Source organism: Erwinia sp. SLM-02 (genome assembly GCF_037450285.1).
In the GTDB taxonomy this organism is placed as follows: Bacteria; Pseudomonadota; Gammaproteobacteria; order Enterobacterales; family Enterobacteriaceae; genus Erwinia.
In genome coordinates this window covers 230,686-286,364 of the sequence record NZ_JAQISN010000003.1, presented here as the reverse complement: position 1 = coordinate 286,364, position 55,679 = coordinate 230,686, and the positions used below count along the sequence as shown (strand labels likewise).

The following is a 55,679-nucleotide window of genomic DNA, read 5'->3' as shown; positions in this document are numbered from 1 at the left end:
GGTTCCGACCCAGGTCGGATCGCAGCCGTGGTCGGCGGTGAGGATCAGAATATCCCCCTCTTTCACCAGCGCCATCAGCTCCGGCAGACGTCGGTCAAACAGTTCAAGCCCGCCCGCGTAGCCCGGAACATCACGACGGTGGCCCCAGGTGGAGTCGAAGTCGACGAAGTTAGTGAACACGATGCTGTTGTCCGGCGCGATTTTCATTTCCGTCACGGTGGCGTCAAACAGCGCATCCAGACCCGTCGCTTTCACTTTTTTAGTGATACCGACGTGAGCATAGATGTCAGCAATTTTACCGACCGAAATCACTTCGCCACCCTGCTCATCCACCAGTTTTTTCAGGATGGTCGGTGCCGGAGGTTCTACCGCCAGGTCATGGCGGTTACCGGTACGTTCAAAGTGGCCGGCGCTGTCGCCAACAAACGGACGCGCGATCACGCGACCAATGTTGTAACCGCCTTCGGTCAGCACTTCACGAGCGATTTCGCACAGTTCGTAAAGGCGATCGAGGCCAAATGTTTCTTCATGACAGGCAATCTGGAACACCGAGTCGGCAGAGGTATAGAAAATCGGCTTGCCGGTTTTCATATGCTCTTCGCCCAGCTTGTCGAGGATCACCGTCCCGGACGAGTGGCAGTTACCGAGATAGCCCGGCAGGTTCGCTTTTTCCACCAGCAGATCCAGCAGTTCCTGCGGGAAGCTGTTTTCCAGATCGCTGAAGTAGCCCCAGTCAAACAGCACCGGCACGCCGGCGATTTCCCAGTGGCCGGACGGGGTATCTTTACCGGAAGAAAGCTCGCTGGCGTAGCCGTAAGCGCCGATAATTTCCGCGTCTTTATCCAGACCCAGCGGGAATTTCCCCGTCGAGGCTTCTGCCGCTTTGCCCAGACCAAGTTTGGTCAGATTAGGCAGGTTGAGCGGGCCTTTACGCCCTTTATCTGCTTCACCCCTGAAGCACGCCTCGGCAATATGTCCGAGGGTATCCGAGCCTTTATCACCGAATTTATCGGCGTCTTTACTGGAGCCAATTCCAAAGGAATCAAGCACCATAATAAATGCACGTTTCATCCTGATCTCCTGCGCGATTGTCGCGATGAGCGTTAAAAAAATGCGATCAGAACAGAATACCGCTTATTGCGAGATTCTGCGATAGATAACCGGTGTTTTCTCGGGCTGTGTCTCAGACAGCGTGACCGCCGCTTTGACGGCGGCGGCGGCTTCCTGCCAGCTGTCTTCGCTGGAGGCGTGGATCACCGCCAGCGGTTGCTGACCGTCCACCGCCGTACCCAACGCGGCGACGTTGCTCAGCCCGACGCTGTAGTCAATGCTGTCGCTGGCGCGGCGGCGACCACCGCCCATCGTCACCACCGCCATTCCCAGCGCGCGGGTGTCCATTGCGCTGACGATACCGGCACGGTCGGCATAAACCGCTTTGCTCAGCATCGGCGCGGGCAGGTAGCTGTCCATCCGCTCGATAAAATCGGTCGGGCCTTTCTGGGCCGCCACCATGCGGGCAAAAATTTCCGCCGCGCGGCCGTTATCCAGCACGGTCTGCAGTTTTGCTCGTGCGTCTTCTGCCGAGTGTGCCAGCCCCCCGGAAATCAGCATTTCAGCACACAGCGCCATCGTCACTTCCAGCAGGCGCGGATTGCGATATTCACCGGTCAGGAACTGCACCGCTTCACGCACTTCCAGCGCGTTACCGGCGGTGGAGGCCAGCACCTGGTTCATGTCGGTCAGCAGCGCGGTGGTTTTGCAGCCCGCGCCGTTTGCCACGCCGACGATCGACTGCGCCAGCAGCTCGGATTGTTCAAAGGTCGGCATAAACGCGCCGGATCCGACTTTCACATCCATCACCAGCGCATCCAGCCCCTCGGCCAGCTTTTTCGCCAGGATCGAGGCGGTGATCAGCGGGATCGAGTCGACGGTGGCGGTAATATCGCGGGTGGCATAGAAGCGCTTATCCGCCGGGGCCAGCGAGCTGGTCTGGCCGATGATCGCCACGCCCACCTCTTTGATGATCTGCCGGAAGCGATCGTCCTGCGGGAAGATATCAAACCCGGGGATCGCTTCCAGTTTGTCCAGCGTGCCGCCGGTATGACCAAGGCCGCGTCCGGAGATCATCGGCACATAGCCGCCGCATGCCGCCACCATCGGTCCCAGCATCAGTGAAGTAACGTCGCCGACGCCGCCGGTGGAGTGTTTGTCGACGACCGGGCCGTTAAGGTTCAGCGACTGCCAGTTCAGCACCGATCCGGAGTCACGCATGGCCATGGTCAGCGCCACGCGCTCCGGCAGCGACATATCGTGGAAGTAGATGGTCATTGCCAGCGCGGCAATCTGTCCCTCAGAGACCGTATTGTCGCGCACGCCGTTGATGAAAAAGCGGATCTCTTCTTCACTCAGCGCCTGTCCGTCACGTTTTTTTCGAATAATTTCCTGTGGCAGAAACACGGTAACCCCCAATAAGTTTAGTGTGGCCGCCGGGCGGCTCGGTGCTTGCTGTTAAAAGTAACTGGTGCGGCCTGCCGCAATAGCGATCTACGCTGGCTGGCGGTGTCTGTGCCCGGGCGGGTCCTCGCGCCGCTTTGCGGTGCCTTCACGCCGCTCGTCAGCCTGCCGGACCGGCTCAGACGGCACATCCTTGTGCCGACCGAGCCTTGCGCCCGCGTCCTGCGGGCGCATCCTGGCTTCCTCTCTCCGTTCAGCGCTGCGGATTGCCCTTGCCACAGACACCGCCAGCCTGCTTTGTTTCGTTAGTGTCGTCTTTGTGAAACACCAGGCCTGATGCTTGTTTACATGCTATGTCTGCTGCATCGAATTTCTAATGCGCTCAACGATCGGCACACCGGATTGACTCGATCCAGGAACCCGCCGGCCTGCTTTGTTTCGTAAGTGTCGTCTTCGTGAAACACCAGGTCTGATGCTTGTTTACCTGCTATGTCTGCTGCATCCAGTTTGTGTTGCGCTCAATGCTATGCACAACGGATTAACCCGACCACCGACACCGCCAGCCCGATTTGTTCCGCTGGTATCGACGTTGAAAACAGCAATCGGGATGCCTGATAGTAAAGGGCCTCTGCGGTGGCTGGATGGCAATCCGCAGCGCTGAGGCGAAAGCATCTGGCCCGGAGACGGCAGCAGGGACGCTGACGTCAGGCGATGCGCGGGCAGGACGCCCGCTCATCGCCGGTCCGCAAGGCCGGATGCCGGAGCCGAGGGCACCGCGCAAAGCGCGGCGCGAGGACCGCCATCCAGCCACCGCAGAGGCCCGAAACATCCTTAATATCCACAGCCACTACACCAACGAAGCACTCACCATCAAGGCAGACCGGCTTTTTTTAATACTTACTATCGCTGGTTGCCCCGGCAAAACCCGCTGCGTTCAGCAGGCTGGCCAGCAGGCTCGATGCACCAAAACGGAAATGACGGGCGTCAGCCCAGCCGCTGCCCAGAATGTCATCGGCCAGCTTCAGATACAGCGCCGCATCATCGGCAGTGCGCACGCCGCCCGCTGGCTTAAAGCCAACCTGCTGCTGCACGCCCTTCTCGGCGATCACCCGCATCATAATTTCAGCCACTTCCGGCGTGGCGTTCACCGGCACTTTACCGGTTGAGGTTTTGATAAAATCAGCACCCGCATCGATCGCGATCGACGACGCTTTACGGATCAGCGCCGGATCTTTCAGCTCGCCGGTTTCGATAATCACTTTCAACAGCACATCCGCCGCCGCGCAGGCTTCTTTACAGGCTTTCACCAGCTCAAAACCGACGGTTTCATTACCGGCAATCAGCGCGCGATACGGGAAAACCACGTCCACTTCATCGGCACCATAGGCAATGGCAGCACGGGTTTCTGCCACGGCAATATCAATATCGTCGTTGCCGTGCGGGAAGTTGGTCACGGTAGCAATACGAATTTCCGGCGTGCCCTGTTCGCGCAGGGTCTTACGGGCAATCGGAATAAAGCGTGGGTAAATACAGATCGCTGCCGTGTTACCCGCCGGAGATTTAGCCTGATGGCAGAGCGCAATCACTTTCGCGTCGGTGTCATCGTCGTTCAGGGTGGTTAAATCCATCAGTTTCAGCGCGCGCAGCGCCTGCGTTTTCACATCGGACATGGTTCTCTCCAGAAAAGGGAATTAAAGGTCAGGCCTGACGCAGCAGCCACCCCTGCAATGTTAGAATAGTAACACTACGATAGAATGGTTTTTGCAATACAGCTCACAATAAGACGTTTTATCTTTCATGATTATTGCATTTAATGTTAGATAAATCACACATTATCCGTGTGAGATCCCTGTCATCGGCCTGTCAGAGACAGCATGACACGCGAATGTTACAATAATAACATTTTATGTGGCGTGGGATGTGAGCTGTGCTGCGCCTGCATTCAGGATAGCCCGTTTACAGGGCAAACAGCGCGCGGGTGTTTTCTCTGATGGTTTCGGCGATAAGTTCGGGCGGTTCGGTGCGCAGTTCGCACAGGCTCTGCCAGACGTTTTTCACCCGTTCCGGCCTGTTAGGCTGGCCCTGAAAGCCCTGCAGCGGCATATCCGGTGAATCGGTTTCCAGCAGCAGCGAACTCAGCGGGAGGCGGGCAATAGCATTGCGGGTTTTACTGGCGCGGGGATAGGTGATGGTGCCCCCAACGCCGATGGCATAGCCCGCACGGATAAACGCCAGCGCCTGCTGCTCGCTGCCGGCAAAACCGTGGACCACACCGCGCCTCGGCAGCGGGATACGGCGCAGATGCTGCGCCAGCCGGTCGTGCGTGCGGCGGGAGTGCAGGATCACCGGCAGATCGTAATCGCGCGCCAGACGAAGCTGAGCATCCAGCACCGCTTCCTGACGTTCAAACTGCGGGTTATCAATGTAGAGATCGAGCCCCATTTCCCCCAGCGCCACCAGCTTGTCAGGCCGCTGGCGCAGGATGTGCTCCAGCGCGGCCAGCGCTCGATCGTCATGCTCATCGATCGCCATCGGATGCAGCCCGAGCGCGGCATAAACCGGGGGATGCGCGGCGGCCAGCGCCATCACGCGATCGAAACGCTCAGCCGATACGCTGACGGCAATGATTTTCTCCACCCCTGACTCCGCCGCCAGCCGCAGGCTTTCCCGCTCGTTGCCAACAAACGGAGGAAAGTCGAAATGGCAGTGGGTATCAACAAAGTGCAGGCTCATGCCAGGGATCCTTTATCCAGTTCGCTGTCAAACCCCACCGCCGGATCGACAATGATCCCCTGGCGATCGGGTTCGTTCGCCACCGGAGCCGGCGGAACCACGGCTTTAGGATGCAGCTGCCCGCCGCCCAGCCACTGACCGAGCGTGGCGAGGAAATAACGCCCGCAGCGGCGGCCCAGATGATAATCCTGGTTCAGCGAGGTAACCCTGCTGCCCAGCGCGTTACTGGCCAGCGCGCGCGGCGGATAGATTTCAATAATGCGCAGCTGACCCGGCGGCGCGTCGATAAAGCTCTGGATCTGGTGATAGCTATCCTCATGGAGCTGAAGAATGTTCACCAGCGGCTGGAGCGCGCTGTCGCTCAGCCAGCGCTCAATCCGCTTCACCCACTGCGGCGTATAGGTCATCTGCGACGGCACGGTGCGGATCACCACAATGGTGTCCGCCCCCAGACGCGCGGCTTCGCGCACCGGGATAGCATCGCTGATCCCCCCGTCCAGATAGCTGACCCCGGAGAGATCCACCCCGTTGCGATACAGGCCCGGGATGGCGCTCGATGCCTTAATAATGTCATGCCAGCTGTCGGCATCGGGTGAGAAGTAGTTGGCCGCATAGTCGTCGCTGCGGCAGGCGCACATATAGAATTCACGCCCGGAGCGGAACAGTTTTTCCCCGGCATCCAGCGCCAGCGGAAACTCTCTGCGGGTAATGTCCACCAGCCAGTCGAGGTCAATGAGATTGCCACCGCGCACAAAGCGCAGCGGATTGAAGAACTGGCTGCTGGTGGTGTAGCGGGTGATCACCCGTCGGGCATAGCCAGGCTGACCGCAGACGTAGGCGGAAAGATTTTGCGCACCGGCGGAGGTGCCGAGCAGGAGATCAAAGGGATTGAAGTGAGCCCGCTGGAATTCATCCAGCACGCCGGCGGTGAAGATACCGCGCTGCCCACCGCCTTCACACACCAGGGCGAGGGTGCCCGGTCGGAAAGGTTTAAGACCCAGCGGCGCGATGTTGCCAAGGGTTATCGGGATGCGTTTGCCCAAGTCAGGTATCCTCTTAATTCACCAACCTCAGAGGATACCTGGTCTCAGTCACGCCCGTAAGGCGCTTTTTGCTTTTTGTTGCAATTCGATTAAATTGTTTCGGCTGCTAGAGTTTCTTACGTCCGGTAAACAGACTCACCAGGAAGATAATAATACCCACGACGAAGACGAGTTTTGCCGCCCATGCCGCAGTACCAGCCAAACCACCAAAACCTAACGCGGCTGCAATCAGCGCGATAACCAGAAAGATAATGCCCCAACGAAACATAAGCTTCTCCTTACCACCAAAGTTGAAATCGAACGGCTTGCATCTCTTCATAATCCGGCATCGGTCAGGTTAACCTCCGCCGGAGTCACTCCGGAATGCCATTCAGCGCAGCAACAAAGGCTGACTGAATGTCCTTTTTACTATTTAACGCTCAGATCGTTCTTCACACTTTTGACGCCATCAATGGCTTTGGCAATTCCTTCAGCGCGTTCTGACTGCGCCTGTGTTTTCACCGTACCGGAAAGCTGGACCACGCCGTTGGTGGTTTCAACCTTCACGTTGCGCGACGGAACGATGTCATCAGCTAAAAGTTTAGCTTTAATTTCGCTGGTCGTTGCCGCATCACCGGCATAACCGCTCATACTCTGTTTAGTGCTGTCTTTTACGTGCAGTTTATCGCTGACGGATTTAACTCCTTCAATCCCCTTCGCAAGCGCAACGGCTTTTTCAGCCTGATCCTGAGAGGCAACAAAGCCGCTCAGCGTCACCACGCCTTCATGGGTTTTCACGGAGATATCCGTACTTTTAATCGCTTCGTCATCAACCAGCGCCGCTTTAACTTTCGCCGTTACGCCGCTGTCATCCATGTAGTTACCGACTTTTTTCATAGAGCTATCGATTTTTGAACCCGCACTGTCGGCAGAGCTTTGCGTTTTATTCATCATGGACTCTTCTGCCATCGCAGAACCGCCCACCAGCGCAGAACCTACCAATACAGCCATCAGAGTTTTAGCAATCTTAGTCTTCATCATCGATTCGTTCCTTTTTAGTCTTCATCACTCACAACGGTGAGCTTTTCAGCTACAAACGGCGTAGCTGTAGATTCCGGTTTCGGTTGTCCATAACCGTCAACATCGCAGCATTTGCTGCCGTCCGTTTTGCGTCCTGTAGAAATTAATATAGTCAGGAATCAGGATTTCACCGGATAAGATGGATGATTTGATGAGTAAAGCAGCAAAATGAAAGGGTTTTAGGAGTAGTCTGTAACGAAAAAGGGGGGCGCCCTGCTGTACAGGTCGCCCCCCTTTAAACTGATTTCCTGCGGCCGGGCAGCCGGGTAAATCCCGTAATTAGTGCTCGCGGGTTTTACGGAACACCACATCAGGATAACGTTCCTGGGTGATATTCAGGTTGACCATCGTCGGCGCAATGTAGGTCAGGTTATCCCCCCCATCGAGCGCGAGGTTAACTTCGTTCTTACGCTGGAACTCATCGAATTTCTTCACGTCGCTGCACTCCACCCAGCGGGCGGTAGAGACGTTCACCGATTCGTAAATCGCTTCAACGTTGTATTCGCTCTTCAGGCGCGCAACCACCACGTCAAACTGCAGCACACCGACCGCACCTACGATCAGATCGTTGTTATGTACCGGACGGAAGACCTGAACGGCACCCTCTTCCGACAGCTGAACCAGCCCCTTGAGCAGCTGCTTCTGCTTCAGCGGATCGCGCAGGCGGATACGGCGGAACAGTTCCGGCGCGAAGTTCGGAATACCGGTGAACTTCATGTTCTCACCCTGGGTAAAGGTGTCGCCAATCTGGATGGTGCCGTGGTTGTGCAGGCCGATAATATCGCCCGGATAGGCCTCTTCCACGTGGGAGCGGTCACCGGCCATAAAGGTCAGCGCGTCGGCAATCACCACATCCTTGCCCAGACGGACCTGGCGCAGCTTCATGCCTTTTTCATATTTGCCGGATACCACGCGCATAAACGCCACGCGGTCGCGGTGTTTCGGGTCCATGTTGGCCTGGATCTTGAACACGAAGCCGCTGAACTTTTCGTCGGCCGCGGTGACGGTGCGCACGTCGGTCGCACGCGGCATCGGCGATGGCGCCCACTCAACCAGACCGTCCAGCATATGGTCGACGCCGAAGTTACCTAACGCGGTACCGAAGAAGACCGGCGTCAGCTGTCCTTCCAGGAAAGCCTCGCGGTCAAACTCGTGGGAGGCACCCTGCACCAGCTCCAGCTCATCGCGCAGCTGCGCGGCCAGATCTTCACCGATGGCCGCATCCAGATCCGGGTTGTCCAGCCCCTTGACGATGCGAACTTCCTGAATGGTATGGCCTTTACCGGTCTGATACAGGTAGGTTTCGTCTTTGTACAGGTGGTATACGCCCTTAAACAGCTTGCCGCAGCCGATAGGCCAGGTGATAGGCGCACAGGCAATTTTCAGCTCGTTCTCCACCTCGTCCATGACTTCCATCGGATCGCGGATATCACGGTCCAGCTTGTTCATAAAGGTCAGGATCGGCGTGTCGCGCAGGCGGGTGACTTCCATCAGCTTGCGGGTACGATCCTCAACGCCTTTCGCGGCGTCGATCACCATCAGACAGCAGTCCACCGCCGTCAGCGTGCGGTAGGTATCTTCCGAGAAGTCTTCATGCCCCGGGGTATCCAGCAGGTTAACCAGGCATTCGCGATACGGGAACTGCATCACGGAGGTGGTAATCGAGATACCACGCTGTTTTTCCATCTCCATCCAGTCCGATTTCGCGTGCTGGTTGGATCCGCGGCCTTTTACCGTACCGGCAGTCTGGATAGCCTGCCCGAACAGCAGCACTTTTTCAGTGATGGTGGTTTTACCGGCATCCGGGTGGGAAATGATGGCAAAAGTGCGGCGGCGGGCCACCTCTTGCATAAAGGGTGCATTCGACATGAAGTTCTTCTGAGCCAATTAAACGTTAATGGCCGGCATTTTCGCCGATTCTGACATCAGAAACAATGCAGAACGCCGCTTAATCGCCCGAAAGACTCGCCGTTATCCCTCATGGCCGTTTCAGCCGCCCTCTTTCCGCCTCGCAGATATCACGCACGCAGCAGCCCTGAAGGTGGTCGTTCACCAGTCCCAGCGCCTGCATCAGTGCGTAAGTGGTGACCGGTCCTACCCAGCGCCAGCCGCGTTTTTTTAACGCTTTCGACATGGCTTCCGCTTCCGGCGAGGTGTTATTACCCTGCCAGTAATGAATATCCACCACCTCCGGGCGCGCTTCCGGCTTCGGTTCAAACTGCCAGAACCAGGCGGCCAGCGAACCCGCCTCCGCCACCATTTCAATCGCACGCTGCGCATTATTAATCGTGGCAAGGATTTTCGCCCGGTTACGGACAATGCTTTTGTCCGCCATCAACCTGGCGATATCGGCCTCGTTGAAACGTGCCACCCTGTCGAAATCAAATCCGGCAAAGGCCCGGCGAAAATTTTCCCGCTTGTTATAGATCATCTGCCAGGACATCCCGGAATGAAAACCCTCCAGGCAGACCTTTTCAAAAATCAGCCGATCGTCAGTGACCGGCCTGCCCCACTCGCCGTCGTGATAATCGGGCATCAGCGGCTGCCAGTAGCAGCAGGTTCGGCCTTCGGCATTAACGATCAGTCCTGTTTCGTGTTGTGCATCGTTTTTTTCGTGTTTCATCTTCACCTCAATCCATTACGGTGCTCGTTGCGGATAAACGCCGCTCGGTTAGCAATGCTATATCTAAGCAGAGAAAAATGCGGCATTTGGCTTTTGGCGCGGCCGTCCGCTATTTTTATTTCACCTGCGGCATCAGAGCCGACTCACTTCTAAACAAGGGTATCGCGTTATGAGCACCAATGATTATCAGCCAGCAAAAGTCTGGAGCGAAAATAAGGCGCTGGGCGGCACATGGGGTAGCATTAACCGCCCGACAGCGGGTGCACGCCACGAAGCCACTCTGCCCACCGGCAAACATCCCCTGCAATTGTACTCGCTGGGCACGCCTAACGGCCAGAAGGTCACGATCCTGCTGGAGGAGCTGCTGGCGCTGAACGAGCACGGCGCTGAGTACGATGCGCACCTGATCCGCATCGGCGAGGGCGATCAGTTCTCATCCGGTTTCGTTGCGGTGAATCCAAACTCCAAGATCCCGGCGCTGCTGGATACGTCTACCACGCCGGCAACGCGGGTGTTTGAATCCGGTGCCATTCTGCTGTATCTGGCGGAAAAGTTTGGTCACTTCCTGCCAAAAGATGCTGCCGGACGCACCGAAACGCTGAACTGGCTGTTCTGGCTGCAGGGCGCCGCGCCTTACGTCGGCGGCGGTTTCGGCCACTTTTATCACTATGCGCCGGTGAAGATCGAATACGCCATCGATCGCTTTACCATGGAAGCCAAGCGCCAGCTTGATCTGCTGGATAAGCAGCTGGGTGAGCATCGTTACATCGCGGGTAATGATTACAGCATTGCGGATATCGCTATCTGGCCGTGGTACGGCACGCTGGTACAGGGTCTGATGTATGAAGCGGCAGAGTTCCTGGATGCGGCGTCGTACAAGAACGTGGTGCGCTGGGCGGACGAAATTGCGCAGCGTCCGGCGGTGAAGCGTGGCCGGATTGTCAATCGGACCTGGGGTCCGGAGGATCAGCAGCTGGCCGAGCGTCATGACGCGTCGGATTTTGCGAAGCTGGGGCTGTAAGTTGCGGTGAGATCCGTGAACGGGGCGACCGTTACGGGCAGATCGCCGGGTCGCCGTAAATACCTCCCTGTAGGCTTGGCTGCCGCATCCCTGCGGCAGACACCCGGCTAACCTGTCCCGTAACGGTTCCCTTTCAAATCATCGCGTTGCTGCCAGAGGACGATCGCTATTCTGGCCGTTCGGAGACTTTTTGCGGTGAGATCTTTGAACGGGGCGACCGTTACGGGCAGATCGCCGGGTCGCCGTAAATACGTCCCTGTAGGCTTGGCTGCCGCATCCCTGCGGCAGACACCCGGCTAACCTGTCCCGTAACGGTTCCCTTTCAAATCATCGCGTTGCTGCCAGATGCTATCAGTTCTTCAGGCAGCAACTCAGGAACATTCAGGCAATCGGGGCTGGCCGGAAAAGCGGACCGTCCGAGCACAGGGAAGTGCGAGGCCGAGCGAACAGGGATGTGACAGCGGGTCTGCGTTCCGGCCAGCCCCGATACGCCAGACGCAGGATCTGAAGCAACTCCCTGAGCACTGGAACGTGACAGCGGCTCCGCGTTCCGGCCAGCCCCGATAAGCCAGACGCAGGATCTGAAGCAACTCCCTGAGCACTGGAACGTGACAGCGGCTCCGCGTTCCGGCCAGCCCCGATACGCCAGACGCAGGATCTGAAGCGCCTTAATCCAACCTTAACTCAATAACTTATCCTGTAACTCACGCAGCGACGCCACCTGCCACGTCGGGTTGATCCCCTCCGGCTTAGCACGCCCGTCAGCATTCAGCCAGCAGGTCGCCATGCCGGCATTGATCCCACCAAGGATATCGGAATCCGGATTATCTCCAACCATCATCACCCGATCGCGCGGCGGATTGCCCATCTGGGCCAGCGCATAATCAAAAATCGCCGGATGCGGCTTGGCGTGACCCACCTGCTCGGAAATCACCAGCAGATCGAAGTAGCCGAGGAAGCCGGTGCGCTCCAGCCGCGCCTGCTGAAGCGCGGTGAAACCGTTGGTAATAATGCCCATTTTCACCCGCCCCTTCAGCGCGGCCAGCAGATCCGTTGCGCCCTCCAGCGGCAGACAAATCTCGGCCATCGCGGTCAGAAAACCACTGTTGAGATCGTGCGGTGTCACCTGCAAACGATCGGCCCAGCCCTGAAAACGCTGGTGTTGCAGCTGCAGTGCGCTGATAGCGCCATTCTGATAATCGACCCACAGCGGCTTATTAATCGCCTGATAATCATCGAAGTCGGCGTGGCTGAACTGCACGTCGTAATGCTGGAATAACCGCTGCAAACCGGCAAAGGCGTCGAAGTGAAACAGCGTGTCGTCAGCGTCAAATAAAATCCAGTCCCATTGGGTAAGCATTGGTGGTTCCCGGTTAAATCGTTAAGGCCATAATCACGGCGTCTTCTTTGCCGTCTGCGGTCGGGTAGTAGTTGCGTCGAATCGACACCTCATTGAAATCCAGCTGCTCGTACAGCGCGATGGCAGGCCGGTTAGAGGCACGCACTTCCAGCCAGAGGGTCAGAACGCCACGCTGCTCAAGCGCAGCGATCAGGTGCTGCAACAGCTCGCGGCCAAGACCACGGCGCTGAAACGCCGGATCGACGGCAAGATTGAACAGCGTAGCCTCGTCAAGCACCACCTGAGTTATCGCGAACGCGGCCAGCACGCCATCCACCTCCAGGCGGAAGTTCAGATAGCGCTCGCCCTGATTGCTGGCAAAAGTTTTTTCCGACCAGGGAAAAGCATGGCTGCGCTGCTCAATGGCAAACGCAGCATTAAGATCGTGCGTGGTGAGTAAAGAAATCTGATTCATGTTGGCAAATCTGCTGCCATAGCGCCCGTTTGGCACCGGCATTGTGGTAAAGCTCCGCCAGCACCGGCGAAACAAGGTGGGTTCCGGCAAGCGTGCCCGGAGCATCTAATCCTAAGCACCAGCTGTGACAGCGGGTGTCATCCGGCAGCATCGCCAGCTGTTCAGGCGTAAGCATCTGTACCTGCGGTTCGTGCAGTTCCAGCGCGCGCAGCACGTCCGCGACCAGCGGATCCTGCAGCGCGGGTAGCACCTCGGCAACGATCACCAGCCGGGTTTCTGCGGGCAGGGTCACCGCAATCTCGCCCTGCAGGGCGCGCGGACGCCGCAGCGTATACTGCGTAATACCCATTTGCTGTAATAACCAGTCGCGTCTGGAAGACATCTTTTTTCCTGTCTGGCTGCCCGTGTGACCGGCATAGGGTAACAAAGCCTTCGAAACTGCGCCAACAAACAACTATAATCGCCGCTCTGATTTTTAAGGAGTGAACGATGTCCGCATTTACCCCGGCCAGTGAAGTGATACTGCGCCACAGTGATGAATTTTCCCAACGCCGCGTGCTGTTTGCTGGCGATCTGCAGGATGACCTGCCCGCCCAGCTGGAAACCGCACAGAGCCGGGCGCATACCCAGCAATATCATCACTGGCAGATCCTCAACCGCGCTATGGGTGAAAACGTGCTTTTCGGTCTGGTGGCCACGGCAGAAATCGCCGAAGGCTGCGACACGCTGGTGTACTACTGGCCGAAAAACAAGCCGGAAGCCCAGTTCCAGCTGCAAAACCTGCTGGCTCTGCTGCCGGTTGGCACCGATATTTTTGTGATTGGTGAAAACCGCAGCGGCGTGCGCAGCGCCGAAACGATGCTGGAAAACTGGACCAAACTGGAAAAAATCGACAGCGCCCGCCGCTGTGGTTTGTACCACGGCCGTCTGGAACAGCAGCCAACGTTTGATGCCGACGGCTACTGGGAAGATTACGCGCTGGGCGATCTGACCATCAAAACCCTGCCGGGCGTATTCAGCCGCGATGGCCTGGATATCGGCAGCCAGCTGCTGCTTTCCACGCTGACGCCACATACCAAAGGCAAAGTGCTGGACGTGGGCTGCGGCGCGGGCGTGCTGTCCGTCATGCTGGCCAGCCACTCTCCTAAGGTCCGCCTGACGCTGACCGATGCCAGCGCCAGCGCCGTGGCGGCCAGTGAAGCCACCCTGGCCGCCAACGGCCTGGAAGGCACCGTGGTTGCCGGTAACGTCTATTCCGGCATTACCGGGCGCTTCGATATGATTATCTCCAACCCGCCGTTCCACGACGGGATGCAGACCAGCCTTGATGCAGCACAGACGCTGATCCGTGGGGCCGTCACCCATCTGAATACCGGCGGTGAGCTGCGCATCGTGGCCAACGCCTTCCTGCCTTATCCGCAGGTGCTGGATGACACCTTCGGCAGTCACGAAGTGCTGCTGCAGAACGGCCGCTTCAAAGTGTACCGCGCCGTTAAAGGCCGCGCGCCGAAAGCATCACGTTAATGATCATCAGGGGGCCGCACGGTCCCCTGAAAGTGCGTTAAAACCACCAAAAATGCCCCATTCGCTGTTTTTTCAGGCGATTGATCCAGCAATAAAAAATAACTGTTGACGTACCTGGTAAAATCTCTAGAATGCGCCTCCGTGGTTGCGATACAACGTTGTTGTGTTGCGGGTATGCGAAGGTGGCGGAATTGGTAGACGCGCTAGCTTCAGGTGTTAGTGTCTTAACGGACGTGAGGGTTCAAGTCCCTCTCTTCGCACCAAAAACCATGTTATTCATATTACGCAGCATCTGCGCGAAGGTGGCGGAATTGGTAGACGCGCTAGCTTCAGGTGTTAGTGTTCTTACGGACGTGAGGGTTCAAGTCCCTCTCTTCGCACCAAATGCGGTGATATGAATAAAAAGATCAACAGGACGCGAAGGTGGCGGAATTGGTAGACGCGCTAGCTTCAGGTGTTAGTGTTCTTACGGACGTGAGGGTTCAAGTCCCTCTCTTCGCACCATGTTGATTATCTCTTCCTGAAAGAATCCCAGCGCTTTTCCCCAGTAGTATTTTATTCACTCCGGTATGATTCGTTTTATTCTCATCAGTCCTGAACGTTTGTAGTGCTATATCCGTCGTCCACGATGGTGCTTAACGGGCTTATTGCGTACTGAAGTTGACGGTAATTGCCGCTACCCCACCCACCAGCGCAATACACGACGGCAGCAGCATATAGTGACGCAGACGCTTGTGGAACAGCATCACCACGGTGGCCAGAAACGCCACGACCATCAGCATCCGCCATTCGGTGAACGACAGCTCCATCATCGCCATCTGCGGCATAATCGTGCAGGGCAGCAGTACGCCCCATCCGCTATCGAGTCTTTTCCCCATCATCCAGCTTATCCCCCATAGTCCACACGCAGCGATCATTGCGGCTTCCATAGCTGTGTCCACACAATTTCAAATGATAATGATTACCAATATCATATGATAGTTTTTATCACTTTGCAGCAACATTGTTGAAACTTTATTCCCGCGGATGACAGCCTGGACGATAAATGTTAGATTGACTCCGATCACAATTCAGAAAAATCAAATAATAACAGCTCTAAACTATTCCAGTTGATAAGCATCTGCCACCTGCAGCAAGTCATGCTTTGATATTCCAGGGCAGTCACGAGTAATTAAAATGCAAACTAAAATCTATGATGAATTGCTTAACAGCAAGCGTCGCCTGTCGTTGATGCTATTTCTGTTTTTAAATATTGTTACCGCTTCATTTCTGTCGCTTCGTGCCACCAGCCATACGCCACTCACGGCCTGCGCCCCCACATTACTTATTGTGATATTCAGCTCTGTATTGCTAGCAAGATTGCTATTCAATCCGGCGGCGCAAATTCAGCGCCTGAACGGCGTGGCATTATTTACCGGTTTACTCTGGGCCTGGCATATATTTTCCCGCTATCATTATCAGTTCTATATTGCCGATAATTACCTGCTGGTCGCGCTGGTCAGCGTATTTTTTATTAGCGCGATTGCACTGGGCGATCACCTGCTGGCATTCTGCCTGCACGCCCTGCCAACCGCCGCGACCGTGCTGATGCTGGATGCCGGACGCAATACGCTGTTAATGATATTTACCATCACCCTGCCGCTGGTCGGCTTCACGCTTCATCACCTGATGCTGCGGCGCCTGGATAATTTTACCCGCCGCCTGCTCGGCCAGCTTTACGCCGAAAAAGAATCCTACAGCGATCTGAGCATGCTCGATCCCCTTACCGGCTTATATAACCGTCGCGGCCTGAATAATCGGCTCCAAAGCATCCTTGAGAAACATTCGGGATATCACTTTGTCCTGCTGCTGGATATCGACAACTTTAAGGCCTACAACGACAATTACGGCCACACGATGGGCGATCAGGCGCTGATACGCGTTTCTGCCGCCATCCGCGATGCGGTGCGTTCACGCGATATTGTGACCCGCTGGGGCGGCGAAGAGTTTCTGGTGCTGCTGACCAACGTGAATGAAACGATTGCCATGCAGCTGGCGGAGCGGATCCGCCAGTACGTGGTGAATCTGGAAATTTCCCACCGTTTTAACGACAGGGTATCGACCCACGTCACCATCAGCGCCGGTATTGCCCCACTGGAAGGGGACGATTTTAACAGCGCGCTGGCCCATGCCGACCGGGCGCTGTACCTGGCAAAAAATCAGGGGCGGAATATGCTGCTGTCTTATCAGGATCTGATCGACAGCACCCAGCCGCAGGACACCGATCCCCGGAATGCGTTTACCGGCGGCAAATAAAGGAGAAGCAGTATGAGTCTGGAATCCGTACGGCAGTTTTTCGCCGAGCGAGCACCTGAAATCGCCATTATCGAACTGGAAGAGAGTACGGCCACCGTCGATCTGGCCGCCCGGGCACACCGGGTGGAACCCGGGCAAATTGCCAAAACCCTGTCGCTGAAAGTGAAAGATCGCGTGGTGCTGGTCGTAACCCGCGGCGATGCCCGGCTGGATAACCGCAAGCTGAAGCAGGCGCTGGGTGCCAAAGCGCGGATGTTAAACAGCGAGGAAGTCGTGAGCTGGACCGGCCATCCGGTTGGCGGCGTCTGCCCGTTTGGCCTGGAAAATCCGCTCACCGTCTACTGCGACGTATCGCTGCGCGACTATCAGGAAGTGTTGCCCGCTGCAGGAGCCATCCACAGCGCGGTGCGCATCGCGCCGGAATACATGGCCCGCCTGACCGACGCCGAATGGGTGGACGTCTGCCAGCCGCCTGAGTGATCTGACGACGACAGCCCGAGGGCTGTCGCCCCGTTAACGGTTTTCCGCTGCGGCTCCCGCCGCCTCTTCACTGCCTGAAATTTTCACGCCCTGCGTTTCGCGGCCAAAAGCGACGATCAGGCAGATCAGTATCGCCACCGTCCCCGCCACGATTGCCATCGCCAGCCCGTAGTTATTTCCGTGCGCCTCCGCAATTTTCGACTGCAGCGTGGCATTCACCGAGGCAATAAGGTTGCCTAACTGATAGACAAACCCCGGCAGCACCGCACGGGCATTGGCCGGCACCAGTTCGGTCAGATAGGTCGGCACCACGCCCCACGCGCCCTGCACCATAAACTGCATCAGAAACGCGCCGCAGCCAATCATCCACGAGCCGCTGGAAAATGCCCACAGCGGCAGCACCGGCAGCGCAAGGAAAGCGGCAATAATCATGGCTTTCTTGCGGCCGATTTTCTCCGACAGCGAACCAAAGAATATGCCGCCCAGCATCGCCGCAATATTGTAGAAAATGGCAATAATGCTGACGGTTTGCGGGTTGAAGCCGTGCTGAACCTTGAGGAAGGTGGGATAGAGATCCTGAGTGCCGTGGCTGAAGAAGTTAAAGCAGGCCATCAGCAGCACCAGATAGATGCACAGCTTCCAGTGGCTGCGCAGCACCGGCATCAGCGCCACGCTCTCCTTACGTTCACGGGCGGCCAGCCACACCGGCGACTCCGGCACTTTAAAATAGATAAACGGCAGCAGCAGGATCGGCACGACGCCAATCAGGAACATCCCGCGCCAGCCTACCAGGCTGTAGCACAGACCGAAGATGATTGACGCCAGCAGGTAACCGCACGGATAGCCCGCCTGAAACACGCCGGACATCAGCCCGCGCGAGCGGTCGGGGATGGTTTCCATCGCCAGCGAGGAGGCCACGCCCCATACGCCGCCCATTGCCACGCCGTAAATCACGCGGAAAATCAGGAACCACTCCAGCGTGGGTGACCAGGCGGAAAGCAGCTCAAACAGCGAAAAGATAATGATGTTGGTCATCAGGATCGGGCGACGCCCGTACTTTTCCGCCAGGCGACCAAACAGCAGCGCACCGATCGGCCTGACTGCCAGCGTCAGCATGATCGCCAGCGAAACGTCGGAAATTTCGGTGTGGAAATTGGCGGCGATATCGCTCAGCACAAACACCAGAATAAAGAAGTCGAACGCATCCAGCGTCCAGCTGGCAAAGCTGGCGAACGCCACATTGCGCTGGGTTGAAGTCCAGTTAAGCATAGGGATTTCCTGTCCTGTAGGGGATACGGTAATTGTTATTTATTTGTTTATAGCATGTGAATTCAAAGCCCGGACCGACGCTTTTGTCAGGCTTATGCTCAGGATGTAAGCAGGAATGTCAGTTTGTTTCGTGCGTAATTATTAGGCAGGTAATCGTCGGGAAAGTGCCAAAAACGGGCCGAGACCAGATAGTGCCAGGCCGCTTTGAACGAATGAGGAAATCGGTGCATTTTCACCAGAATCCCGGCAAAGGAGGGAAATAGCACGTACCGGCCTGCATGATAAAAGCCAGAGGATACTGAAGCAGCGGCCTCGATCTTGTGCAATCGAAAGACCATACTGCATCAGCCTCAGGCTTTCGTAGATTCAGGAAATTTCAGGTGGGATCATCGCCAGATACTGCTCCAGCATCGCCAGCAGCAGGTCGTTATTCACGGATTGTAACACGTGGATCAGGCCTCCTTCCGGCTGACCAATCCCCACATCCAGCCGCAGCGGCGGGCGATAGCGCCAGGATTTACCGCGCGTCATACCCGGACGCAGTTCTACGTCCACGTAGTAATCTGCCGCACGGGCAACGTGCTGATTGATCAGCCATGCCACCACCAGCGCATCGTGGATCCAGCAGCCCGGCAGGCGACGGGTCTGCATTGAGTAATCAATCCACGGCCGCAGCGTTTCGCTGACGAACTCCGCCAGCGGCCCAGGCAGCTGCGCAATGCGGTCCAGATCGCCATGGGTCATCATCGTTTTGCTGGTGACGTCCATCGGCACCAGGGTGATATTCGCCCCGCTGGTCAGCACCTGATGCGCCGCCTCCGGATCGATGCCGAAGTTGGTGTCCTTAATGAAATCATCCAGCGCGAACACCCCGCCCATAATGGCAATTTCCTGCACCGCCTGCGCCATCTGCGGATAACGCTGCAGCGCGAGGGCGACGTTGGTCAGCGGACCAATCGCCACCAGGGTAAATTCACCGGGGTTGTCGCAGATAAGCTGGCCAATCGCATCCGCCGCCTCCTGCTGCGTCGGTGTAAAGCGTGCGGGCTGGCGCACTCCCTGCCACAGATACCCCAGCTGATTACCGTGTACCCGGCGGTCCAGCACTTCACGCCATGGCCCGGCCGGTTCACACAGCGCCCTGTCTGCCCCTTTCACCACCGGCACCGACCTGCCGGTGCGCTGCATCAGATCCCTGGCCACGCTGTATCCCACTTCGCTGGGAGTATTTCCCGCCACCGTGGTAATCAGCTCCAGCGAAAGCTCCGGGGCAGCCAGGGCCAGCGCGATTGCCAGGCCGTCGTCTACGTTTGCTCCGGCAATCCCGTTGCCGGGATCGCAGTCAATAATGATTCTTTTCATAACTCGCTATCGGAATAACGGGCTGCCTGGCAGCCACAGGATTCTCCAATCTCCAGACGGTGTGAAAATTCGCGCAGCATGGCCTCTCCGTTCCATTCCGCCAGCATGACGATCGCCGTTTTCGCTATCTCGGCCACCGGCTGGCGCACGGTGGTCAGCGAAGGCACGTGATAGGCGGCCTGCTGCGTGCCGTTGAAGCAGACCAGCGCCACATCCTCCGGAACCCTTAACCCCTGCTCGCTCAGCGCGCGAATGCAGCCAATCGCCTGCGCTTCATTGGTGGCAAACAGCGCACGCGGCACCGTTGCCCCCTGTAACATTTTTTTTGCCGCCAGATAGCCGCCTTCGCGGGTATACGGGGTGCTGAAAATCCATTCCGGCTGCTCCTGCACGCCGTACTCCGCCAGCGCTTCCCGCCAGCCAAGCAGGCGCTCCTGCGTATTCAGCCTCTCGAGGGGGCCACAGATAATGCCCGCCTCACCGTAGCCGTGGCTTAACAGGTGAGCGGTCACCTGGCGGGAGGCCTCGCGCTCATCCACCTGCAGCACGCTCACCTGCAGTGCGGGATCGACGCGGTCCAGCATGACAAACGGCGTGCCGCTGGCCTGCAGTAAATCGGTGTAGGGATGACGATCCACGCTGATATAAAACAACCCGCTAATCTGCTGGCTGAGCATATTGTTAATCAGCTGCAGTTCGCGCCGGCGGCTGTCGCCTGAATCCCCCAGCAGCATCACCCTGTCATTCGCCAGAGCCTCCTGCTGTAGCGCATGAGCCAGCGAGGCGATAAAGGCATTATCGATATTCGGCACGATAAGGCCCCATGTTTTGGTGGTGCCGGAAGCCAGCGCCCTCGCCACATTGTTGGGCCGATAGCCGGTTTTTTTAATCGCCGCCAGCACGCGTTCACGGGTAGCCGCCGCCACCGGACGTGGACCGTTATTGATCACATAGCTGACCACCGCCACCGATGTTCCGGCTTCTCTGGCAACATCGGCACGCGTGGCGCGGTGAGGATTAGGCTTTGCCGCCACCGACTTCGCCAGATTTTTTGTTGCCATTCCGCCACTGTCCTTATGTTTTCGTTAAATAGCGTCGTGGGGATCGTTCAGATCGCGTCCCCGCGTTTCCGGTGCAACGAATGTGGTCGCCAGCCCAATCGCCGCCATCACAACGAAATAGGTTGCGATGGGCCACCAGTGCCCGGTCCAGGAGAGCAGCGCTGCGGCCACCAGCGGCGCAGTTCCGCCGGAGAGGATCGATCCCAGTTCTTTCGCCGTGGCCATTTTCGTGTAGCGATGCGTTACGCCAAACAACTCTACGCCCCATGCCGCCTGTACGCCAAAAATGCCTAACGAGGCCAGCCCCATGCCGGTCACGATGGTGGCAATCACCACGGCAGGCTCGCGGGAATCCAGCAGCATAAACGCCGGGAAGGCATAGAGGATCAGCAGCAGGCAGAAACAGCGATAGGTAATCCGGCGGCCAAAGCGGTCGGACAGCCAGCCCGCCAGCGGGATAATCAGGAAGCCGAGCAGCGAGGCAATAAACACGGCGGTGGTCGCCACCGATTTATCCACCGCCAGCACTTTCACCACGTAGCCGATGATAAATCCCTGAGCCAGATAGGAGGGTCCGTTTTCGCCAATTCGCAGGCCGACCATTACCCTGAAGGCGCGGCTGCGCTGCCAGAACCCGCGGCGATCGGTGGCTTCCGGTGCGCTTTGCGCCTGCATACGCTGCTGCTGCAAGGCCGCTTTCTGGCGCTCAAACACCGGCGTTTCACGCAGATGACGGCGGATCCACAGCGCCACCAGCGCGATCAGCGAACTGCAGAGGAACGGAATGCGCCAGCCCCACTCCTGCAGCGACTGCTGATCCATCTGCACTACCGCCAGCCACACCAGCGATGCCACCAGCGTACCGCTGTTGGAGCCCAGCGCAATGACCGAGGAAACCAGCCCGCGCCGCTGCGCCGGTGCATATTCACCGAGCATTACCGTCCCGCCGGAAAGCTCCGCCCCGGCACCGAAACCCTGGGTAAATCGCAGGATCACCAGGCAGGCGGGCGCCCACAGTCCGATAGAAGCATAGGAAGGGATCAGGCCGATCAGCGTGGTTGAGAGACCCATCAGAATAATGGTGGAAACCATGACGAGTTTTCGGCCGTGGCGATCGCCCAGCCAGCCGAAGAACAGCGCGCCGATGGGGCGGGCGATAAAGCCAACCGACCAGGTCGCGAAACTGGAGAGCAGTGCCATTGAGGGGCTGGCCTCGGGGAAGAAGACATCGCCAAAAATAATACCGGCAGCCAGCCCGTACAGCGCGAAGTCAGCGTACTCCATCGCCGTACCCAGCCAGCATGACAGGGTCGCACGCCAGAAATCCTTACGCCCTTCTTGAGTGGTTAACCGTTCATCGGCCGCCGCAGTGGACGGCACGGAATAGGGTTCGGCAACGCTATGAGGTTGAGACATAAACAAATCCTGTTTTGAAAATCCATTTAAGGCCCCTGCCATGAGCTTCCTGCACGAGGAAAAGACACGGTCGGGGGAAAGGAACAAATAGCCATAGTGCAAAGATCGGTAACGGGTTCCCTGGTGTTGGAACATGTTTTTTGCTTCGCGGTCGCTGGATTAAAAGTGACCAGTCATATAAGTAACGCGAAACAAAATTGATCTTCACGTGGCCGCCGGATTTCCCACGCCGTGAATCTTCTCTCAACACGCATTCTATCTACGCGTGTAGATAAATCAAGGCAGCAGGAACAAACTCATTAGTTATTCTTGATACTTACCAACAAAAACCAACGGAATAACAAATAAAAACAAGGGGATATTAAAGCTCAATAAATCGACTTTTTCTGCAGTGCGAGCGCCGGGTTGATGGATGACGTCATCCCTCTGGCCGGATACCGCAGCCCGATTTTTAACGGGAAAAGATGACAGAAAAATGAACGCGGGAAAGATTTGTGAAGGTGCGCTTAGGGTCCGGGGTAACGGGATTCGTCCCCTGTCGCGATCAAAGTGTCTGTAATTCAACCAGTTCCTGACTATCGTAGTTTGCCTGGAAAATAGACATACAAAAGTTAAACGCTGGATCGCCGCGCGCAGTTACATTATAATCCCGCGCCTCAGGCCCCTTAGCTCAGTGGTTAGAGCAGGCGACTCATAATCGCTTGGTCGCTGGTTCAAACCCAGCAGGGGCCACCAAATTTTAGCTTTAGAATCATATAATTAAGCCACTCTCAGGAGTGGCTTTTTTGTTGCTTTGAATTCAACTGGCAGCAGAATGGCAGCGATGATTTCATTAAAAAGCCCACCTGAAGGTGGGCTGAAGATGCAAACTCGTGCTCTATATCAGCTAACCCGCGGCTGGCTGACAGGCGGCTTCTGCAGCACTTTCGGATGCGGTGGTGCAGAACTGATTTTATCCGGCCGGCAGACGGATCTGACGTAGGTTTCATGCGTAACAAAGGTGTGCCCGCACTCAATATTCGTACACTGGTTATAACGCTCTTTTGTCTCGGTAGAGACCTGGAAACTACTTCGGGTGTGGGCTGCGCGGCCACACAATGGACAGTTCATCATCTTCATTACCTCCATGTTCATCATCGTGATGAGTATGGTACTCCTTAAAACCATTTTGTGAAGTTAAAAATTCATAATTGGGGTTTTCATTCCCTGATGTCGGCCACGCCGGCACCGTTAAAGCGGATCGTCGATTTTCACCTCAAGGGAGATAACGGTGGTGAAGCCGGTGGTCGGGCTCAGCGCGTGCTGCAGATTGCTAATCGTCCAGTTTGCATCATCAATCGGTTGCTTAAAGCCAACCACTTTAACCGGCATCTCCGTAAACAGATCGGCCCGCCCTTCTGCCAGCGTCAGTCTGAACGTCACCGTCCCACGCCGCAGCCTTGCAAGCTGCACCTTAGCGGCCCGCTGCGCCTCGCTCCGGCTGGCATAAGTCCGGTTCAGTACCAGTACGTTGCCATCCTGTCCTTCCAGCCAGGCATTCCCGCCGCTCTTCTGCTGACGGTCGGCTTTTGTCGTACTCTCCTTTTCTGGCTCCTGCGTATCCAGCCAGTGGGCCTGAACGCCACTGTAGGTATTGACGTCATCAAGCGCAAAACGATGGGAATCCCCCTCCTTCCGGTTGAGTGTTATCAACGGAAGCGGTATGCCGCTGGCGGTGGTTCCCTGCCCCATCAAAAAAAACAGCAGATGGCCGTCTTTCATCGAAGCCGTGGCGCCATACATGCGCGCCAGCCTCATTAAGAAACTGGCATCGCTCTCATTCGTCTGGTCGAGATGCTCCACCGGCTTGTCCGCGGTGCCTTTGCCTAACTCCGCTGACAGGTTGTTATCGCTGGCAATCTTCTCTACCACTGCCCCCACGGTCGTCTGATGCCATGACCGGTTTTGACGGGTATTAAGAGTTTTACACACGTCAGCGCTGGAGGCGCTGACGGTGATCCTGTCGGGCGCACCGGTATGCTCGACCTTATTGATGATAAAGGAGCCTTTTACGTACAGCGGTTCGCCTTTCCATCCGATTGCCAGCCTGATTTTCACGCCGCGCGACGGCAGGATGACCTGCCCGTCTGCGTCGTCAAACGTCATTGTCAGCACGTCTGATTCAAACCCTTTATTATCCGACAGCGTCAGGCTCATCAGACGGTTACTCAGCGGTTCGGTCACATTTTCACCATCAACAGTCAGCCGGTAATCAGGCATCCTTCTGCCGGTATTGGCGAGGTCTGAACAAAAGCCCATTGCGCTTACCCTCCCATCGCATTTGAGATGTCACCCACCGCCGATACCGCAGAGTCCGTTAACAGCACCATCTGTTGTCGCAGATCGCCAAACATTCCCGGCAGAGACTCATCTACGCGTCGGAGTTTCAGGGTGAAGTCAATTTTGCGCGGCGATCCGTTCGAATGAAACTCGGTCTTAACCTGAGTCAGCGCCTCAATTACAAACATGCCGTATATCGCTCCGCTGCCCTCAATCAAGGGCCATGCCTTACCCAGTTCCGCCATCTGCCCCAGAGCCATCAGCGACAGCGCCCCCCCGGTGACTTCCGGCAGCAGAGTACCGGAGAGCGTTAGCGAATCGGCATCGGGGCCAAGAAACTGCGCCGTGGGCCGCCGGTTGATCCGCTGATTAGCCGCGTGTCGCCAGCTACGCTGATAGTTCAGCGAACTGTACGGCGTGGTGCGCAGCATAAAAACATACAATCCCAGTGCCATCATCATGACTCGTATCCTCCCCGATCGCTGTAGCTACTGCGGGCCCGTGCCAGCGCCAGACGTTCGCGCTCATCAAGCTGGCGCGCGACTTCACGCGCAATATCCCGGGCGTCCTGGCCTGGCTGAGCATAAATAGTAATCGGCGCATGCGTTTCGATATGCACGTCGGCCGCGGTTACCGCCTGCGGCGTCGGTGAAACCGCACGTTCAGCGGCAAGGCTCAACGGGTGCAGCGGGGCCAGCTCAACGGGGGCTGCCGCTGCCCCCATCGATACGGCAACCAGCGAAGCCAGAGCCGCCGTCCGTCTGCGGCTGGTGACGTGCGCTGGCCCACTGACAATTTCCGGCCCTCTTTCACCCACAATGCCAAACTGGCCTCGCAGGATGGAACCCCCGCTGTCATACACGGGGAAAGGGGCTCCCGGATACCACCATCCCGCCGTATCAGGTAGCGGATAGTTGTCTGCGCGGGTAAAGGCACTGGATTTTTTAGCGGCGTCGGCGGGCAGCTTAATCTCTTGCGTTTTTTCCCCAACCAGGCCCAGCTTATCCAGCAGCCAGTCCAGACTGTCATGAACAATCAGCAGCGGCTTCAGAAGCCCATTAAACGCAGCGGCCAATACCTGACCAAATTCAGATCCCATTGCCGCCGCATTATCGAGTGCCTCAGCCGTGGATTTCACCGGCGTGAGGATTTGGATAAACCAGTCCCGTAACCCGTTAAGGCTGCTGCCAATGGATTGAAACATCGGCTTTAACGGTGCAAAAAGAGCCGTGATGGGCGCCGCCGCCGCGGCAAATCCCGCCACCACACCGCCGATAAAGGCACCGATCGGCTGCCAGAACTTCCAGATAACCATACCCACGGCAGCCAGTGCAGCAATCACGCCGCCGACCGGGGTAAGGAGTGCCAGCATCAAAGCAGAAAGGCCGGTCCACACCATACGCAACATGGCAAAAGGCCCGGATGCCAGCCAGGCGATCATCCCCCCGGCACTGCTAATCGACCCCGTCAGTGACGCAAACAGGCTGCCAATGCCTGACCCCAGTACGCTGATGACAGCACCGATAACGGAGACACTCGTTCTCAGCCCGGCTAAAAGGGCATTCAGTTCTCTGATTGCCTCAGCGGGGCGAGTAAAGGCGAGGATCAGCAGGCTCATGGCTTTCTGCGCCTGCCCGGTGATGGCTTCCAGAGCACCGTCCCGCAGGGCATCCAGAATACCGCCGCCTTTCTGCGCCTCCTGCTGGCCATTAAACGCCTTTTTCAGGCGCTCAATCGCTTCTGCGGCTTTGGCTGCCCCTTCACCGGCCAGCTGGCGGAACGCCTCATTCGCCTGTTCGGCCAGCCGGCTGATGCCGCTGCTCAGCATCGCCAGGGGTCGAAACGCCGCCGACGCGGTGACGGTGAGATGGCTTACGCCGCCCGAGGCTTCTGGTAAAATCAAAGCGACACAACGCAGAGGGCCCGCCATTTCCCGACAGGCGTTAGCCCATTGCTGGACGGAACCGGCCCCACTTTTCAGGGCGTCGGTCAGGGCGGCCACCTGCTCGCGGATATCCTTACCCGGGAGGCCGGCAGGCAGAGCCGAATCCGGCATCAATACCGGCCCCGGGGGATTATCTTTAACGTTAACCGCACCGCCAGCGGCTCGAGATACAGATCCCGGCGTCACCCCGGCTGGCCGCACGCCTTTCAGCTGCACGTCGATCATCTCTACGATGCGGTGAATCGAGACCCGCACTTCCTGCCCGGCCTGCTGAGAAGCAGATCTACGCTGCTCACGCTCCGCTCCCGCGCCGTCGTTCTGCATCGCGGGGGGCTGAATACCGGCGCCCACGTTGAGGTAGCCGTTTGCCACTCGTCTGGCCGGGGAATTTGGCATCAGCCCGTTTGTTTGTGCTGCTCTGGCGTTTGTCAGGCTTGCCAAACCGCCGGAGGCTCCTTCACTTCTGGCCCGGGCCGTGCTGACCATCCCGGAGCGGGTTTCGCTTCCGGCAGTCACCTCCCTCAGCCCCGGCAAAGAGGCCCACTGCCGATCCGGTCCCTGCCGGGCATCATGGAAGCTGAGTTTCAGCGCGCGCTGCGCCTGGCCGAGCGACCGGCTGCACAGCGCTAAGACGATATTCAGCCCCTTTAGCGACTGACGAAGCGCACGATATGGGTTTTGCAGTGGGTTAATGCCGCGTTCCTTCTGATGCCATTGCACCTGCGGCTGTTCAGCAAACAGGCCGGCCCTGACAGACCGCACGCCAGGTTTTGCCGCCTCCTCGCGAGACGAGTTCAGGCTCTGATTGAAAAACACCGACTGCACACCGGCACGGAAAAAACCATCAAAGCGCCGGATCTGCGCGTTGATTTCTTTCAGCCGGAGACGGCTGTTTTGCACGGCAGCGGCCAGCATTTTCACGCTGGCGGCAACCGAGTGGAATGGGCGGGTGAGCTTGTCAACCGCATTCAGAATGACCTGCTGACGCAGGTTTGTGTCACTCATCGCTGGCCCCGCTTCTGATCATTGCTTTATGCCGCCACTCCAGCACTTCAGTTAGCGACATAACATCAGTGACGGACGGCGACCAGTGAAAAATAGTGGCAACATCGGCCACCAGATCTTCTACCGTCAGATTTTCGGCAAATCGGCAAGGACCGATTTCTTCAATAAAAAAGTTACCACCTCCACCGACAGCGCGGTGAGATCGGCCGGATCGAGCTCGCTCATTTCCTGCGCGGTCAGCGTGGGCGTTGAAATTCGCGGAATAATGGTCATCATCGCCGCCACGTCCATATCCATGATGGCCTGCAGGCGGGTGCCACGCAGCGCCCCGGACTGCGGCTTACGCAGAACCAGTTCGGTGATTTTTTCCTTGCCGCGATGCACCGGCGTATCCAGTAACACGGTTTTTTCGTGCGCTGTATCAGTCATTTTTCGTTCCTGAAATAAGGGAATAAGGCGCGGGGATCCGCGCCGTTTAAAGGCAATCAGAGGCCCAGCGCTTTGCGGTGTTCAGCCATCAGATCGACGCCGCCAACGATTTCAACCATGTTGATGACGTCAACTTCATAGAGAACTTCGCCATCAATGGTCAGCTTCACGTAGCTGTTGGTGCTGCTGACTTTGGTCGAATTGCTCTCGCCGGTTTTCAGTTCGCCGGAATCAATCTCTTTGTGACGGCCGCGGACCACCAGTTCCAGCGCCTGCACCTCACCGGTGTCGTCCCGCTGCAGAGAGGCGGTAAAACGCAGCTGCACGCCGTCCGCGGTATTTTTCGCCAGCTGTTTAAACACCAGCGATTCCATACCGCCAATCGAGAATTCGGTATCCAGGGCACCGTCATCCAGCCCCATATCCACATCGACCGCACCCGCCATACCGCCGCCGCGATATTTCTCAAATTTACGGGTAAATTTCGGCAGGGTCAGAGATTCAACGATCCCCTGCCAGTTATTCCCGTCGTTGAACAGGTTCAGATGTTTTAACTTACGTGGTAATGCCATGATGCCCCCTTAAGCGCTGACCTGGCTGGCGAAATCCATTAAATATCGATCGGTAATACGCTGACGCAGCATCAGATTTTCCAGCGGTGGTACCGGCGTATAGTCGTAATCAATCAGCAGTTTCCCGGCCTTGAGCGAGTCTTTATCGTTCACCGACTCATCCAGCCAGCAATCACCGCCAATCAGATAGCCCTGGCTGACCAGGCTACGCATTTTGGCGCGAATGCCTTCCACAATGTCGCGGGCCAGCGAAGGATTGAGGGGCTTATCCACCGCCCACATCTGCGCATCGGCCATCGTGTCGGCCAGCACCTGCGCGGTTCGGGTATAGCTTTCAAAGGCGAACAGCGGATCGTCGCTCAGCGTGCGGGATCCCCAGAAACGAAAACCGTCTTTGCGGATGAGGGTAGTGACATCGTTCTGGTTCAGCACGCCCGCGTCGGTTGCCGGGTTTTGCAGATCCCAGAACACGTCGGCGGAAAGGCCGGTAACCCCGTTGACGCCGACGTTTGACAGAGTTTTATGCCAGCCGGTCTGCTCATCGATTTTGGCGCGCAGGCCCAGCGCACGCGCCGTGGCAAATGCCGTGGCCTCTGCCTGGGCAACGGTGTCGAAGCTGATAAAATCGGGCCAGATCAGCATGCCTTCTCGCTGGCTGAAGTTGTCACGATAGGTAATCACCTCCTCCATCGTTTTACAGCCCCAGGCAGACAGGTAGGCGAAGCCGCGCAGGCTCTGCGCCACGCCCAGCAGTTCAGTGGCCACTGCCAGGGTATCCAGCCCCGGCGCGCCCAGGATACGCGGCTGAACGCCGAGCTGTGACTGGGCCGACAGCAGGGCTTTCATGCCGGTTTTCTTGCCATCAGCGGTCACGCCGCCGATAACGTTGGTGTTGTTTTCCTCTTCCGTCTTGCCCTCCGCTACGCGGACGACAACGGTCACCGGGCTGGTCTGGTCAGCAATCGCTTTCAGCGACGCGGCCAGCGTACCGGATTTGCCGGCTTTACCGCTGGCGGTTAGCACATCGGTCAGCAGAACGGGTTTGTTTAGCGGGAATACGGACGCATCGGCATCATCGCCGGTGCAGACCATACCCACGATAGCGGTACTTACCGTGGTGATAGGGCGGGTGCCTTCGTTGATTTCAACAACGCGCACGCCGTGGTGGTAATCCTGTGCCATAAGGCATTCTCTCCGGTTTACAAAGGGTATGCCTATGTTCTGGCCGGCGGGGATTTGATGCACGCGCCGGGCGTTGTTTGGCGGGTGATACTGAATGCGGATAAAAAAATCCCCGCGGGTGCGGGGACGGGATTAATTTTCGGGAAGTTTGGGGCAGTTGACATCTGGCACAACTGACGTCTCTGCCCGTATTAGAAAAAACGATACTTTCTCCATGCATCATAAAAATTATTATCTTTAGAGGCTTCCATATTCTATATAACCGTGTCCTCTAATGTGTTGACAGACACTTCTGCAGCAATAAATAATTATGCCTTTATGGAAATTATATTTTCGAAATATCAGCCTTTTGAGCGACTTAATCCGTTAACCCGTGCGCACTTTCTCACCTATGATTAGGAGTTAGTGGCGCGACTGTTGTAGTATCCACTGAATAATCTTCCGGTAGATTGATTGCTACTGGTTTATCATGTTCAGTATTCCCAGCCACCCCCGTCAATGGTGCGATAAATAGCAAATTGACTTTTATACTCCGGTGGAGAACAGGAACGGTCAGGGAGGCCTACACCAACGGAAAAACATTCCATATTAGCCCTCCCTCATGTATGCTTCATAATTAAACATCATAATATTTCCAGCCATATTGGAGACCTTACCCCCAAAATACCCGTCTAAATTATAATGCCCTTACTATGTAGTTAAATGCGATGTTACGCGGCCTCGTTTCATCACCAAACGTTCCTGACGCCTGATTGGATTTTGCAGAATAAGTCTGCAATGTTGTTCCATTGGTTGGGCTAGGGTTGTATTCATTAGTTCCATTTGGATAATATGCTAACGATGTATTATTATCGACAAAAATAGCCGTCATTACGCCATCACCACCATTACCTGATGATGTTGGAAGCCAGTGCCGGTGATCCTGTGCCATAGATCCCTGACCTGAAATTAACCCACGACGTAAATCTATTCCCCTACCGTCATCCCAACCACGAATAAACTCACCTCGCAGGTCGGGCAGACGTAACGCAGGATAAGCCTTCGCCAGTTGTGGATACTGTAATGCGCTGAATACAGCACCGTTACACTTCAGCCATCCTGCAGGTGCTGATGCAAGTGGCCATGGGACAGGCACACCAACGGGTAAAGTTGATCCAACGTTCAGACCAAGGGTATTTAACTCGCTTGCATAAATGATCCGATCCCATTCCGTCCATTTTTTTAAACTAACCTCATAAAGCCGGCGCCAGGTATTCCCGGAATGGTATTGCGTATACTCCTGAACGCATCCATCATTGCCGTTCGCGCCATTTTTGATGATTAGCAAACTGCCGGCGAAGCCGTCCTCAGGATAATTCAGTGATTTAAATACGGCGGCGTTCGTCTGTTGAAAATACGCACCGGGAATTTTCAGCGTATTAAGATCGGTATTAGCTGGAATGGTAACCGTACCCTGGGGGAAGAAGCCGCTTGCGGCTCTGCTGTTACTGTCTCCGATCCCCAGATTACGCAAAAAAGCCCCGGTATCCGCAATATCAGCGCCGTTTGCGGCTTTATCCATTTTCTTCGACAGCTGCTCATCGACATACACCCGCAGCTCCAGCACCTTGTCATCAACGTATTTCCGCGTTGCCAGCACCACTGACGGGTCGATTTTCAGCGTGATGTTTTCGGTACTGCTGGTAATCAACACCATGCGCACGGTCTGCGTGCGACCGCTGCCTTCTGCCAGCAGCGGCTTGTAGGTTTCCGGGCAGTTGCCGACGGCAATCAGCGCGCCGGACTCATCAAACAGCCCCACCTCCCGGATCCACCAGCCGCCTTCCGCCTCGGGAATAACCTGCTCGGCGATAATCTGGCTGCTGTTCTGCGGATCGACAGACAGCGAGTTGAGGCTCGCCCGCCGCTTTTCACCCGTCAGCGCCGTCTGATTCGCGCTCGGCGTTGGCAGCGCTCCACCGCCATCGCCCACGGCCATCTGGGTTATTTTTAACGGAACGCCCAAAGCGGACGCATTGGCCAGCTTCGCGGCACCGATATCCGTCAACAGGGTATAGAATTTTGTGCTCATGGATTCACTCTCATTGCGTCAATAACGTGGACCGCGCCGCCTTCGTAAGCGGTGCCGCCGGATGTAATCACTTCGTTGATATACGGGTAGACGGTAATTTCTTCACCGATATAGCTGGCGGCTCCCACCCATAGCGGTCCACTGGTTTGCAGATGGATGGAGAGGCCGATTAGCTGGCGACTGCAGGGTTTCGCGTCATCAATCAGGCGCTCAAGCTCCTGCCAGGTTTCATCGGTAATACCCTGGTCCTGCACGCCAATATCCAGGCGAAAGGTGCCGGGTGGATCGCCGGTCTGCCACCATTCAACAATGCGGATCAGAAAACCAAAGGGTTCAACCACACGGCGTATCGCGCTGGTTGTGCCCTTATGTTGATGAATATAGAACGCGTCCTGCACCACCCGGCGACGGATGCTCTCCTCCCATCGCTCATCCCAGCGATCCACGGAAAAGGCCCATGCCAGCCAGGGCAGAAAACTCGCCGGACAGGTTGCCGGATCCCACAGCGTGCGTAGCGGTGCCTGAAGATCGGACATACCGCTGCAGCCCTGTGCAAGCCGTCGTTCCAGCGAGGTAGAACCCGGCGGCAGCAGGCTATTCATCGGTGCCTCCTCCGACCACGCTCCACTCAGAGCAGGACGCAGCCTGGGTTTTATCCAGCACCATATCGGCCAGCGGCGCGGCCAGCTCTACGCGCTGCACCCCCTCGACGTGAAGTGCGGCGTAGATCGCGCTACGGCGAATGTCACGCCCCAGCCGTCGCTGGCTGGCAATATACTTTTGCAGGCTGGATTGTGCTGCGGCCATCACCGGCCCGGCCTCCGGCCCCGGATAGAAGAAGAGCGTGGCATCCACGCGATAGGGCACAATCTCCGCACTGCGAACCGTCAGGCGATCGGCCACCGGCCGCACATTCTCCGCGTTCAGCGCCTGTGCAACGATCGCCAGCAGCGCCTCCCCCGCCGTGCCATCACCTTCCCGGCTCAAAACAGTGAGGGTCACTTCAGCCGGTGCCGGGCTGATCGCACTGGCATCGGCCACGCGGCCGTCGGCGCTTAATGCGTGGAACTCGTAGGCCGCCGCAGGACCGGCAACGGAGACGCCTTCAAACGCCGCCGGGATGCGCAGCCGCAGCGACTCGTCGCTCTCCATAATTGCCGGAACCGGCGGTAACGCACCCGGGTCGGCGGGCTTCACCATCAGGCGTTCTACGTTGTAATTGGCGGCCAGCTGGTCGAGATCGCTACCGAGCGAATAGGCCACCATCACCGCCTGGGCGGCTTCGTTGATACGCTGGCGCAGCAGGACTTCCCGGTAGGCGCTCTCCTGAAGCAGTTTGGTCACGGGTTCGGATTCCAGCGCAATCGTACGCCTGACGATCGGCTGCTCCTCTGCAGGATAGAGTGCGATAAACGCAGCTTTGCGCTCGGCCAGCAGCGTCTCGAAGTCCGGGACGTGAACAATCTGCGGCGCGGGCAGTTGGGAAAGATCAATGACGGCCATTCTCAGCTCCTGTTGATACGGAAAAAGAGACCGGCGCGCCGCCATTGCGCTCTCCGGTCAGTCCAACCACCATAGAACCGTCGATGTGGCTGTTGATAGTGATAGCATCCAGCGTCAGCCGCGGTTCCCAGCGGCTGAGGGCGACATAAACGGCAGACATCACCTGCAACCGCAGCCCGGGGGTCTGCGGCTGGTCAATCAGCTCGGAAAGCAACGAGCCATATTCCCGCCGGGCGATGCGGCTCCCCAGCGGCGTCAGCAAAATATCGCGCACCGACTGGCGCAGGTGGTTCATGTCAGTCACTGCCTCTCCGCTGCAGCGGTTCATTCCGATGTACAGGGTCATACCGGACCTCCTGATGTTTCTCCGCCGGACCTCACGCCCGTATGTCGGTGTTTATCCACCACAATGCCGTTGGAACTCATCGCGCCACCGCTCTGGCTGACAGCGCCTTTCACGGTGATGTCGCTGGTGATGTGTGTGCTGTCGGCTTCCAGTACAAACTTCCCGGTTTTCAGGGTGATACCGTCAGACGCTTCAATCACCATGGATTTAATGCCTTTGACATACCACCGTCCGCTGGCGGGTTCATATTCAAACCAGCCCCCGTCGGGGTAGGCCGTGACGCAGCCGTCGACGGAATCCGCCGGCGGTGAGCACTGGCGGGAATAGATGGCGGGAAGAACAAAAGCGGTTTCAAGATTGCCGCCCATGCTCAGGATCACCACCTGTTCCCCCGGCGACGGGCACCACCAGGTGCGGGCACTGCCGGCACGCAGGGTCAGCCAGTTGATCCAGTTGGTTTCAAGGCCGTTCACCTTTACCCGGCACAGGCATTTTTTCCGGTCCACTTCGCTGACAACGCCTGAGCGGATCAGATTGGTGATAAGGCGCATAATTTCGGTTAGTTGTGCGTTCATAGCCTTCAGATTGTCAGTTTTCTACACAGGCATCACACCGGGCGCATTGTCTGCAGCCGGGAACAATGCGCTGATTCATTTGCGTTTTACCGTCCACATCTCTTCAGGGCGGTCCGGTTCGGGCAGCAGGTTGACCACCTGGCTGCCGCCCGGGTTATCGAGCAGCACGCGCTCGGTCAGCCGCAGGCTGAGGCGGACATTGTTGTTGCTGCCGTCGGCGCAGGGGGTGATGGAAAAAGTGAACACCTTTTCACGTAGCGCAGGGTTGTTGATCGCGTCAGGCTGATTGTCATTGAGCCAGAGCATCACCGGAATCATTAGCCGGTGGGGCTCATCGTCGTAACCGTCGATGGTGACGTTGAGCGTGTAGCGATACTCCCATGATGCTGAATGACCACCGGTGGCCACCAGCGCGCCGTTGCGCACCGAGGGACGCATTTTCTCGGGATGCTCCCGCAGATAAGGCACACCGTGGACCAAAGCCTCGTAGAGTGATTGCGGTTTATTCACGTTTTTTCTCCTGTTCTGTTCCCTTTAAGCACCAGGCCATTTCCCGTAAGCGGCGGTTTTTCAGCCCCTCGTTGATAACGCCTTTGACATAAATCCAGCGGGGCAGCTGGCGACAGGCCTCCTCCCAGCGTTGCTGGTTGATTAACCTCACCAGCGTGGAGCGGCAGGCGCTGGTGGTACCCACGTTGAACGCAAATGACACCAGCGCGTCATAGACCTGCTGCGGCACCGCTGGCAGCACGCAGTTTTCCAGCCTCTGCTCAACGCGCTGCACATTGGTCATCAGCCCTTTCGCGGCCTGTCGTTCGGTAATGTCCTTACCGGGAATTACGCCGGAGGTGTTGCCAATACCGTCGGTCCAGACGCCGGCGCTGCACTGATAGGGCTGCAAACTGCATCCTTCATAATCAGCAAGCAGCCTCAGCCCCTCCGGAGAGGTACGGAGCGACTGGAATTCAGGAAGCGTGGCGGCCAGTGCCAGAATGGCGCCCACCAGGCAGCGCTTAACGACGGGATGCGTCATGCTTCATCCGCGCAACCCGGCAATGCCGTGCGAAATAGCGCCGCTCGCGCGTTCCAGGATCATCATTAATCCCACAGTTGAACGTGCTGCATCGAGGCAGGTGCAACGATATCCGGCAATTCCACCTGCAGCCCATGGGGCAGCCAGGGGCCGTATTCAGCCAGTCCGGGGTTGGCCAGCAGCACCTGCTCCACAACGCCCTGAGTGCGCTGGTAATAGCGCCAGCAAAGCGCATCTATCGTGTCGAGCTGGCAGGCAGACACTTTCATCCATTTATCTCCTTTTAGTCGTGCCGTGGCTCCAGCACATGCCTGCCCCAGCGGAGTTTTCCTGCGGGGCAACCGACGAAGCGGAGAGGGAATAAAGCTGAACATCGCTCCGCACCGTTAAAATGGCTGGAGCCTTATGTTTGCGGGGATAGGAAAAGTGAGCAACGTGCGGGTCTTGTAAGGCTTGTGATACTTAAGAAGAAAACCCGCCGGAAATAGCGGGTTTGGGAAAATCGTTTTTAACCTGGTGTCGGCGTAACCCGCTTAAAATTACAGGCAGCGGGAATGACTATTATCATTAACTGGAAACATCCATTGACCGACTGTATTCATGCCCACGAATTTTCGCCATAAGTTCGTCCGTCAATTCGGATACCCACTGAATTGCCAGCCACTTTTCCTCGTCATTACATTCGCTCGCGGCAACCAGTTTAATAAAGAAATCGATACGTTGAAGTTTTAATGATTCCAAAAGATAGTCCTGCATCTTCCCTCCTGTAACAGCTCCGATGTTCCAAACAATTGTATATATATCCACTGTTTATATATACAGTAAAGAACAATTTAAGTATTGTAAAATGTTTTTTATACCTTAGAGATATGACTCTGACGTGGATCACTAAATACGAGAATCACTAACGTAAAAAATCAATCGTATTTCGCCATCGCACTCCTGGCTTTCGCTGTTCACTTATGTTCATTTTTAAAGTCCTTTATTGTTTCCTCCTCCTTCCGTTGAACACGTATTCTGTGATGCGCATTTATCTTTTCACCGTGGGGACAGTTATTGCCACGAGTCCAAGGGGTAAAAAGATGTCCCCGGCCAGGGCTTATCTGCCCGCCGGAAGTTTTACGCACTCTTTTCCATTTGAAGCTGTGCGTGCAGATGCGCTCCTTCGTTAACGGTGACCAGATGCCATAGATCCGCCGGCTGCGATCGCCATATTTATTTTGCACATCGCTTAACTCATAGGCGGTGCGCACCAGATACTGCCGACGCGGCACCAGCACCCCTCCCTGCCTGCTGATATAGGTGGCGAAACAGCCCGCATCAGCGGCGGCAAGCACGGCATCCAGGCGCCTGTCAGCCAGTACCGGTGCACCTGCTTTTCGTCCGTTGTGCTGCCTGTTGACCTGCCCTGCCAGCAGGCGTAGCTCACGCCAGGCCTGCCGGCCCGGAATACCAAAAAACCGGAACTGCTGGATCCGATGTAAAGAAGCCCAGGACGTGACGTGTTCGGCGCTATCGCGCAGCGATGTGCCGGTTTCTTTGCTGATGTGTTTACCCAGCCCGCGTCCGTCAATATTTTTGCTGATGTATTTGGCGATATAGCCGGTGGGCGTCCCTTTGCGGGAGTCGATCGCGTTGGCTTTAAAGCGTGGCTCAGTAACCTTACCCAGCTCCTGACGATCCTCTTTGATCGCAAACCGGCGTAATAACGCGGTGATAGCGGAACAGTCCCCGGGCGGCATAAAGCACAGCAGGTGCCAGTGAACCGTCCCGTCGTGGTGCGGCTCCGCCACGCGAATGCCGTACCAGCGCAGCCCGGCCTTGTGCATCGCTTTACGGAAAGCCGCAAAAACGCCCACCAGATATTCGCTGCTTTGCCGTACGGTGGTACCGGCCCACATTGGATTAGGCTGGCCATGGCTCAGCGTGGCATGGAAACGCGAAGGACAGGTCAGCGTGTAGAAAATCGCACGGTCACCACGCATTTCAGCGATTAACTCGAGCCCTTTCAGACAGGCCATCATTTCATTACGTCGACGTACCGGATGACTGGTGCTGGCCCTGACCACGGCCTCCATCTCCAGCCTGTCGCCGTGCTCATTAATCAGCTCATGCGCCCGAAAGAACTCCAGCGATTTTCTACGCTGCTCGCGTTTATACAGCGCCATTTCACGGCTGATATAGGGCGATGTTTTCCTGCTAACCAGACACACCGCGCGCAGCTGTTCCTCACGCCATTCGCAGCGCCGCTGCCACAGGCGGCGATACCACCATGTCGTGCAAATCATCCGGGCCAGGGAGCCAGGGATCCGATCGTAAGATACCGGACGGCGGCGATGCCGTTTACGTTTGAGCTGTTCGAAAGCGGGTGGAATCACCTCAAGCCGCATCACCTCCGCCGCCAGCTGCTCCCAGACGCGGCGAATCGCCTCGGGCTGCACGTCATTATCGAGCGGCAGCAGGCTACAGGCCGATTCCAGCCGCCCTGCCATATGTGCAGCGACCAGTGCGGAGAGCCGTTTCACCTGGTTTTGATTCATATCGCTTAACACCAGCAGCCCTTCCAGCCCGGGATGTCCGGCCATCTGACGGATTGACGGGCCTGTTTGATCGTCACGCACCCGCGTCAGGCGATCCAGACAGGGGCGGACCGTCGCACATAAATAGCGCTGGCAGGGGCCGGGCCGTGACAGGTTTTTCAGAAAGGCAATACGCTGCAGAAGCGGCCGGGCAATCCACGCGGGCTGGGCATGAATATCATCCATTACGGTCTGTTCGGGATTAAAACGCTGCCGCTCCCGCGCCATCCGAGCCTGGCCGGTCAGTTTGTCCTGCGCAATTTCCCGCAGAACAGGATCCCGATCCGCATTAAAGAAGTAACGATCCCAGACCGCATTACGCAGTGATTCGCCCGGCTTCTGATGCCGTCGGTTATCCGCCGCGTAAAGCGCGATTACCTCGCGTAGCGCGGATTTCTGTACGGGATCGGGCGGATCGAGGTAAGGGTTAATCGCGCTTTTGGGCGTATTCCAGGCAAAGGCATAACCTGCCTGATTCTCGGACATATCGTTAAGCATGCTCATGCTCCACTCGGGGTTACGGCCTGGTATGGGCAGGACTAAACCGGCATCGCCAGCCGTTTAGGAAACAGGCTCACGGCAGCCCGAAAGTGGTTCATGGCGATAATCAGTGCGCGTTTCTCATCAACAGTGAGATCGCTGACGCTGGCGCCGTGTCGCTCCGCGGGAAGCCTGGCCATATAAAACAGAGCCGCCAGCACGCGCATATTGCGCTGGCGGTGTTCGCTGTGGGCATCGCGCATCTGGCTGATAAATCGTTCCAGCTCCGGCTCGATATCTCTGCCGAACACCTGCGCTCTGACTTCGGCAATATGGTTCAGCCCGTCCAGCCGCTTAGCAGGGCTGAGCGGAACCCTTGCCGCCGTCTGTTCAATTGCCATGACATTCCCCGTCTGTAATCAACACCCATCCCGATCCGGCCCGCCTTTCTCGGATTCAAACAGCGGAGGGTCAGTAATAACCGGCTGCACGGGCGAAACTACTGGCCCTGCAGAGTGGCTTCGCAGCCCTGGGCGGCTTCCAGGGTCAGGGCAAACATATTGACCTCGACCAGACTGTTGACGCCGATCTTCTTGCGGATTGGCAGGCGGTTCTCGCGGATCATCTGGCGGGCGTAGCTGGGCTTGTAGCCGGTACGCCGGCAAAATTCATCAAGGGTGATAAAAGGTTCAGAGACCACAAGATTGATGCTGGGGCGCATTGAAAAATGGCTTTTCATGATGCATGATTCCTCAGTTTGTGTTCAAAAAATCACTATTCGGATGTATAAAGCCCGAAAGCAGTCACCACACTCGCGATAATAGGATCACAATTTGGATATGTCAAACGACAAAAAGAACCCAAATGGAATTTCTGAATTTAATTTTCCTTCTCAAAGCGGGGGAAAAGAGGCCATCAATCGCATCCTGCAGGCCTATGGTTTTAGCACCCGACAGGCGCTGTGCGACCGCCTTGGCGTTTCGCAAAGTACCATGGCAAACCGCTGGATGCGTGACACGTTTCCCCACGACTGGCTGCTGGCCTGCCATCTGGATACCGGAGCCTCTCTGCTCTGGCTGGCCACCGGGGAGGGAGAGCCGCAAACATCTCAGAACAGCGACCGTGGATTAACATTGCAATACAAAGAAATCTCAAATGGGGTTTATGGACCGACGGAGAAGATGCGCTATGATTCGCGTCTGATGCCTGCAGATATCGCATCGCCGTTCCTGGTAAAGTTCGAAAAGACGATTTACCTGGTGGACACGTTCAACAGCGCGATCAACGATGGGGTCTGGCTGATTGAAATTGACGGCCTCGCCAGCATCAGACAGGTTTATCGCCTGCCGGGCGGCCGCCTGCGGGTAGAAAATGGCCCGGCCTCATTTGAATGCAATACCTCGGATATTCATGTCGCCGGCAAGGTCATCAGCAGCACGGAATTTATGGAGTAAAGTCCGATTATGGCGGTAAGGAAACTCGATAACGGCAGATGGCAGGCCCAGCTGTTCCCCAACGGGCGCGACGGCCGGCGCATCCGCCGTCAGTTTGCCACCAAAGGGGAAGCGCTGGCCTTCGAACGCTACACCAGCGAACAGTTGCAGGATAAGCCCTGGCTGGGGGAGAAGGTGGATAAGCGCCGCGTAACCGACCTGGTGGAAGCCTGGTATAACGCCCACGGCGTCACGCTGGCCGACGGCCTCAAGCGCAAAGGGGCGATGGAATTTGCCTGCATGGCCATGGGCAATCCGCTGGCCGCCGAGTTCAGCGCCAGGCTGTTTGCCAGCTATCGCGAACAGCGCCTCAGCGGCAAGATCACCCGCTCCGACAGGGTTAAAGCCGTCACGCCACGCACGGTCAATCTGGAACTGGCCTATTTTCGGGCGATGTATAACGAGCTGCGCAGGCTGGACAGCTGGCATGCGCCCAACCCGCTGGAAAACGTCCGCGAATTTAAGATTGATGAGGCGGAGCTGGCCTGGCTGACCCTGGATGAAATCAGGCTGCTGCTGACCGAGTGTGAGCAGAGCCGATCGTCGGATTTAACCACCGTCGTGAAAATCTGCCTCGCCACCGGCGCACGCTGGGGAGAGGCAGAATCGCTGACCGGCAAGCAGATCGCTCCCGGTAAGCTCACCTGGATAAAAACCAAAGGTAAGAAAAACCGCACCGTACCGATCGGGGATGAGCTTTACGAGGCGCTGCCCAAAACGCGCAGCGCAAAGCCGGTCTTTACCGCATGCTACTCCGCCTTTCGGGGCGCGATAAAACGGACGGGAATCGAACTGCCGGACGGCCAGCTTTCACATGTGTTACGCCATACCTTTGCCAGCCATTTTATGATGCGCGGCGGCAATATCCTCGTGCTGCAGCGCATCCTCGGCCACACCGACATTAAAGTCACCATGCGCTACGCGCACTTCGCGCCGGATCACCTGAATGAGGCGGTATTACTGAACCCTTTAAGCCTGATTTAATCATTCCGTTGTCAAAAACGGTCAGGCGTGATGCTATGATTCGGATAACGAGGGATCTGAAAAAACCGTAATGAGGACAATGAAACACTATTCCTATCTTTACCTGTTCACTCTCAGCATCGCGGCTCTGCTGGTGATATTCGGTTTTATCATCTGGCGCAGCGGGATTTATACCGAAACCTTTCTCAATGATGCCACCAGTAAAAATTTCATCCTGGTCACCCTGGGGTTATCGATCTGTCTCTCTTTATATGCGTTCCATCGCGGGGTAATCAAAACCGGTAAGCGTATTGATTACCTTAAATTTTTCATGGGAACGTTTATTGTTTTAATGGCGGTTGCCGTTATTCCATTAATGACGGTGGCCTACTATCTTCCCGGTAAAACCTCCGCCTACGCCGCCGGCTACACCTATTCTCCGCGCGGCCATAAATCCTGTGCGGGGGCCAATGTTGACGACCCCGATCTGGGCCGGAATATCAAAATATGCTATCCCGAAGGAAACTATCAGTTCGATAAAGTCATATTCGTTTCCAAAAAAACCAATGCGCTGGGTAGCGTCATTCTCTTTGCGATGACGACCCCCTGACCCACTTAGTTCAACCGTGAGCCTGATATGTCACCAATTCACGCCATCGACAGGTTAAACGACCTGCTGTGCCTGATGGAATTGAGGAAAACCGCCCGTCATCTCGCTACTGACAACTATGTTAGAGCTATTGTGGAATGGGCCGGGGAAGCCGTGATTGCGGGGAACGATTCCGAGCCGCTGCTGATCCTCGCCTCGTTAGGCCTGGATGCCACGCCGGATGAGGATGAAGTCAGCGACTACCTAGGCCGGTATATGGCGGAAGCGGGCCTGATTTATCCGGGGCCGAACCTCAGCGCGCTGGTGTGGTTGAGAATTCAGCTTGAGCATCTTATTCGCTGCGATACCGTGCCGGGTGCAGAATCTCATCTGCGTTTTTTTGCTGAGCTTTGGATAGAATCCAGATCTAAATTCGTTGGTAAAACCTGCGAGCATCTCAACTGGCTTTACTACTATCTGTTCGACGACGGCATTGGCTACCCTTCTAACGCATCAACAATGACCGATGCTGAAATTCTGGCGTATATCAGAACATCCGTACGCCCTTTCGCACAGGTGCTGTTCAAAAAACAGTGGCTAAGCTGGCTTGCCGGCGAGCCGCTGCCGAATCGTTAATGGCAGCAAAACGGCAGCAGAGCACAGAACTATGCAACAGTATTAAACAGCACTCAACAACTCAGGCCGTTAAAATTAAAGTAATTCATTGTTTTTAAATGGATTAGGTTGGGACTCATAATCGCCTGTTAAGAATAAAGAGCGACAGGCAATACAGAAGTCACAAAGCAGGCAGGCTGATGCCCCGAGCGGGCCATCCGCAGCGCTGAACGCAGAGAGAAAGCCAGGATTCATCCGCATGGACGCGGATGAAAGGTTCAGCCGGGCCACGGAAGGCCCGTCTGAACGGGTCCGACAGGCTGACGAACGGAGTGAGGGTACCGCGAAGCGGCGCGAGGACCGGCCCGTTCGGGGCATCAGCCAGCAAGCACAGGCACACTATTCCAGAAAACATTTCCCCCGCATCACCATGAATGCTTCCGCCAACAACAATAAAACCAGCTGTTAACTGAACTACATTTTCAAACCAAGGAAGGTAAACGGCTTCGCCTCTTTATAACTGTCGTTGGCCATTCCCGAATAGATGTTGGTCTGATTTGGCCCCAGATCGAGCTTCATCACCCTGCCGGTTTTTTCCGAGAAATCGATCTTTTTCAGATCGGTCCAGAACACGTTTGGCGTCAGCGCCGACTCAAAGAAGTAAAGCCCGCGCTTCTGATCGGAAACGGTCCGCCAGCGCGTGGAGGAGATATTCGGCTGGCCGGGCGTGGAGATACCATAAGGAACGGACACATTGCGGATCACGCTAAAGGTACTGGCGATGGCCTCAACCGCGTTTTCAGATTTAGGGATCGCGTTGACGTAGAAACTGGCGCGGGCAAAGCGGTCCGGCGCGCTGTTGGTGCCCGGCAGCATCACCGTGCCGCCAATCTGCTTCCAGTACTCTTCCATTGCCAGCTGCTTCTCAAAAATCGGTGAGTTGGTCATTACCTGATAGCTGCGGCTGTGGTGAATAACCTGTTTACCATCGATATATTCGATAATCGCACTGTCGCCGGTGGCGTCAGACAGCGAGAGATGCAGCGTGGCCAGCCTGTCCTCGCCCGGCACCTTATCGGTGACGATGCTGAACGACTCTTTGCTCAGAGCATCAACGGCTTCCTGAACGGTGGCGAAATTATCCAGCGCGTACTGCGCCCATGCAGCAATCGTTAAACCGGGTTTTTTCTTGTCATATTCCGGGTAAGAAGACTCCACCAGCCACAGCACATTCGCCACCAGCCCGGCTTCGTTCATGCCGTCGGTGGTGGAGATGTCGTAGCCCGAGGCGATCACGCTGCCGTACTTCGAGGTCCACTTGACGGAATTTGGCCCGGCTTCACCGGTGCGCTGCATACCGCGTGGAAATATCCAGAGATTGGTACCGACATCCACCTTCCAGTCCATCGAACGTGCGGTAATCACCTGGTCATTTGCGCCAAGATAAACCAGCCGCGTGCATGCTTCCACCGTCGGCATCAGCATGCCAATCGACAGGAGTGCCGCACTACACTTCGCAAAAAATGAGTTCTTTTTCAAAATCATCGTTCTGTTTCCCTGTGTTTTTTTCTGTGAGAAATTCCAAAAAGCGGTATGTTAATGTAACAGTAACCGGCATTATTTTACCCAATACCGTTAATAAATTTAATAATAGGGACGATGCTTTGAAACGATTTGCCGTCTTAGCCATGCTGCCTCTCTGCGGATTTCAGGCCGCCGGTGCCGCTCCCTCCGCCTCCCCCGCCACCGATCGCCCCCTTATCAGCGCAGCAGAAAAACCGGACCGGGCCTTTCAGGTCACGCCGTTTTTGTGGGCGGCCAGCATGAGCGGCAGCATCTCGCCGTTTCAGCGCGGCTCCACCGTGGACGTCGATAAGCCGTTTTCAAAAGTGATGGACGATCTGAACTTTGGGGGATTTCTCGATATCTGGGCGCGCTACGACCGCTTCGTGTTCTCCGGCAATCTGATGTATGTCGACACCACCGACAGCCACGCCAGCGGCCCGCTCTCCGCGTTCCAGATCCCGGGATTCGGCGTGACTATCCCCCCCGGGTCTAACGTTGACGGCAAAGTGGATTCCCGGCAGTTTATGGCCACCCTGCTGGGCGGCTATCGGGTAATGGACACGCCGGACTTTACGCTGGATCTGCTGGGCGGCCTGCGCCTGTGGCACGTGTCGAATGATATCACCGTGTCTGCCAGCCATTCGCTGATCGGCAGCCGTACCGCCTCGTACGGTGAGAGCTTCAGCTGGGTCGATCCGCTGGTCGGTGCACGCGTGTTCCTGCCGCTGACGGACGCGTTTTCGTTCCAGTCTGAAGCCGACGTCGGCGGGTTTGGTGCGGGGTCCGACGTCACCTGGTCGGTGCTCGCCAGCATCAATTACACCTTTACGGATAATATCTCGGCATCGGTAGGCTATAAGGCGCTGAAAGTGGACTACGACCATAACGGCCACGTCTATGACACCCTGCTGCGCGGCCCGGCCATTGGGGTGACGTGGCGTTTTTAACGCTGGCCTCCCTTCTCCCCCCATTTAAAAAAAATGCCCAACCTGTTCAGGCCGGGCATATATGCAGTCATGCAGTCATGCAGTCATGCAGTCATGCAGTCATGCAGCATTTTGCTGTCAGGGGCATCAGAAGTCGTAAGACATCGACACCTTCAGCTGTCGCGGCGTGCCCTGGTAAATGTAGGTGCCGCCGCTTTCCACGCCGGACCAGTAGCGCTTATTGGTGACGTTATCCACGCCCACGCGCCAGACCAGATCGTTGTCCTGCACCTTCATGCGGTAGCGCGCACCGAGATCCAGCGTGGTATACGCATCCAGCTTTTTGCTGTTTGCCGCATCCGCATACTGCGATCCGGAGTGGGTCAGCCGCGCGGTGGCGGTCAGGCCATCGATCGGCTTGATGTCGTACTCCGCGCCCAGCACGGTGTAAAACTCGGCTACGCCCACCGCGTTCTTACCGTCGTTGGTGCCGTTCTGGGTTTTGGTCATCTTCGGATCAAGCCAGGTCGCGCTGCCGTTCAGGCGCAGGCCAAATACCGGTTCGCCGAAGACGTTCAGCTCCACGCCGCGGTTGCGCTGCTCGCCGCTCAGCGAGAAGTATTTGGTTTCAGGGTTGGTCAGTCCTTTCGGCTTTTTGATTTCGAACAGCGCCAGCGAGCCGCCGACCCGACCGGAGTCAAACTTCACGCCCACTTCATTCTGCTTCGCCAGCGAGATCCCGGAGACGGTTCCCGTGTTGCTTGCCGTTGACGGTGCCGTCTCGCCCGGAGACAGCGACTCGATGTGGTTCGCATAGAGTGAGATCGGCTCCCAGGGCTTGAACACGATGCCATAGGCCGGCGTCCAGCGATTTTTGGTGAAACGCTCTTTGTCCTTCTCAATTGCCGTGCCGTAGCTGTAGTTACGCACCACCACTTTCTGATGTCGCGCCCCCAGGGTAAGCAGCAGTTTATCGTCAAACATTCCCAGCGTGTCCGACAGCAGGAAGCCCTGGCTGCGCACGCGGCTGGTTGGGCGCGGAGAGTCGAGATCGCCACCGAATGAGGTCATCTCCGGCGGGTTAACGGCGGATGGCTCATAGATGTTGGTCGCAACGGCGTCGGCCGCTTTCGCCATGCCGTAGGCGGTTTTCTCACGGCGGTTCATCGCCGAATAACCGAGGTTAACGCTGTGGTTCACCACGCCGGTGGCGAACTGGCCGCGAAGACCAAACTGGCCGCTGAAGGCATCGACAAATTTATTGGTATCCATACGGCTAATCACCGCATTGCCGTTCGCATCGCTGATTTTCGGCGTGCCGTAGGCACCGTATTCATGAGAGTGCTGCCCGCCGAGCGCGCCGTACAGCGTCCAGTCCGGGGCAACGTCATACTCCGCGCGCGCCATGCCGAACTCGCTTTCCAGATTGCTGTACACCCAGTCCTGGCTGTAGTTGCTGGTCGCTTTTGGCACTTCAGGAATAAAATCCACGCCGCTGACGTTCACGCCCAGCCGGCCGCCGTGGAAGGCCTGCTTCTGATAGCCCATATCGAGGGAGGTGCGCAGCCGATCGCCGCGATAATCCAGCCCGATGGAGGCCAGCGTGGTGCGGCGTTTTTCATTATCCACCGCGGTATCGCCTTCGCGATCCAGCAGGTTGACGCGCGCGCCCCACTGGTTGTTGTCGCCAAAGCGGCGACCGGCATCGATGCTGGCTCCCAGCTGGTTTTTTCCGGTGTAGTCAACGCCCACGCGGGTCAGAGGCACATCGTCCGCGTGTTTCGGTTCAAGGTTGATCATCCCGCCCACGCCGCTGGACGCACTGCCATTCATCAGCGCATTGGCGCCTTTGAACACCTCCACGCGCTCCACCATCTGGGTGGAGACCACCTGGCGCGGCATCACGCCGGGCAGGCCGCCAAAGGTCATGTCATCGCCGTTGAGATCGAAGCCGCGAATGCGGTAGGTCTCCGCGAAGTTACCGTAGCCCTGCACGTTCTGGATCGACGCATCGTTAGCCACAACATCTTTGATGGTTTTGGCCTGCTGATCCTGGATCAGTTTTGAGGTGTAGCTGACGATGTTAAACGGCACGTTCCGCGCGTCCTGTTCGCCCAGCATGCCCATCCGCCCACCGTTCGCCACCTGACCGTCCAGGTAGGCCGGAACCAGCCGATCGCCGCCGGGGGTGAACTCAGGGTCGGCGGTCGCGGTGACCGTCAGGGTCTGCTCGCTGCTGTTGGAGGACGCCATGGCCGGCAGCGTTGCAGCGCCGACGGCCAGCGCCAGCAGTTTAAGGCGAAATAGGCCAGAGGGGGATTGGGAAGCGAACATCTCTCATCCTGTCGGTATATGAAATGATAATACTTATTATTGAGCTTGCGATTATCCGACTCATTCCTGTCAGATCAAGCTAAAAATTCGCGGCGCGAAACAGGATCGCCCTCTCCGGTTACGGAGAGGGAAGGAAGCCGAAAGGGATTATCGCTGACGTAACAACCAGATAAAGCAGGGTGCGCCGATAAAGGTTGCCAGCAAACCCGCCGGAATTTGATAGGGAAAAATCACCACCCTGCCCAGCAGATCCGCCAGCAGCATCATTCCGCTGCCGATGGTGACCGCCGCGGCCAGCTGCGGTAACGGCCGGTGCCAGCCCATCAGGCGCGCCAGATGCGGTGCCATTAAGCCAACAAAGCTCAGCGGGCCAATCATCAGCGTGGCCGCGGCGATCAGTCCGGCCGACAGCAGCAGGATCAGCAATCGTGACCTGAGCATCGGCACGCCCACGCTGGATGCGGTGACGCCGCCCAGCGGCAGCACCGTCAGCCAGCGGCGCAGCAGCGGGATCAGCGCCAGCAGCAGCACGGCCAGCAGCGATACGCCCAGCGCCTGCTCGCCGGTCACCCGATAGGTCGACCCCGCCAGCCAGCTCAGCACCACGCCGCTGCGCGGATCGCCGCTGGCGAGGAACAGGGTCAGCAGCGTGCCGTAAACGGTACTCAGTGCAATCCCCACCAGCAGCAGCCGGGTAACGGAGAACCCCTCCCGGCGGGAAAGCATCACCATTAATCCCAGCGTCAGCATCGCCCCCGCCGTCCCCGCCGGCAGCAGCCAGGCATCCACATCGGCAGGAACGATAACCATCAGCAGCACAATGGCGCAGGCCGCGCCGGAGCTGACGCCCAGCACTTCCGGGCTGGCCATCGGGTTACCGGTCATCCGCTGTATCAGCATACCCGCCGCGGCCAGCATCCCGCCTGCCGCCGCCGCCGCCAGCACGCGCGGCCAGCGCCACTGCAGTAACGAGAGGTCGGAAATCAGCCACTGGCCGCCGTCGCCGCTGAACAGCGCAGCGGCTATCAGCAGCAGCAGCCCACTCGCCACCAGCAGCGGGAGCGCGCGCGAGGTTCCTCGTTCACGTGCAGTAGCCGGGGCAACGGACTGCGACACCTTGGTATGGCGCAGGCGCGGCAGCATCCACAGCATCAGCGGCGCACCGATCAGCGCGGTCACCGCGCCCGTCGGCAGCTCGCGCCAGTAGTGGGCCAGCAGCATCACCGCCTGGTCGCTGATTAACAGCAGGCCCGCCCCCAGCGCTGCGGAGCAGCACAGCCGGGGGCCAAGCCGCCGCACGCCCAGCAATCGAGTCAGCACCGGCGCAAACAGGCCGATAAAGCCAATCACCCCCACGCTGGCGACGGTTAGTGCGCTGAGCGCCACGGCCAGCAGCAGGCCGCCGATGCGCACCAGCGCCAGCCGCATCCCGAGATTGCGCACCACGCTGTCGTCCAGGCCCAGCAGCGTCAGCGGGCGGATCATCAGCCCAATCAGCACAACCGCCGCCAGCATGCGCGGCCAGAGGAACTGCACCGCGCTCCAGTCATACTGGTTCAGCATGCCGCTGCTCCAGATAAACAGGTTCTGCAGCCGTTCGTGATTGAACAGCGCCAGCAGGCTTTTGACCGCCCCGCTGTAAAGGCCGAACACCAGCCCGGCGAGGATCAGCGTGACCGGCGAGAGCTGCCGCCCCCAGGCGATGGCCAGCACCACTGCGCCGGCGGTTAAGCCTCCGGCCAGCGCCGCCAGCTGCTGGCCCGTCTCTCCCCAGCCGGGGGCAAACAGGATCGCCAGCGTCAGGCCAAGCTGGGCTCCGGCGGCCACGCCGAGCGTGGACGGTTCGGCCAGCGGGTTACGCAGGATCTGCTGAAACAGGATCCCGGCCACGCCCAGCCCGGCACCCACCAGCAGCGCCAGCGCCGTGCGGGGCAGCAGGCTGAAGTGAAACAGCATCTGGCTGACGTCGCTTTCATCGGGCAGGACAGTCGCCTGAAGCCACAGCCGGAAGTCCAGCTGATGCATAAAGTTGCCCGCCATCAGCGCCAGCGCTAACGTGGGTAAAACCAGCCATAACGATCGGCTCATGCCCTGGCCTCCAGCGTCTGCTCCAGCAGCTGACAGAAACGCAGCGCCGAATAGTTGGCGCCGAAGAACCACACCGCCGGCAGCAGATGCAGTTTCTCTTCCCGCACAAAAGGAATGCTGCGCCACAGCCGGGCGTGGGCGAGCTCCCGCATCGGGTCGTCGTCGCCGTGCAGGAAGCAGAGTGCCCGCACGCCCTGCATCTTCGCCAGGCGTTCAATCCCGACGATGGTGCTGCCCCACTGGTTGGTTTCGCCCTGCCAGGCGCTGTTCAGCCCCAGCCGGTTAAGAATATCGCCGAACAGGCTGCCTTTGCCGAACACCATCACCCGCCGGCTGTCGAGGAAGCTGAACATCAGCAGCTTTTCCTGTCGATAGCCCCGCAGCCGTTCTGCGCTGATATCCAGTCGCCGATCCATCGCGGTCAGATAGCGATCGGCCTCGCCTTCTCTGCCGAGCAGGCTGCCCAGGGTACGAATATCGGCGACGGTGCTGGCCAGCGGCCCGCGTTCTGCGGTGCTGAACTGGCTGGTCCACTGCGGGGAAAGCGTGCTGATGCGTCTGGCGTTCGGGCCAAAGCCGCGCGATAACAGCATCAACGACGGCTTAAGGCGCTGAAGCAGCTCCAGATTGGGCTCGTTGCGCAGCCCGACGTCAATGACATCAGGAGCCAGAACCGGCTCCACCACCCAGCGACGGTAGTTAGGCAGGTCGGCAACCGCCAGCGGCATGATCCCCAGCGCCAGCAGCAGCTCCACCGGCCGCCACTCCAGCGCGATAACGCGGTGGGGATCGGCAGGCGCCGCGCGGAGTGCCGGCGAGGCGAAGAGCGGCGAACACGCCAGCAGCATCAGCAGGCGACGACGGGCGTGCTGTTCAGAGGTTAAGGTCATAACGTTCAGGCATCAGTTTACGAATGAGTCGCATTATGCCTGAGCCGTCGTTCAGCGCCAAAACAGTACGTCCGGCGGCGGGCGATCCTGACCCGGAAGGAGTCGTGCTGAACGCCAGGTGGGTATTTCCGATTACCCGCCAGTGCACATCAACAGCACATAAAAATGCCCGCCCTGCACTTTTAATGTGCAGCGGTGCCTCCGGCTGTACTACCGACGCTTGCGGAATTTTATTTTTCGCCTCAGCGCCAGGATGAAAAATTCCCTTTTAAAAATAGCGCCTTATTACTTTATTCATCGCCATTGCCACACCCATTCCCCTGAATGGCACGCTTCATGCTTATGTCATTACATTCAAGTTACTTGAATACACTTCACACCACTTTCACCGGGGCGGTCATCATGAAACTTAAAACAACACGTTCTCTCTGCTGGGCCATGCTGTGTTCGGGACTCTTTTCTGCGGCGGCGCACAGCGCCGATCTGCTGGATCGCATTAAAGCCGACAAGGCGATCACCATCGCCACGGAGGCGCGCTACGCCCCGTTTGAGTCGGTTGAGAATGGCAAGATCGTCGGCTACGACGTGGACCTGATGAACCACATTCTGCAGAAAAGCCTGCCGGGCGTGGCGGTTAAACAGCTGGATCTGCCTTTCCAGGGCATCCTCCCCGGCCTTGATGCCAAAAAATTCGACTTCGTGATCACCGCCGTTACCGTCAACAAACAGCGGATGGATCACTTCGCTTTCACCGTGCCGATTGCTGAATCCACCGTTGCGCTGCTCAAGCGGGACAGCGACGGATCGATCGCCTCGCTGGACGATCTCAGCGGCAAAATCGTTGGATCGCAGGCCGGATCGGGCCAGCTACAGGTGCTGCAGGAGTTCAATGAAAAGCTGAAGGCCAGCGGCAAGCCGGGGATCAAAGAGATCAAACAGTACGTGTCGTTTGATGAAGCCTATGCCGACCTGGCGAACAAGCGCCTGGACGGCGTTGCCCAGTCGCTGGCGAACCTCGGCCCGCTAATCAAAGCCCGCCCGGGGATCTTTACCACCCTGAAACCGATGCTGGGCCCGACCACCTACTTCGGCTGGGTTGGCCGCAAGGATTCTGACAGCGCCAGCATGGTGAAACTGTTCAGCGACGGCATCAGTGAAGCCAACCGCGACGGCACCATGAAGGCACTGCAGCAGAAGTGGTTTGGCTTCGTGATGGACATTCCGGCGGACAAAATGCCGGCACCGGCGCTGTAAGAGGAGTGATGATGGGCGAATTTCTTCCGCTGCTGACCTCGTGGCTGCCGATGCTGTTTAACGGCGCGGTGACCACGGCCTCGCTGTGCATCGTGGCGATCGTGGCCGGTTTTGCCGTCGGCATAGTGATTTATCTGATGGAAAACGGCCGTTCACCGGTCGGCAGAGCCTTCGCCCGTCTCTATATCAGTCTGTTTCGCGGCACGCCGGTGCTGGCGCAGGTTTTACTCTGCTTCTACCTGCCCGGCGAGCTGGGGCTGTCGCTGCCGGGCTATATGGCGGCGGTGCTGGCCCTGACGTTCAATACCGCCGCCTACCAGTCGCAGATTTTGCGCAGCGGCTTTGAGGCTATCCCGCCGGGGCAGCTGGAAGCCGCGGCGATCTGCGGGCTCAGCCCGCGCCAGACGCTGTGGCATATCCAGATCCCGCAGGTGCTGCGACTGACCCTGCCGTCGCTGATTTCAGAGCTGATCGACGTGATTAAGGCGTCGGCGGTGGTGTCGGTGATTGCGATTACCGACCTGATGCGGGTGGGGCAGCAGCTGGCGTCCGCTACCTACCGCCCGTTAGAAGTGTATATCGCAATCGCCCTCTCCTATCTGGTGCTGACCAGCCTGCTGGCGCTGCTGGGGAGCTATGTTGAACGGCGCTGGAACCGGGAGAACCGATGAACGATTTTATCCTTTACCTGCCGGACTTCGCCCGCGCGCTGGGCGTGACGCTGGCGATAAGCCTGAGTGCCGCACTGCTCGGGGCCGGCGGCGGCTTTATCCTGCAGGCGGTGGGCAACCTCAGCCGCTGGCTGTTCTGGCCGTGGCGCGCGTACGTCTGGCTGATCCGCGGTACGCCGTATCTGGCGCAGCTGGCGGTGTTCTATTTTGGCCTGCCCGCCGTGGGCATCACGCTGAGCGCCGTCGAGGCGACGGTGATTTCACTGGCGATCTACAGCTCGGCCTACTTTGGCGAGATCTTCCGCACCGCCTGGCACAGCATTGGCCGCGGCCAGCTGGAGGCGGCGCAGGTCCACGACATTTCCGCCTGGCAGAGCTTCTGGCATATCCAGGCCCCGCAGGCGCTGCGGTTCAGCCTGCCGCTGCTGGGCAACCAGTTCATTCTGACCATTAAAGAGAGCGCGGTGGCCTCGATTATTACCGTACCGGAGCTGACCATGACCACCGGGCAGATCGTTGCCAGCACCTATACCTACATCGTGCCTTACACCCTGCTGATCCTCAGCTACTGGCTGCTGGCGCAGGGTGTCAGCGTGGGCGTGCGGCTGCTCGGCCGTCAGGCAACAGAGGGATAAGATGATGAGTAACGGACCGATTTTAGAATTACGCCACGTCGGCAAATCGTTCGGCAGCAACCGGGTACTGGCGGACATCAATCTGGCGGTGAACGCCGGCGAGATCGTCACGCTGATTGGCCCTTCCGGCTCGGGCAAGACCACCGCGCTGCGCTGCATGAACTTTCTGGAAGCCTACGACGAAGGCGAAATCCTGATTAAAGGCCAGCTGCTGGGCTACAGCGGCACAGGCCGGGAGCTGAAACATCGCGACGGAGCCGGGCTGATTGCCGAAGTGCGACGCCCGCTGGCGATGGTGTTCCAGCAGTTCAATCTGTGGCCGCACCTGACGGTGCTGGAGAACGTCTGCGCGCCGCTGATGCTGGGCAAGAAGCTGTCGCGCGATGACGCCCGCAAAAAAGCGACGGCGGCGCTGGCCCAGGTCGGCATGCTGGAGAAAGCGCAGGCGCGTCCGGCACGCCTTTCCGGCGGCCAGCAGCAGCGGGTGGGTATTGCCCGCGCGCTGGCGCTGGAGCCGGAGCTGCTGCTGCTCGATGAACCGACCTCGGCGCTGGATCCGGAGCGCGTGGAGGAGGTGCTGGATGTGATTAAGGCGCTGGCGAACAACGGCATGACGATGGTGATGGTGACGCATGAGATGTCGTTCGCCGCCAAAATTTCCTCCCGCGTGGTGTTTATGGCCGACGGCTCGGTGATTGAGAGCGGCGCACCCGCCACGCTGTTCCGCCAGCCGCAGACCGAACGCCTGAAATCGTTCCTCGCGCCGTGGTTTAAGCGCCCGCTGCAGCTGGATGATGCGGAGGCCACCCATGCCTGATGCCATCGCACTGCGCGCCGCCGAGGCCATCAGCCAGCAGCGGCTGATAGGCCGGCTGGCGCAGCTGGCCCGCTTCGGTGCGCTGGAGAACGGCGGCGTTGACCGTCAGGCGCTGTCGGACGCTGAGCTGGATGCCCGAGCCTGGCTGATTGACTGGGCCTGCACTCTCGGCTGCGAGGTATTTACCGATGCCTGCGCCAACCTGTTTATCCGCCGCGCGGGCCGCGAAGACCTGCCGCCGGTGGTTACCGGCAGCCATATTGATACCCAGCCCGGCGGCGGCAACCTCGACGGCTGCTACGGCGTAATAGCCGGGATGGAGTGCCTGAGCGCGCTGGCGGCAGCCGGGATTGAAACGCTGCGGCCGATTGAGGTCGCGGTGTGGATGAATGAAGAAGGCAGCCGCTTTGCGCCCGGCGCGATGGGATCCAGCGCCTTCGTTCAGCCGGAACGACTGGCGGATTACCTCAGCCATCAGGATGCGCAGGGCACCACGCTGGCCGACGCGCTGACCCGCTGCCATCAGCGTTTCCCCGCCCTGCCGCGCCGCAGCGCCGTACCAATGGCGGCGTTTATCGAACTGCATATTGAGCAGGGACCGGTGCTGGAGCAGGCCGGGCTGCCGCTTGCCGTGGTGAAGGGCATTCAGGGCGTGCGCTGGTATCAGGTGACCTGCCACGGCCAGGCGGCCCACGCCGGCACCACGCCGATGGCCGATCGCCAGGATGCCATGACCCTCGCCCGTCGTATCGTCAGCCAGCTGGAGCGGCGGGCAGAAGCGCTGCCGAAAGACCAGCTGCGGCTGACGTTCGCCCGCTGGGAGGTGGAGCCTAACGCGATCAATACCATCGCCGGACGGGTGACCTTCACCCTCGATTTCCGCCATGCCGACCCAGAGGTGCTGGCCGAGTTTGACGGCTGGATGCAGCAGATTGCCGCCGATAACGTGCAGGTGGCCTGCGTGTTCAACAATCCCCCGGTGGCGTTTCATCCACAGCTGCTGGCGCAGCAGCTCGCCTGCAGCGACGCACTGAATATTAAAACGGCCACGCTGACCTCCGGGGCATTTCACGATGCGATGCACCTGGCCAGCCACTGCCCGACCAGCATGTTTTTCGTTCCCAGCCATAAAGGCATCAGCCACAACCCGGCTGAATACACCGATCCTCAGTATCTGTACCTTGGCGCAAAAGCACTCGCCTGCTGCCTGACAGAACTGGCCAATCAACCGACAGGAGTTACCCCATGAGCACCCATACCTATCCTTCCTGCTGCGACAAAGATAACGGCAGCGCGCTGGGCACCAACGCCACCATCGGCGAGCCGATTTCCGCCGACGGCACGCCGGTTATCGGTGAGCTGTACACCGTTCCGGCCCGCTGCGGCCGCGCGGTGCGCCTGAGCAAGGGGCAGGTTATCCGCATCATCAACACCCCGGGCAGCCAGGTGTGCGATACCTGGCTGTTTAATAGCGCGGATTTAAGCGAGTTCTCCTCAATGGAGCACACCCGCGCCTTTATCAATAAAATCATCCCGCAGCCGGGCGACGTGCTGGTGACTAACCAGCGCCGCGCCATCGGCACCCTGCTGACCGATACCTCACCGGGCGTGCACGACACGATGATCGCCGCCTGCGATCTGTATCGTTACAGCAATATGGGCATCACCGAGTATCATGACAGCTGCGCGGATAACATGCGTCTGGCGCTGAACGCTATCGGACTGCGCGCGCGTGAAGTGCCGCAGCCGCTGAACCTGTGGATGAACACCCCGGTTAACCCGGATTACACCATCTCCTGGCTGCCAACGGTCAGCAAATCCGGCGATTACGTGGAGATCCGCGCCGAGCTGGACTGCATCGTGGTGATGTCGGCCTGCCCGCAGGATATCGTGCCAATCAACGGCCTGAACCCGCAGGAAGTTCATTTCAGCGTGACCGAATAACCGGCCTGTTTGGCCAGTGCAACAGTGCCCGGCCGCAGAATGCCGGGCGTTTACGGATTGAAGGGTTGCAGACAGAAACATATGAAAAAAAACGGCGATAGCGTTGGCTTTGTTTTACCTGATTTGGGCATGCGCCTGCGCCATGCGCGCCTGGCGCAGGAGATTACGCTGAAGCAGCTGGCGCTGAAGGTCGGCTGTTCGGAGAGTTTGCTCTCCAAGCTGGAAAATGACGTGGCCTCGCCTTCGCTGGCGATGCTGCACCGGCTGGCCAGCGCGCTGGAAACCAATATTTCTGACCTGATGGCTGAAAGCTGGGTGGCGGATTCCCCGGTGCTGAAGCCCGCTCAGCGACAGCGCAAACGCTTTGTTGCCCGCAACAAAAAGGGCGGCATTGAGCTGGAGAACCTGACCCATCACCACAAAGGTAGCCTGCTGCAGGGCAATATTCATATTATCGAACCGGGCGTGGCCAGCGACGGGCAGATTGAACACCACGGCGAAGAGATGGGCTACGTGCTGGAAGGCGAAATCGAACTGGCTTTAGGCGAGCAGGCCTACACCCTGACCGCCGGAGATTCGTTCTATTTCCCCAGCAACGTGCCGCACGGCTATCGCAACAGCGGGAAGTCGGTGGCGAAAGTGCTGTGGGTGAATACGCCGGTGACGTTCTGATTGATTTCCTGGCCGGAGCATCGACTAAT

Annotated in this window: 57 protein-coding genes and 4 tRNA genes (1 of these 61 running past the window's edge); 20 read left to right on the top strand and 41 right to left on the bottom strand. The window is 57.8% G+C overall.

Features of this window, described 5'->3' with window-relative positions; all coding sequences use genetic code 11:
* The 9 genes from deoB to PGH32_RS18180 all read right to left on the bottom strand — a co-directional run.
* Positions 1–1,071: the 5' portion of a phosphopentomutase gene (deoB, locus tag PGH32_RS18220; protein ID WP_314421626.1), read on the bottom strand. Its footprint begins 156 nt before the window's first position; 1,071 of the gene's 1,227 nt are visible here — the first part of the coding sequence; its start codon is at positions 1,069–1,071; the stop codon falls past the left edge of the window.
* Positions 1,072–1,134: 63 nt separating this feature from the next.
* Positions 1,135–2,457 (bottom strand): thymidine phosphorylase, encoded by a 1,323-nt coding sequence (gene deoA / locus PGH32_RS18215; protein WP_337894770.1) that lies wholly within the window; start codon positions 2,455–2,457, stop codon positions 1,135–1,137.
* An 887-nt stretch (positions 2,458–3,344) separates the two neighbouring features.
* Complete coding sequence (deoC, locus tag PGH32_RS18210; protein ID WP_337894769.1) at positions 3,345–4,124, bottom strand: deoxyribose-phosphate aldolase; 780 nt, start codon at positions 4,122–4,124, stop codon at positions 3,345–3,347.
* 286 nt (positions 4,125–4,410) lie between these two features.
* Positions 4,411–5,187 carry a TatD family hydrolase gene (locus PGH32_RS18205; protein ID WP_314421636.1) on the bottom strand — a complete coding sequence of 259 codons (777 nt, stop codon included), beginning with the start codon at positions 5,185–5,187 and terminating at the stop codon, positions 4,411–4,413.
* A complete protein-coding gene (locus PGH32_RS18200; protein WP_337894768.1) occupies positions 5,184–6,230 on the bottom strand; it encodes a patatin-like phospholipase family protein in 1,047 nt (348 codons plus the stop codon). Before PGH32_RS18200 ends, PGH32_RS18205 begins: the two co-directional genes overlap by 4 nt.
* A gap of 106 nt (positions 6,231–6,336) precedes the next feature.
* Positions 6,337–6,498, bottom strand: coding sequence for a DUF1328 domain-containing protein (locus PGH32_RS18195; protein ID WP_105594818.1), 162 nt, complete (start codon positions 6,496–6,498; stop codon positions 6,337–6,339).
* A gap of 140 nt (positions 6,499–6,638) precedes the next feature.
* Positions 6,639–7,250, bottom strand: a complete 612-nt coding sequence (gene osmY, locus PGH32_RS18190; protein WP_314421642.1) for a molecular chaperone OsmY — start codon at positions 7,248–7,250, stop codon at positions 6,639–6,641.
* Positions 7,251–7,568: 318 nt separating this feature from the next.
* Complete coding sequence (prfC, locus tag PGH32_RS18185) at positions 7,569–9,158, bottom strand: peptide chain release factor 3 (RefSeq protein ID WP_123336359.1); 1,590 nt, start codon at positions 9,156–9,158, stop codon at positions 7,569–7,571.
* A 109-nt stretch (positions 9,159–9,267) separates the two neighbouring features.
* Positions 9,268–9,912 (bottom strand): DNA-3-methyladenine glycosylase I, encoded by a 645-nt coding sequence (locus PGH32_RS18180; RefSeq protein WP_314421644.1) that lies wholly within the window; start codon positions 9,910–9,912, stop codon positions 9,268–9,270.
* A gap of 169 nt (positions 9,913–10,081) precedes the next feature.
* On the opposite strand from PGH32_RS18180, the gene yghU reads away from it, so the two are divergent.
* Positions 10,082–10,933: a glutathione-dependent disulfide-bond oxidoreductase gene (gene yghU / locus PGH32_RS18175; RefSeq protein WP_314421647.1), complete on the top strand. Its 852-nt coding sequence runs from the start codon at positions 10,082–10,084 to the stop codon at positions 10,931–10,933.
* Positions 10,934–11,612: 679 nt separating this feature from the next.
* On the opposite strand, the gene yjjG is transcribed toward yghU, so the two are convergent.
* Genes yjjG through PGH32_RS18160 form a run of 3 tightly spaced genes read right to left on the bottom strand, consistent with a single transcriptional unit; the run spans position 11,613 to position 13,129 of the window.
* Positions 11,613–12,293: a pyrimidine 5'-nucleotidase gene (gene yjjG / locus PGH32_RS18170; RefSeq protein WP_314427889.1), complete on the bottom strand. Its 681-nt coding sequence runs from the start codon at positions 12,291–12,293 to the stop codon at positions 11,613–11,615.
* Positions 12,294–12,306: 13 nt separating this feature from the next.
* A complete protein-coding gene (gene rimI, locus PGH32_RS18165) occupies positions 12,307–12,747 on the bottom strand; it encodes a ribosomal protein S18-alanine N-acetyltransferase (protein ID WP_314427887.1) in 441 nt (146 codons plus the stop codon).
* On the bottom strand, positions 12,710–13,129 hold the full coding sequence (locus tag PGH32_RS18160) for a DNA polymerase III subunit psi (protein WP_314427884.1): 420 nt from the start codon (positions 13,127–13,129) through the stop codon (positions 12,710–12,712). The genes rimI and PGH32_RS18160 overlap by 38 nt, the downstream gene beginning before the upstream one ends.
* 107 nt (positions 13,130–13,236) lie before the next feature.
* Between PGH32_RS18160 and rsmC the strand changes: the two genes are divergently transcribed.
* The 4 genes from rsmC (at position 13,237) to PGH32_RS18140 (ending at position 14,775) form a co-directional block, all read left to right on the top strand.
* Positions 13,237–14,271: a 16S rRNA (guanine(1207)-N(2))-methyltransferase RsmC gene (rsmC, locus tag PGH32_RS18155; RefSeq protein ID WP_337894767.1), complete on the top strand. Its 1,035-nt coding sequence runs from the start codon at positions 13,237–13,239 to the stop codon at positions 14,269–14,271.
* A 176-nt stretch (positions 14,272–14,447) separates the two neighbouring features.
* A tRNA-Leu gene (locus PGH32_RS18150) sits at positions 14,448–14,534 on the top strand.
* 33 nt (positions 14,535–14,567) lie between these two features.
* Positions 14,568–14,654 (top strand) — tRNA-Leu (locus PGH32_RS18145).
* Between the two features lie 34 nt (positions 14,655–14,688).
* A tRNA-Leu gene (locus PGH32_RS18140) sits at positions 14,689–14,775 on the top strand.
* Positions 14,776–14,915: 140 nt separating this feature from the next.
* Here PGH32_RS18140 and PGH32_RS18135 read toward each other — a convergent pair.
* Positions 14,916–15,200, bottom strand: coding sequence for a DUF1435 domain-containing protein (locus tag PGH32_RS18135; protein WP_337894765.1), 285 nt, complete (start codon positions 15,198–15,200; stop codon positions 14,916–14,918).
* Between the two features lie 247 nt (positions 15,201–15,447).
* On the opposite strand from PGH32_RS18135, the gene PGH32_RS18130 reads away from it, so the two are divergent.
* Together PGH32_RS18130 and PGH32_RS18125 are read left to right on the top strand one after the other, a co-directional pair.
* Positions 15,448–16,566 carry a GGDEF domain-containing protein gene (locus PGH32_RS18130; RefSeq protein ID WP_314426939.1) on the top strand — a complete coding sequence of 373 codons (1,119 nt, stop codon included), beginning with the start codon at positions 15,448–15,450 and terminating at the stop codon, positions 16,564–16,566.
* 12 nt (positions 16,567–16,578) lie between these two features.
* Positions 16,579–17,046, top strand: coding sequence for a YbaK/EbsC family protein (locus tag PGH32_RS18125; RefSeq protein ID WP_314426937.1), 468 nt, complete (start codon positions 16,579–16,581; stop codon positions 17,044–17,046).
* A gap of 33 nt (positions 17,047–17,079) precedes the next feature.
* Here PGH32_RS18125 and PGH32_RS18120 read toward each other — a convergent pair whose 3' ends face one another.
* The 4 genes from PGH32_RS18120 to PGH32_RS18105 form a co-directional block, all read right to left on the bottom strand.
* Positions 17,080–18,315, bottom strand: a complete 1,236-nt coding sequence (locus tag PGH32_RS18120) for an MFS transporter (RefSeq protein WP_337894764.1) — start codon at positions 18,313–18,315, stop codon at positions 17,080–17,082.
* A 366-nt stretch (positions 18,316–18,681) separates the two neighbouring features.
* On the bottom strand, positions 18,682–19,677 hold the full coding sequence (locus PGH32_RS18115) for a nucleoside hydrolase (protein ID WP_314426933.1): 996 nt from the start codon (positions 19,675–19,677) through the stop codon (positions 18,682–18,684).
* A complete protein-coding gene (locus tag PGH32_RS18110; protein ID WP_337894763.1) occupies positions 19,674–20,738 on the bottom strand; it encodes a LacI family DNA-binding transcriptional regulator in 1,065 nt (354 codons plus the stop codon). The genes PGH32_RS18115 and PGH32_RS18110 overlap by 4 nt, the downstream gene beginning before the upstream one ends.
* 24 nt (positions 20,739–20,762) lie before the next feature.
* Complete coding sequence (locus PGH32_RS18105; RefSeq protein WP_314426929.1) at positions 20,763–22,154, bottom strand: MFS transporter; 1,392 nt, start codon at positions 22,152–22,154, stop codon at positions 20,763–20,765.
* Positions 22,155–22,813: 659 nt separating this feature from the next.
* Here PGH32_RS18105 and PGH32_RS18100 point away from each other — a divergent pair.
* Positions 22,814–22,889: transfer RNA gene (locus tag PGH32_RS18100), tRNA-Ile, on the top strand.
* Positions 22,890–23,036: 147 nt separating this feature from the next.
* Here the strand turns inward: PGH32_RS18100 and PGH32_RS18095 are convergent.
* The 20 genes from PGH32_RS18095 to PGH32_RS18000 form a co-directional block, all read right to left on the bottom strand.
* The gene (locus PGH32_RS18095) at positions 23,037–23,267 is read right to left on the bottom strand and encodes an ogr/Delta-like zinc finger family protein (RefSeq protein WP_314426927.1); all 231 of its coding nucleotides are present in this window, start codon (positions 23,265–23,267) and stop codon (positions 23,037–23,039) included.
* A gap of 117 nt (positions 23,268–23,384) precedes the next feature.
* Positions 23,385–24,452 (bottom strand): phage late control D family protein, encoded by a 1,068-nt coding sequence (locus tag PGH32_RS18090; protein WP_337894762.1) that lies wholly within the window; start codon positions 24,450–24,452, stop codon positions 23,385–23,387.
* 5 nt (positions 24,453–24,457) lie between these two features.
* Positions 24,458–24,934, bottom strand: a complete 477-nt coding sequence (locus tag PGH32_RS18085) for a phage tail protein (protein ID WP_337894761.1) — start codon at positions 24,932–24,934, stop codon at positions 24,458–24,460.
* Positions 24,931–27,423 (bottom strand): hypothetical protein, encoded by a 2,493-nt coding sequence (locus PGH32_RS18080; protein ID WP_337894876.1) that lies wholly within the window; start codon positions 27,421–27,423, stop codon positions 24,931–24,933. The genes PGH32_RS18085 and PGH32_RS18080 overlap by 4 nt, the downstream gene beginning before the upstream one ends.
* On the bottom strand, positions 27,416–27,535 hold the full coding sequence (locus tag PGH32_RS18075; RefSeq protein WP_314426920.1) for a GpE family phage tail protein: 120 nt from the start codon (positions 27,533–27,535) through the stop codon (positions 27,416–27,418). The genes PGH32_RS18080 and PGH32_RS18075 overlap by 8 nt, the downstream gene beginning before the upstream one ends.
* A gap of 14 nt (positions 27,536–27,549) precedes the next feature.
* Positions 27,550–27,852 (bottom strand): phage tail assembly protein, encoded by a 303-nt coding sequence (locus PGH32_RS18070; protein ID WP_314426918.1) that lies wholly within the window; start codon positions 27,850–27,852, stop codon positions 27,550–27,552.
* Positions 27,853–27,908: 56 nt separating this feature from the next.
* The gene (locus tag PGH32_RS18065) at positions 27,909–28,424 is read right to left on the bottom strand and encodes a phage major tail tube protein (protein ID WP_314426916.1); all 516 of its coding nucleotides are present in this window, start codon (positions 28,422–28,424) and stop codon (positions 27,909–27,911) included.
* Between the two features lie 9 nt (positions 28,425–28,433).
* On the bottom strand, positions 28,434–29,606 hold the full coding sequence (locus tag PGH32_RS18060) for a phage tail sheath protein (RefSeq protein ID WP_337894760.1): 1,173 nt from the start codon (positions 29,604–29,606) through the stop codon (positions 28,434–28,436).
* A 676-nt stretch (positions 29,607–30,282) separates the two neighbouring features.
* Complete coding sequence (locus tag PGH32_RS18055) at positions 30,283–31,677, bottom strand: phage tail-collar fiber domain-containing protein (protein ID WP_337894759.1); 1,395 nt, start codon at positions 31,675–31,677, stop codon at positions 30,283–30,285.
* Positions 31,674–32,279: a phage tail protein I gene (locus tag PGH32_RS18050; protein ID WP_337894758.1), complete on the bottom strand. Its 606-nt coding sequence runs from the start codon at positions 32,277–32,279 to the stop codon at positions 31,674–31,676. The genes PGH32_RS18055 and PGH32_RS18050 overlap by 4 nt, the downstream gene beginning before the upstream one ends.
* On the bottom strand, positions 32,272–33,180 hold the full coding sequence (locus PGH32_RS18045; RefSeq protein ID WP_337894757.1) for a baseplate assembly protein: 909 nt from the start codon (positions 33,178–33,180) through the stop codon (positions 32,272–32,274). The genes PGH32_RS18050 and PGH32_RS18045 overlap by 8 nt, the downstream gene beginning before the upstream one ends.
* Complete coding sequence (locus tag PGH32_RS18040; protein ID WP_337894756.1) at positions 33,167–33,526, bottom strand: GPW/gp25 family protein; 360 nt, start codon at positions 33,524–33,526, stop codon at positions 33,167–33,169. The genes PGH32_RS18045 and PGH32_RS18040 overlap by 14 nt, the downstream gene beginning before the upstream one ends.
* Positions 33,523–34,101, bottom strand: a complete 579-nt coding sequence (locus PGH32_RS18035; protein ID WP_337894755.1) for a phage baseplate assembly protein V — start codon at positions 34,099–34,101, stop codon at positions 33,523–33,525. Before PGH32_RS18035 ends, PGH32_RS18040 begins: the two co-directional genes overlap by 4 nt.
* Before the next feature lie 75 nt (positions 34,102–34,176).
* Complete coding sequence (locus PGH32_RS18030; protein ID WP_337894754.1) at positions 34,177–34,611, bottom strand: phage tail protein; 435 nt, start codon at positions 34,609–34,611, stop codon at positions 34,177–34,179.
* Positions 34,604–35,134, bottom strand: coding sequence for a lysozyme (locus PGH32_RS18025; RefSeq protein ID WP_337894753.1), 531 nt, complete (start codon positions 35,132–35,134; stop codon positions 34,604–34,606). Before PGH32_RS18025 ends, PGH32_RS18030 begins: the two co-directional genes overlap by 8 nt.
* Positions 35,135–35,199: 65 nt before the next feature.
* Positions 35,200–35,403, bottom strand: a complete 204-nt coding sequence (locus PGH32_RS18020) for a tail protein X (RefSeq protein WP_314426898.1) — start codon at positions 35,401–35,403, stop codon at positions 35,200–35,202.
* Between the two features lie 298 nt (positions 35,404–35,701).
* Positions 35,702–35,890 carry a hypothetical protein gene (locus PGH32_RS18015; RefSeq protein ID WP_314426894.1) on the bottom strand — a complete coding sequence of 63 codons (189 nt, stop codon included), beginning with the start codon at positions 35,888–35,890 and terminating at the stop codon, positions 35,702–35,704.
* Positions 35,891–36,090: 200 nt separating this feature from the next.
* On the bottom strand, positions 36,091–38,211 hold the full coding sequence (locus tag PGH32_RS18010) for a replication endonuclease (protein WP_443112808.1): 2,121 nt from the start codon (positions 38,209–38,211) through the stop codon (positions 36,091–36,093).
* Between the two features lie 41 nt (positions 38,212–38,252).
* On the bottom strand, positions 38,253–38,594 hold the full coding sequence (locus PGH32_RS18005) for a DUF5347 family protein (RefSeq protein WP_314426891.1): 342 nt from the start codon (positions 38,592–38,594) through the stop codon (positions 38,253–38,255).
* Between the two features lie 98 nt (positions 38,595–38,692).
* Complete coding sequence (locus PGH32_RS18000; RefSeq protein WP_314426889.1) at positions 38,693–38,932, bottom strand: helix-turn-helix transcriptional regulator; 240 nt, start codon at positions 38,930–38,932, stop codon at positions 38,693–38,695.
* A gap of 100 nt (positions 38,933–39,032) precedes the next feature.
* Here PGH32_RS18000 and PGH32_RS17995 point away from each other — a divergent pair, with 100 nt between their 5' ends.
* The 4 genes from PGH32_RS17995 to PGH32_RS17980 all read left to right on the top strand — a co-directional run bounded on the left by PGH32_RS17995 (position 39,033) and on the right by PGH32_RS17980 (position 41,874).
* Positions 39,033–39,647, top strand: coding sequence for a phage repressor protein CI (locus PGH32_RS17995; protein ID WP_314426887.1), 615 nt, complete (start codon positions 39,033–39,035; stop codon positions 39,645–39,647).
* 9 nt (positions 39,648–39,656) lie between these two features.
* Entirely contained in the window at positions 39,657–40,670 is a 1,014-nt protein-coding gene (locus PGH32_RS17990) for a phage integrase (protein ID WP_337894751.1), read from the top strand.
* A gap of 79 nt (positions 40,671–40,749) precedes the next feature.
* Positions 40,750–41,259 carry a hypothetical protein gene (locus PGH32_RS17985; protein ID WP_337894750.1) on the top strand — a complete coding sequence of 170 codons (510 nt, stop codon included), beginning with the start codon at positions 40,750–40,752 and terminating at the stop codon, positions 41,257–41,259.
* A gap of 27 nt (positions 41,260–41,286) precedes the next feature.
* Entirely contained in the window at positions 41,287–41,874 is a 588-nt protein-coding gene (locus PGH32_RS17980; RefSeq protein ID WP_337894749.1) for a hypothetical protein, read from the top strand.
* A gap of 453 nt (positions 41,875–42,327) precedes the next feature.
* Here the strand turns inward: PGH32_RS17980 and PGH32_RS17975 are convergent, their stop codons facing one another.
* Entirely contained in the window at positions 42,328–43,338 is a 1,011-nt protein-coding gene (locus PGH32_RS17975; RefSeq protein ID WP_314426950.1) for a linear amide C-N hydrolase, read from the bottom strand.
* Positions 43,339–43,517: 179 nt separating this feature from the next.
* On the opposite strand from PGH32_RS17975, the gene PGH32_RS17970 reads away from it, so the two are divergent.
* A complete protein-coding gene (locus tag PGH32_RS17970; protein WP_337894748.1) occupies positions 43,518–44,366 on the top strand; it encodes a hypothetical protein in 849 nt (282 codons plus the stop codon).
* Between the two features lie 126 nt (positions 44,367–44,492).
* Here the strand turns inward: PGH32_RS17970 and PGH32_RS17965 are convergent, their stop codons facing one another.
* From PGH32_RS17965 to fhuD, 3 genes are all read right to left on the bottom strand, one after another.
* On the bottom strand, positions 44,493–46,679 hold the full coding sequence (locus PGH32_RS17965) for a TonB-dependent receptor (protein WP_337894747.1): 2,187 nt from the start codon (positions 46,677–46,679) through the stop codon (positions 44,493–44,495).
* A 147-nt stretch (positions 46,680–46,826) separates the two neighbouring features.
* Entirely contained in the window at positions 46,827–48,767 is a 1,941-nt protein-coding gene (fhuB, locus tag PGH32_RS17960; protein WP_337894746.1) for a Fe(3+)-hydroxamate ABC transporter permease FhuB, read from the bottom strand.
* On the bottom strand, positions 48,764–49,657 hold the full coding sequence (gene fhuD, locus PGH32_RS17955; RefSeq protein ID WP_337894745.1) for a Fe(3+)-hydroxamate ABC transporter substrate-binding protein FhuD: 894 nt from the start codon (positions 49,655–49,657) through the stop codon (positions 48,764–48,766). Before fhuD ends, fhuB begins: the two co-directional genes overlap by 4 nt.
* Positions 49,658–50,059: 402 nt before the next feature.
* On the opposite strand from fhuD, the gene PGH32_RS17950 reads away from it, so the two are divergent.
* The 7 genes from PGH32_RS17950 to PGH32_RS17920 all read left to right on the top strand — a co-directional run bounded on the left by PGH32_RS17950 (position 50,060) and on the right by PGH32_RS17920 (position 55,650).
* On the top strand, positions 50,060–50,911 hold the full coding sequence (locus PGH32_RS17950; RefSeq protein WP_443112802.1) for a transporter substrate-binding domain-containing protein: 852 nt from the start codon (positions 50,060–50,062) through the stop codon (positions 50,909–50,911).
* An 8-nt stretch (positions 50,912–50,919) separates the two neighbouring features.
* Positions 50,920–51,582, top strand: coding sequence for an amino acid ABC transporter permease (locus tag PGH32_RS17945; RefSeq protein WP_314426867.1), 663 nt, complete (start codon positions 50,920–50,922; stop codon positions 51,580–51,582).
* A complete protein-coding gene (locus tag PGH32_RS17940) occupies positions 51,579–52,217 on the top strand; it encodes an amino acid ABC transporter permease (protein WP_314426864.1) in 639 nt (212 codons plus the stop codon). The genes PGH32_RS17945 and PGH32_RS17940 overlap by 4 nt, the downstream gene beginning before the upstream one ends.
* 1 nt (position 52,218) lies before the next feature.
* Positions 52,219–53,034 carry an amino acid ABC transporter ATP-binding protein gene (locus PGH32_RS17935; RefSeq protein ID WP_314426862.1) on the top strand — a complete coding sequence of 272 codons (816 nt, stop codon included), beginning with the start codon at positions 52,219–52,221 and terminating at the stop codon, positions 53,032–53,034.
* On the top strand, positions 53,027–54,283 hold the full coding sequence (locus tag PGH32_RS17930; protein ID WP_337894744.1) for a M20 family metallo-hydrolase: 1,257 nt from the start codon (positions 53,027–53,029) through the stop codon (positions 54,281–54,283). Before PGH32_RS17935 ends, PGH32_RS17930 begins: the two co-directional genes overlap by 8 nt.
* The gene (locus PGH32_RS17925) at positions 54,280–54,978 is read left to right on the top strand and encodes a DUF1989 domain-containing protein (RefSeq protein WP_172606598.1); all 699 of its coding nucleotides are present in this window, start codon (positions 54,280–54,282) and stop codon (positions 54,976–54,978) included. Before PGH32_RS17930 ends, PGH32_RS17925 begins: the two co-directional genes overlap by 4 nt.
* A gap of 81 nt (positions 54,979–55,059) precedes the next feature.
* Positions 55,060–55,650: a cupin domain-containing protein gene (locus tag PGH32_RS17920; RefSeq protein ID WP_337894743.1), complete on the top strand. Its 591-nt coding sequence runs from the start codon at positions 55,060–55,062 to the stop codon at positions 55,648–55,650.
* The last annotated feature ends 29 nt before the right edge of the window (positions 55,651–55,679 follow it).

What these genes read in the sequence shown, in the direction of transcription:
- PGH32_RS18160 (WP_314427884.1), bottom strand. Translation starts at nt 13,129, where the DNA reads ATGTCTTCCAGACGCGACTGGTTATTACAGCAAATGGGTATTACGCAG.
- PGH32_RS18180 (WP_314421644.1), bottom strand. Translation starts at nt 9,912, where the DNA reads ATGAAACACGAAAAAAACGATGCACAACACGAAACAGGACTGATCGTT.
- PGH32_RS17995 (WP_314426887.1), top strand. Translation starts at nt 39,033, where the DNA reads ATGTCAAACGACAAAAAGAACCCAAATGGAATTTCTGAATTTAATTTT.
- PGH32_RS17990 (WP_337894751.1), top strand. Translation starts at nt 39,657, where the DNA reads ATGGCGGTAAGGAAACTCGATAACGGCAGATGGCAGGCCCAGCTGTTC.
- PGH32_RS18110 (WP_337894763.1), bottom strand. Translation starts at nt 20,738, where the DNA reads ATGGCAACAAAAAATCTGGCGAAGTCGGTGGCGGCAAAGCCTAATCCT.
- PGH32_RS18040 (WP_337894756.1), bottom strand. Translation starts at nt 33,526, where the DNA reads ATGACCCTGTACATCGGAATGAACCGCTGCAGCGGAGAGGCAGTGACT.
- PGH32_RS18015 (WP_314426894.1), bottom strand. Translation starts at nt 35,890, where the DNA reads ATGCAGGACTATCTTTTGGAATCATTAAAACTTCAACGTATCGATTTC.
- PGH32_RS17965 (WP_337894747.1), bottom strand. Translation starts at nt 46,679, where the DNA reads ATGTTCGCTTCCCAATCCCCCTCTGGCCTATTTCGCCTTAAACTGCTG.
- PGH32_RS18085 (WP_337894761.1), bottom strand. Translation starts at nt 24,934, where the DNA reads ATGATGATGGCACTGGGATTGTATGTTTTTATGCTGCGCACCACGCCG.
- PGH32_RS18125 (WP_314426937.1), top strand. Translation starts at nt 16,579, where the DNA reads ATGAGTCTGGAATCCGTACGGCAGTTTTTCGCCGAGCGAGCACCTGAA.
- PGH32_RS18130 (WP_314426939.1), top strand. Translation starts at nt 15,448, where the DNA reads ATGCAAACTAAAATCTATGATGAATTGCTTAACAGCAAGCGTCGCCTG.
- osmY (WP_314421642.1), bottom strand. Translation starts at nt 7,250, where the DNA reads ATGATGAAGACTAAGATTGCTAAAACTCTGATGGCTGTATTGGTAGGT.
- PGH32_RS17945 (WP_314426867.1), top strand. Translation starts at nt 50,920, where the DNA reads ATGATGGGCGAATTTCTTCCGCTGCTGACCTCGTGGCTGCCGATGCTG.
- PGH32_RS18095 (WP_314426927.1), bottom strand. Translation starts at nt 23,267, where the DNA reads ATGATGAACTGTCCATTGTGTGGCCGCGCAGCCCACACCCGAAGTAGT.
- PGH32_RS18105 (WP_314426929.1), bottom strand. Translation starts at nt 22,154, where the DNA reads ATGTCTCAACCTCATAGCGTTGCCGAACCCTATTCCGTGCCGTCCACT.
- PGH32_RS18090 (WP_337894762.1), bottom strand. Translation starts at nt 24,452, where the DNA reads ATGGGCTTTTGTTCAGACCTCGCCAATACCGGCAGAAGGATGCCTGAT.
- PGH32_RS18135 (WP_337894765.1), bottom strand. Translation starts at nt 15,200, where the DNA reads ATGGAAGCCGCAATGATCGCTGCGTGTGGACTATGGGGGATAAGCTGG.
- PGH32_RS18025 (WP_337894753.1), bottom strand. Translation starts at nt 35,134, where the DNA reads ATGACGCATCCCGTCGTTAAGCGCTGCCTGGTGGGCGCCATTCTGGCA.
- PGH32_RS17975 (WP_314426950.1), bottom strand. Translation starts at nt 43,338, where the DNA reads ATGCTGATGCCGACGGTGGAAGCATGCACGCGGCTGGTTTATCTTGGC.
- PGH32_RS17935 (WP_314426862.1), top strand. Translation starts at nt 52,219, where the DNA reads ATGATGAGTAACGGACCGATTTTAGAATTACGCCACGTCGGCAAATCG.
- yghU (WP_314421647.1), top strand. Translation starts at nt 10,082, where the DNA reads ATGAGCACCAATGATTATCAGCCAGCAAAAGTCTGGAGCGAAAATAAG.
- PGH32_RS18000 (WP_314426889.1), bottom strand. Translation starts at nt 38,932, where the DNA reads ATGAAAAGCCATTTTTCAATGCGCCCCAGCATCAATCTTGTGGTCTCT.
- PGH32_RS18055 (WP_337894759.1), bottom strand. Translation starts at nt 31,677, where the DNA reads ATGAGCACAAAATTCTATACCCTGTTGACGGATATCGGTGCCGCGAAG.
- PGH32_RS17980 (WP_337894749.1), top strand. Translation starts at nt 41,287, where the DNA reads ATGTCACCAATTCACGCCATCGACAGGTTAAACGACCTGCTGTGCCTG.
- PGH32_RS18050 (WP_337894758.1), bottom strand. Translation starts at nt 32,279, where the DNA reads ATGAATAGCCTGCTGCCGCCGGGTTCTACCTCGCTGGAACGACGGCTT.
- PGH32_RS17920 (WP_337894743.1), top strand. Translation starts at nt 55,060, where the DNA reads ATGAAAAAAAACGGCGATAGCGTTGGCTTTGTTTTACCTGATTTGGGC.
- PGH32_RS18115 (WP_314426933.1), bottom strand. Translation starts at nt 19,677, where the DNA reads ATGAAAAGAATCATTATTGACTGCGATCCCGGCAACGGGATTGCCGGA.
- PGH32_RS17940 (WP_314426864.1), top strand. Translation starts at nt 51,579, where the DNA reads ATGAACGATTTTATCCTTTACCTGCCGGACTTCGCCCGCGCGCTGGGC.
- PGH32_RS17925 (WP_172606598.1), top strand. Translation starts at nt 54,280, where the DNA reads ATGAGCACCCATACCTATCCTTCCTGCTGCGACAAAGATAACGGCAGC.
- PGH32_RS18195 (WP_105594818.1), bottom strand. Translation starts at nt 6,498, where the DNA reads ATGTTTCGTTGGGGCATTATCTTTCTGGTTATCGCGCTGATTGCAGCC.
- PGH32_RS18020 (WP_314426898.1), bottom strand. Translation starts at nt 35,403, where the DNA reads ATGAAAGTGTCTGCCTGCCAGCTCGACACGATAGATGCGCTTTGCTGG.
- PGH32_RS18060 (WP_337894760.1), bottom strand. Translation starts at nt 29,606, where the DNA reads ATGGCACAGGATTACCACCACGGCGTGCGCGTTGTTGAAATCAACGAA.
- deoC (WP_337894769.1), bottom strand. Translation starts at nt 4,124, where the DNA reads ATGTCCGATGTGAAAACGCAGGCGCTGCGCGCGCTGAAACTGATGGAT.
- fhuD (WP_337894745.1), bottom strand. Translation starts at nt 49,657, where the DNA reads ATGACCTTAACCTCTGAACAGCACGCCCGTCGTCGCCTGCTGATGCTG.
- PGH32_RS18010 (WP_443112808.1), bottom strand. Translation starts at nt 38,211, where the DNA reads ATGCTTAACGATATGTCCGAGAATCAGGCAGGTTATGCCTTTGCCTGG.
- PGH32_RS18005 (WP_314426891.1), bottom strand. Translation starts at nt 38,594, where the DNA reads ATGGCAATTGAACAGACGGCGGCAAGGGTTCCGCTCAGCCCTGCTAAG.
- rimI (WP_314427887.1), bottom strand. Translation starts at nt 12,747, where the DNA reads ATGAATCAGATTTCTTTACTCACCACGCACGATCTTAATGCTGCGTTT.
- PGH32_RS17930 (WP_337894744.1), top strand. Translation starts at nt 53,027, where the DNA reads ATGCCTGATGCCATCGCACTGCGCGCCGCCGAGGCCATCAGCCAGCAG.
- PGH32_RS18070 (WP_314426918.1), bottom strand. Translation starts at nt 27,852, where the DNA reads ATGACTGATACAGCGCACGAAAAAACCGTGTTACTGGATACGCCGGTG.
- prfC (WP_123336359.1), bottom strand. Translation starts at nt 9,158, where the DNA reads ATGTCGAATGCACCCTTTATGCAAGAGGTGGCCCGCCGCCGCACTTTT.
- yjjG (WP_314427889.1), bottom strand. Translation starts at nt 12,293, where the DNA reads ATGCTTACCCAATGGGACTGGATTTTATTTGACGCTGACGACACGCTG.
- PGH32_RS17985 (WP_337894750.1), top strand. Translation starts at nt 40,750, where the DNA reads ATGAAACACTATTCCTATCTTTACCTGTTCACTCTCAGCATCGCGGCT.
- PGH32_RS18080 (WP_337894876.1), bottom strand. Translation starts at nt 27,423, where the DNA reads ATGAGTGACACAAACCTGCGTCAGCAGGTCATTCTGAATGCGGTTGAC.
- PGH32_RS18035 (WP_337894755.1), bottom strand. Translation starts at nt 34,101, where the DNA reads ATGAACGCACAACTAACCGAAATTATGCGCCTTATCACCAATCTGATC.
- PGH32_RS18045 (WP_337894757.1), bottom strand. Translation starts at nt 33,180, where the DNA reads ATGGCCGTCATTGATCTTTCCCAACTGCCCGCGCCGCAGATTGTTCAC.
- PGH32_RS18205 (WP_314421636.1), bottom strand. Translation starts at nt 5,187, where the DNA reads ATGAGCCTGCACTTTGTTGATACCCACTGCCATTTCGACTTTCCTCCG.
- rsmC (WP_337894767.1), top strand. Translation starts at nt 13,237, where the DNA reads ATGTCCGCATTTACCCCGGCCAGTGAAGTGATACTGCGCCACAGTGAT.
- PGH32_RS17950 (WP_443112802.1), top strand. Translation starts at nt 50,060, where the DNA reads ATGAAACTTAAAACAACACGTTCTCTCTGCTGGGCCATGCTGTGTTCG.
- fhuB (WP_337894746.1), bottom strand. Translation starts at nt 48,767, where the DNA reads ATGAGCCGATCGTTATGGCTGGTTTTACCCACGTTAGCGCTGGCGCTG.
- PGH32_RS18065 (WP_314426916.1), bottom strand. Translation starts at nt 28,424, where the DNA reads ATGGCATTACCACGTAAGTTAAAACATCTGAACCTGTTCAACGACGGG.
- PGH32_RS18120 (WP_337894764.1), bottom strand. Translation starts at nt 18,315, where the DNA reads ATGCTTAACTGGACTTCAACCCAGCGCAATGTGGCGTTCGCCAGCTTT.